This is a genomic window from Clostridium lamae (assembly GCF_033043255.1).
Lineage (GTDB): Bacteria > Bacillota > Clostridia > Clostridiales > Clostridiaceae > Clostridium > Clostridium lamae.
Genome location: NZ_JASCQJ010000007.1, coordinates 1 through 57,671, shown reverse-complemented (window position 1 = coordinate 57,671; position 57,671 = coordinate 1). Strand labels below are relative to the sequence as shown.

The window sequence follows — 57,671 nt, the reverse complement described above, 5'->3', positions numbered from 1 at the left end:
AATAATTATAAATCCATGCTTTAGAAAAATCTATTGCATGGATTTTTAAAATAAGGAGACAAATTATGTTTGAAATAATAATAGGAATACTACCTTTTATAGTACTAACTTCAGTTTTTAAAGAAAACTTAGGCTCTTTAATTTTGTTTTTAATGGGGAGCATTTTCATTATAAAAAATAAAAGTAAAATTAAAGAGAGCAAGTACTTTTTAATTTTAATAATAATGTGGCTTTCAATATTTATATCTCAAATAATTGTTTCACCTTATATTGAAAGTATTTCAGGAAGCTTTTTATATTTAACTATGGCTATATACTACTTAATATATAGCTATGTTTTTATCGAGAAAAATAAAGATGAAATATTAAAGTATATTCTTTTATCAATGTCTGCTATATGTATATTTTATATCTGTTATCATGGTTTATATCAAGGCATTAGAGTTTTTGGAAATATTGGATATGCCAATAGTTATGGAGTATTACTATTAATTGGACTTTACTTGAATAAAGTTAGAAATAATGATAATTTTACAGATACTATAGAAATAATTTTATTTATAGGTTTATTATTTACAGGTTCAAGAACTACAATTATTTTATCTCCACTATATATCGTATATAAAATGTATAGAGATAAAAAATATAATAATATGAAATTAATATTATCCTTAGAGCCAATTGCATTAGGAGTGGTATTATATATAATTTTAGATAAATTGAGATTAACAGCGATATTTATATTACCAATAGTAGTAATTTTCTATATATTAATTAAAAATTACAAGCATAAAGATAAACTATATTATATTTTAGGGATATTAGGCGTAATAATATTATTTGTAACTAACAGCAGTACCTTTAACAGACTAAAAAGTATTTCATTTACTGATGGAACCTTTCAAGAAAGATTTGTTTACTATGGAGATTCAGTAAGTAGTATTATAAAGCATCCTTTTGGAAATGGAATAAATATGTTCCAATATAAATTATTTGATAATGCTACAGCCTTTTATGATGTTAAATATATTCATAATTCATTTTTACAAATAGCATATGATACAGGAATAATTAATTTAATAATTTTTATTACTATAATTTTAATAGGCTTATTTAAGCTAATTAAAAGTAAGAATCAAAGTAAAAATTATTTAATCTTAGCCTACTTAACTATCTTATTACATTCATTACTAGATTTTGATTTAGCTTTTAGTACATTTCCAATAATTCTTGTGATGTTAATAGTTTTGGGGGAGGTAGAGTCATTAGAAAAAAAGAAAATCAATCAAGAAGATAGTAAAGATAAAGCTATTAGTATAAGTAAGTATTTATATATAGGTATATCAGCTGTGGCTATTTATTTTATAGTATTCGAGACAAGCATAGTAATAGGAAATTACTTAATAGATGTCAATACAAATTTAGCTGATAAGATATTTAGTTTTTCAAATAATATATCCTTTAAAAGAGATTATAGAGGCTACTTTAATAGAGCTCAAGCTAAGAAAAATCTATATGACAAAACTAATGATAATAACTATTTAAAAGAAGGAATAGGACTACTTGAAATTAGTAAAAAGATAAATCCTCATGATCCAATGGTGGAATGGAATTTATCATATTTACATGAATCCTTAGGACAATATGCAGCAGCTCTAAAATATGCTGAGAATGTAGTGGAAAGAGAAAGATTTTATCCAGGTGCATATATAAAGCTCTATGATTATTTAATGAAACTTTATGGTGAAACTGGGGATAAAAATACTGAATACAAACTTAAAAATTTAGAAGTTACTTATTATGTTAACTATGAGGAATTAAATAAAAGAGCTCAATATATGAATAATCAGCTTCAAGAAAATATTGATGATATTAGAAGTGAAAATATAGATTATAATTTATTACTCAATGGAAAATATCAAAAAGAAGTTAAATACTTTAATCAAGAGGATGAAAAGTGGACAAACTATCCTTATAAAACAGTAGATAATTCTTTAGGAAAAACAGGTTGTGGAGTTACAGCTATGGCAATGATTCAATCTACAATTAAAGAAGTAGATATAAATCCAATAGAATTAGCTAAATACTCTATTGAAAATGAATATTGCAATAACAATACGGAAATAGAATTTTTTGATGAAGTTGTAAAAGAACCACAATATAAATTAAATGTTCAAAAATTTGAAAGAAATGAATTAACAAAAATAAAAAGGTTAGTAAGTGATGGGCAACATATGGTAGTTGCATTAATGAGAACAGGAAGTTTTACAACGGAAGGTCACTACTTAGTTTTATATGGAATAGAAACAATAAATGGCGTAAATTACTTTAATGTTTTAGATAGCAATAAAGACAATAAAAACTACAAAGACAATGAAAATATAATTCATAATACTCCTAAAGATGGCTTTATAAAAGTCAAATCAAGCCTATTTTTAGAAGAAGCTATTGAATATTGGGTTTATAATTAATTGGAAAAAAAAGGACCCCAGGGGAAAATCCCCTGGGGAATAAATTTTCATTTTAAATTCTTAACATTTAGGGTATAATGAATAACTAGAGAAATGAGATAAACTAAAGTAAATTTAATTTAAATTTCAAGGAGGAAAAGCCATTGGCAGATTATATAAGTGAAATAGAAAAGAGAAGAACCTTTGCTATTATATCCCACCCAGATGCAGGTAAAACTACATTAACAGAAAAATTCTTATTATATGGAGGAGCTATAAGACTTGCAGGTTCAGTAAAGGCTAGAAAGGCTTCAACTCATGCAGTATCTGACTGGATGGAAATAGAAAAGCAAAGAGGTATTTCAGTTACTTCATCAGTAATGCAATTTAATTATAGAGGACACTGTATTAACATATTAGATACACCAGGTCACCAAGACTTCTCAGAAGATACATATAGAACTCTTATGGCTGCAGATAGCGCAGTTATGGTAGTAGATGGAGCAAAGGGTATAGAAGATCAAACAAGAAAGCTATTCCATGTTGCATCTCTTAGAGAAATGCCTATATTTACATTTGTAAATAAGATGGATAGAGAAGCTAAAGACCCATTTGAATTATTAGAAGAAATAGAAAATGAACTTGGAATAAAAACATATCCAATGAACTGGCCAATTGGTTCTGGTAAAGAGTTCAAAGGAGTTTATGAAAGAGAAAATAATAGAATTATTGCCTTTTCAGCAGGTAACCATGGACAAAGTGCAGTAGAGGCTGTTGAAGGTTCAGTAGATGATCCAAGATTTAGAGAAATTTTAGGGGATGCCCTTCATGATAAACTAATGGAAGATATTGAATTATTAGATATAGCTGGAGATGAATTAGACTTAGAAAAAGTTAGAACTGGAGAATTAACACCAGTATTCTTTGGATCAGCTTTAACTAACTTTGGTGTAGAGCCATTCTTAGAGCATTTCTTAGATATGACTACAGCACCACTTCCAAGACATTCAAATGTAGGAGAAATAGACCCATTTGATAAGAACTTCTCTGCATTTGTATTTAAGATTCAAGCAAATATGAATAAGGCTCATAGAGATAGAATTGCCTTTATGAGAATTTGTTCAGGAAAGTTTGAAAAAGGATCAGATGTATACCATATGCAAGGTGGTAAGAAGATTAAACTTTCTCAGCCACAACAATTTATGGCTCAAGATAGAGAAATAGTAGAAGAAGCATATGCAGGAGATATAATTGGGGTATTTGACCCAGGTATATTCTCAATTGGAGATACACTATGTTCAGCATCAAAGAAATTCAAATTCGAAGGTATTCCAACTTTCGCACCAGAACATTTTGCTAGAGTTAGACCAGTAGATACTATGAAGAGAAAGCAATTCGTAAAAGGTGTTACTCAAATAGCACAAGAAGGAGCAATCCAAGTATTTAGAGAATCATTCGTTGGTATGGAAGAAATAATAGTTGGAGTTGTTGGTGTACTTCAATTCGAAGTTTTAGAATACAGATTAAAACATGAATACAATGTTGATATAAAGATGGATAGACTTCCATTTAGATATGTAAGATGGATAGAAAATAAAGATATAGATATGGAAAAACTAAACTTAACTTCAGATGCTAAGAGAGTTAAAGACTTCAAAGATAGAAATATCCTTATATTCCAAAATGACTGGGGTATTAACTGGGCATTAGATCACAATAAGGGTTTAATACTTTCAGGTGTAGGTAAAAGCGAAGAATAATTAAAGAATTAAAAAATTAAAGAATGAAAAAATGAAAGAATAAATGAGAAAACTCCCGAAAGGGAGTTTTTTTAATGCATAATGCACTTTAATTAATGCATAATGCGTAATTGATAATGCATAATTTAGGAAATAACTCAGACAAGCTGAGTTATGAAATTTTATTTAAGCTTTTATTCTTTCATGCTGATTTTGCTTCAGCAAAGAGGCTACCAACTCTTTCATTCTTTCATTTGGATTTTGCGAATGCAAAAGAGAAGCTTCATTCTTTAGTTTGAAAAACTCCGTAAGGAGTTTTATCCCTAATTCTTTCATTTTTTCATTTCTTCATTCTTTCATTAAAAAACTCCGTCAGGAGTTTTCACATCAATTATGCATTACGCATTATGCATTATCCATTGATTCTGTTATGCATTCAACACAAAGTGTTCTATTGCCTTTGCAACTCCAGAATTATTATTAGTATCAGTTACATAATCAGCTTGGTCTTTCACTAACTCAAGTCCATTGCCCATTGCAACGCCAATACCTGCATAGTTTATCATGGATAAATCATTTTCTGAATCGCCAATACACATAACTTCATTAGGTTTAATATCTAAAGTTTTAGCTAAATGTGAAACAGCTATTCCTTTTGAAGTTGTTCCAAGTATAACCTCAAAATTATCACGTCCAGAACTAACAACATGTAAAGTATCACCATATGTTTCTTTAAGTTCATTTTTGGCTGCCCAAAGATTTTCCTTATTAGGCTTTTCATCTATAACTATACTTTTCAATATATTTCCCTTGAAATTTTTAAGGGTATCAGCAAAGTTTTTTGTATCAATTAGGAATTTAACTTTCTTTTCATCAGGCAAATCTTTATTCATAATATTATAAGCATGAGTATCAGGAATTTCATTTTCTCTAATAAGTGTATCCCAGCTATTAAAGTTTGCTGATAGTCCATGCTTTTTAACTATATTATATATATCAAGGACTATATCCCTAGGTAATGGAGTTTCATATACCGTATCATTATTAAAGTTAGTTTTTATGTAAGCTCCATTTGAAGCAATCACAGCAGTATCTATACCGATTAAATCAGAATAGTATTTAGCGGAAGAAAATAATCTTCCAGTAGTTATTGCTATATTAACACCAAGTTCTTTTGCTTTTCTTAAGGCTACTTTATTTCTATCAGTCACTTCATGATCATTTGTCAATAATGTACCATCCATATCGATACATATTAATTTTATATCGTTTTTCAAAAATATCCCTCCTAAGTAAAAAATATCGATATAAATAGTATAATCTAAATGAATAAAAATAGAAACCATATTATCTTTACGCAAATTTAAATGTCAAAAATTGCGATATATTTAAATAGAAATACGAACATATGTTTGCTATAATAAGAATATAAAAAATCGAAGGGAGGAGTGGGCTGTCGCCCAATGTAAAATGAATAATTAAGAATGTAAAATTGAGGTAAAAACTCCTAAAGGAGTTTTTTAAAATTGATATATTATATATTATATATTTTTAATTTATTTTAGACAGCTCCATTATTTATGAAAAACTTAATCATTAGAGCAAAGCAAGGAGATAAAATTGCATTAGAAGAAATAATAATAAAGTTTAAACCTCTTATTAATAATACAGCTATGAGTTTTTATATTTATGGATACGGAGATGAAGATATAAAACAAATAGCTATACTTACAATAATTAAGGCTGTAAATAAATTTGATATAACCTTAAGTGATTCATTTCCAAGTTACGTAAAAGAAGCTGTTAGAAATTCAATTTATAAAGAAATAGATAAAGCTACTAAAATATACTTTAAGAATAAGGAATCAAAAGAAATTGCAAAATTTATAGATATCAAAGAGATAATGGATGAGAATACAAATATACAAGAGGATTATATTAAAAAAGAGGGTAAAAGGGATTTAGAAGCAGCTATAAGTTTATTAAAAGAAGAAGAGAGAGAGTTACTTAAAGCTATTTATATTGAGAGAAAAACTCTAAGGAGATATTCAGAAGAGAAAAATATTGAGTATCATAAATCAAGATATATTAAAGATAAAGCAATAAAAAAATTGCAAGATAATTTACTTAATTTTTAATGTGTAATTTAAATCAAAAAATAATAAAATAGAAAACCGTACCTATAGGCTATATGCTTTTGGGTACGTTTTTTTTATTAAATATCATAACTGTATAGTTAAAATTTCATGGATTAATTAAAATTCTTATACTTAATTTAAAAAAATGGGATTTTATAGAAATAAAAGCAGTGTTATTAGTTTAAAAATTACAAATAAGGAAAGAATATGAAATAGATTATCCTTAATGATTAATAAGGGATATAAAAGAAAATATGAAAGGAGTGTTATAATGATACATTTAGCGAAATACTTGGCTAGTATATATATATTTACAAGTACAGTGTTTCCAGTACAATTAATTAGCAGTACAAAAACGTATGCTATGGACAACATAAAATCAGCGCAAATAGAACTATCATCAGAAAGCCAAACTCCTATAAATAATATGAGCAGATTGGCTGTAGTTGAACGATACTTCATTGAATATAAACAGCAAATACTAGAAGAGGAGCAAAAATTAAAAACTGAGCATCAAAGATACGGACAAGTAATTTATGATGATTCACGTTTGAGAGCCGAACCTAACACTAATTCAGAAATTAAATTTGTATTTAAAAAAGGAATGACATTTGAAATAATTGAAAGACAATGGGATTGGTTAAAGGTTAATTACAATGGAGAAGAAGGCTTTATTTATATGCCATTAGTAGAACAATATGAAGACAAACCACCATATGAAGTTTATAAAGAGCCTACAGGGATTCCTCATTATAATCCAAATAACTTAAGAGAGCTTAGCAATTTAACTGAAGATCAGATTTATAAGATGTTAGAAGGGAGCGCACTACAAACGTTATCTAGTGCATATTATTATTATGAAAAAGAATATAATGTTAACGCTATATTTCTAATGTCTCTTAATTCAGAAGAATCTGGACATGGAAGATCTTCATTAGCCAGAACTCATAATAATCTTGGAGGAGTGAAAGATGGCAACTCATGGAGGTATTTTAATGACTGGGGCGAAAGTCTTGATTATATAACTAGACTTATAGATAAATACTATCTAACTGAAGGTGGAGATTATTATAATGGAGTTAGCGTATGGAATGTAAATGTAAGATACTGTGAAGGTAACACCTGGGCAGGAAACTTGAATACCATAGCAAATGAATTACTAGCAAAATTATAATATAAGGATTTATTGGGTTAGAGTTAGTAGAAAACGTTTTTTATTTAACACTATCTTAGAACTTTGTTTCCAAGAAAAGCATAATAATTTAAGGAGCTGTCGCACAATGTAAAATGAATAATGAAAAATGTAGAATTAAAGAAGAAACTCCGCAAGGAGTTTCTAAAATATATATCTTTTTAGTAATTCGTTTCGAATTACATCAATAATTCTACATTTTTAATTAATGAACTGTCGTGACAGATCCTATTTCTGCATTTGATACTTTATTTATATTCCTTAAGAATATGCTTAAGCTTAGTTAAAGCCCTTTTCTTTAGGCAAGAGCAATAGTAATAATCCTTATTTCTAGACCTTGAATATTTAGAGAGATTAGGAAGCGTGTTAGCGATATATAAAAAGATAATAATATCCTTTTCTTCGTAATCAAGGTTGTTTAATGCAGATAAAACCTTATTATTAATAATAGAGTTAGTAACCTGATTTTCAATATCTACATTTTCATCAATTATACTTTCAACAATTTCGTTATCAGGGGAAGTAGGTATAGGTGAATTAAGACTTATTTCATCACTATATTTAGCTTCACTTCTTATAAGAGTTATAAATCCATTTTTAACACTCCAGAGTGCATAGGAACTAAAGCTTTTACTGCCTCTAGTTAAATCAAATAAATTTATTGCTTTCAAAAGACTTATTATGCCAATTTGTACTAGATCTTCAAAGCTCCTATTCTTTAGAAAAACTCTTTTACTTTCCTTAACTATTAGAGGGTAATACATTTTTATTATTTCTTCTTTAGCATTTTTATCATTGTTTTTTGCTTTTTCTATCAAAATTTCCATAAGTGAACCTCCTAAAAATACATTTCATAAAGTAATTACCTATAAAAAGCAAAAATTGAGAAAATGAAAATGAATATTTATAAGAATTTATTAAGAAAATCGTCTGAAGCTTAAAAAAACAAAATAATACATACAAATAATAAAAATTAACGAATAATAAAAATTAAAAAATAATTACAAAATACTAAGTAAAACTCAAAAAATAAGATGTATTTTTAATGTTTTTGATAAAATACTAATATTTTTATAAAAAAGTATTAATAAAGGGAATTGGAACAGAAGATAATTTGTCGAACTTAAATAAAATGTCAAAAAAATTAGAAATATTTTCCTTTAAAAAATGTGAATTTTAATGTAATATTTTATTAAATTAAACGGCAAATTAAAGTTGTTGTAAATTAAATTATTAACAATATGTGGAAATGATGATAAACTCTTATTTAAATGAATTTTTATACAATATAAATTATTCAATTATGAACAGTGATTTGTTAGGGGGAAAAGAATTGGAAGAGCAAGTGATAAGGATAGATGAGTTGTTCGATGCTTTAAAGAAAAGATGGTTAATGATAGTTTTAATTACATTGATAGCAACTATAGTCTCAGCAACATTAAGTTTTTTTGTTATTAAGCCTCAGTATGAGGCAAGTACTAAAGTGTTTATTGGGAAAGCTGAAGATGAAAATCAAAGTTATAGTCAAAATGATGTGCTTATGTATCAGAAGCTTATGAAGACTTATTCTGAAACAATAAAAACTAAAGATTTAATTTCTAGAGCATTAATAAGTACTGGCTTAGAGCTAGATACTAATGAAGTGTTGAATAATTTAACAGTAGTTACAGTGTCAGATACACAGATACTAGAAATTATGTATAAGAGCAAAATTCCTCAAGAGGCTAAAGAAGTTATTGAAGGAGTTTCTAATGAATTTATAAAAATATCTAAGGAATTAGTTTCTAATGGGAATATTAAAATTATAGAAGCTGTAGAATTACCTGAAGAGCCTGTTAGCCCAAATAAAAAGATGAACATAGCAGTAGCTTTCTTACTAGGTTTAATGGTTGGGGTTGGACTAGCTGTTTTACTAGAATTTTTAGATAATACCTTTAAAAATAAGGAACAATTAGAAAGACAATTTGACATACCTGTAATTGGCTCAATACCAAAGGTTATGGAAGATTAGGAGGAAGTTATGTTTATAGTTGAAAAAGAACCTAAATCGATAGTGTCAGAAAGCTATAGGACTTTAAGAACAAATATACAGTATTCATCTTTTGATAAAGAATACAAAGTAATAGTCGTAACAAGTGCTGAGCCAGGGGAAGGTAAATCTACCACATCCGGAAATTTGGCTTTATGTTTGGCACAGGACAATAAAAAAGTATTATTAATAGATTGTGATTTAAGAAAACCAAGCTTACATAAGAAATTCAAAGTTTCAAATTTAGTTGGGTTATCAGATGTGATTGTAGGAAAGGCTGATTTATATAGTGCTACACATAAATATAATGAGAGATTAGTCATATTAACAGCAGGGAAAATACCTCCAAATCCATCTGAAATGCTTGCATCAAAGGCAATGATTAATTTACTAGAAAAATTAAAGGAGATTTTTGATTACATAATCTTAGATACTCCTCCAGTGCAAGCTGTTACAGACTCTCAAATTTTATCTGCTAGATCAGATGGAACTATAGTAGTCATAAGAGCAGAAAAGACCAAAAAAGATTCAGTTGAAAATGCTATTAGTCTTTTACGAAAGGTTAATGCAAATATAATTGGAACAGTTTTAAATGGACTCGATTTAAAGAGGAACAAGTACTACTACTATTACGGAGAGTAATTGTAATGAATAATGCATAATGCTTAATGCATAATTATGGTGAAAACTCCTACGGGAGTTTTTTAATGAAAGAATGAAGAGCCTCTTTGCTGAAGCAAAGAGGCATGAAAGAATGAAGAAATTAAGGATTAAATTCCTTCGGAATTTATAAATTTCATAACTCAGCTTGTCTGAATTATTTCGATAATTATCCATTATCAATTATGTATTATCAATTAGAAGAAGTGCATAATTATGGTGAAAACTCTTTCAGAGTTTTGGAAAATGAAAGAATGAAGAGCCTCTTTGCTGAAGCAAAATCAGCATGAAAGAATGAAGCTTCTCTTTTGCATTCGCAAAATCAAAATGAAAAAATGAAATAGCTTAGAGCTTCTTTGCTGAAGCAAAATCAGCATGAAAGAATGAAAAAATTAAGGATTAAATTCCTCTGGAATTTATAAAATTTCATAACTCAGCTGTCTGAGTTATTTCATAAATTATGCATTATCAATTATGCATTATGCATTCATTTAGCTTGCTTGAATTATTTCAACAATTATGTATTATCAATTATGCATTATCAATTAGAAGAAGTGCATAATTAAGGTGAAAACTCTTTCTGAGTTTTTAGAATGAAAAAATGAAGAGCCTCTTTGCTGAAGCAAAATCAGCATGAAAGAATGAAAAAATTAAGGATTAAATTCCTCTGGAATTTATTAAAATTAATGAAAGAATGAAGCTTCTCTTTTGTATTCGCAAAATCGAAATGAAAAAATGAAATAGCTTAGAGCCTCTTTACTGAAGTGAAATCAGCATGAAAAAATAAAGGAATAAATTCTAAGGAATTTATAAAATTTCATAACTCAGCTTGTCTGAGTTATTTCAACAATTATGCATTATCAATTATGCATTATGCATTCCTTTAGCTTGCTTGAATTATTTCAACAATTATGCATTATCAATTATGCATTATGCATTACCAATCATGCATTATCAATTATGCATTATGCATTCCTTTAGCTTGCTTGAATTATTTCATAAATTATGCATTATCAATTATGCATTATGCATTCTCAATTATGCTGTGTAGTTGTTGTATAAAATAGCATAAATTTTATAATATGTAATTAATACATAAAATAAAAAGAAAAATGGGGTGATATTATAGTAGATCTACATTCACATTTGATTTGGGACATCGATGATGGAGCTAAGTCAAAAGAAATGACATTGAATATGTTAAGACAGGCTGTTGAAGGTGGTACTAGTAAGTTAGTACTTACACCGCATTATTTACCAGGGTATTATGAGGTACCTATAAAAGAAGTTAAGGAAAAAGCGAAAGAAGTTAGTCTTTTAGCTAAAGAACAAGAATTAGATATTGATATTTATTGTGGGCAAGAAGTTTATTTTAACATTAAATTGTTAGAATATTTTGAAGATAATCTTATTGGAACAATAAATGATTCAAGATATATGCTAATTGAATTTAATATGAGAAGTTTTTCTATAGATGAAGTAAGTGATATTCTATATGAATTGCAGCTCAAAGGAATTGTGCCAGTAATAGCACATCCAGAAAGATATCACATTTTTATAAAGAAACCTTCTTTAATAAACGAGTTTATTGATAAAGGCTTTCAATTTCAATTAAATTTGGGCAGTGTGACTGGAGATTTTGGTAAGGAAGTAAAGAAAACTGCAGAAGTTTTCTATAAAAATAGAATATACAGCTTTTTGGGATCAGACGCACATAGGGATGGAAAGAGAAATCCTAACATGAGTTTAGGAGCAAAAGCTTTAAAGAATATGGATAACAATTATTTTAACTATTTAAACGATTCAGGTGAAAAACTTTTAAATGATGATGAAGTTAAATTTATAGGTAATTTAATAAAAGAAAAAAAAGGGTTATTGAGTATATTTAAAAATAAATAATGTTAAGGCGGGAAAGGAGTATTTATATGGAAAAATTACACTTAGAAAATGAAAGCAATATTGAAGCCTTAACCAAAGATGAGAGGGTTATATATAACTCTGCGAAGAGAATACTAGATTTTATTTTATCTACATTAGGATTAATTATTTTGAGTCCAATACTTGTGATTGTGGCCATATTAATAAAGCTAGAATCTAAAGGGCCAGCTATATTTTCACAGCAAAGAGTGGGGTTAAATGGAAAGGAATTTAAACTCTACAAATTTAGATCTATGGTGACAAATGCTGAGGAGTTAAAAGAAAAATTAGCAAAACAAAATGAAATGTCAGGTCCAATGTTTAAGATGAAAGAGGATCCTAGGATTACTAATATAGGTAAATTCATTAGGAAAACTAGTATTGATGAGCTACCACAATTGATAAATATACTAAAGGGCGATATGAGTTTAGTTGGTCCAAGACCAAGTTTACCAAATGAAGTGGCTGAGTTTGAACGTTGGATGCTAGATAGATTACTAGTAAAGCCAGGTCTTACTTGCTACTGGCAAGTTTCAGGTAGAAATAATATAGATTTTATTGATTGGATGAAGCTTGATTTAAAATATGTAGAAGAAAGAAGTTTTTTATTAGATATAAAGCTTATAATAAAAACATTTTTTGTGTTATTTGGTGATGAGAATGCGTCTTAAATAGGTTAAGGGGGTTAGTTTATGAAAATAGTTGTAGCAGGAACAGGGTATGTAGGATTAGTTACAGGAGCATGTCTTTCGGAAGTAGGACATAATGTAACTTGTGTAGATATAGATGCAAACAAAATTGAAATTATGAAAAATGGGATTTCACCTATATATGAACCAGGATTAGATGAATTATTAAAAAGAAATTTTGACTTAGGAAGATTAGATTTTACTACAGATTATCAAAATGCTTATAAAGATGCAGATGTAGTATTTATAGGAGTAGGAACTCCAGAAAGGGAAGATGGATCTGCTAATTTAGACTATGTTTTTGGGGTATGCAAACAAATTGCTGAAAATGTAGAAAAGGACTGTTTAGTAGTTGTAAAATCAACTGTTCCAATAGGAACTAATGACAGAATTGAAGAATTTTTAAAAGAAAATCTAGCTACTGGAATAAATATGGAGGTTGCTTCTAATCCTGAGTTTTTAGCACAAGGAACAGCGGTAGTAGATACTTTACATGCAAGTAGAATCGTAATAGGTGTTGAATCAGAAAATGCTGAAAGGATACTAAGAGAAATATATAATCCATTTAATCAACCAATAGTATGCACAAATAGAAGAAGTGCAGAAATGATAAAATATGCGTCAAATGACTTCTTAGCATTAAAAATAAGTTTTATGAACGAGATTGCAAATGTATGTGAAATAGTTGGTGCAAATATAGAAGACGTAGCAAAAGGAATGAGCTATGACAAGAGAATAGGAAATAAATTCTTAAATGCTGGAATTGGATATGGGGGATCATGTTTCCCTAAAGATACAAAGGCTCTACATTGGCTAGCAAATGATAATGGTTATGAAATAAAAACTATAAAAGCAGCCATAGAAGTAAATGAAAATCAAAAATATAAGCTGTTTAGAAAGGCAAAAGAGAAGTTTGGTTCTCTAAGAGGAAAGAAGGTTGCAGTGTTAGGATTAACATTTAAACCTGGAACAGATGATTTAAGAGAAGCTCCATCAGTACCAAATGTAAGAAGATTATTAGATGAGGGAGCAGATATAATAGCATATGATCCAGTTGGAATAGAGAACTTTAAAAAGAAATATCCAACTGAAATCGAATATACAGAAAATCCGTTTGAAGCAATAAAAGATGCAGATATGGCATTTATATTTACAGAATGGAAGGAAATAAAAGATATGGGAGTAGAATGCTATAAGCATATGATGAAAACTCCAATTATCTTTGATGGAAGAAATTGCTATGAGATAAGTGAAGCTGAAAGTTTAGAAGTAGAATATTATTCAATTGGTAGAAAAGAAGTATTAAATATTAAAGAAAAAGAAATAGCAGAAGTAGCTATTACTTTCTAAAAGAAGAGGTGATGAGAGGGATGTTATGTGCTTTGATTATGGCAGGAGGCAAAGGAACTAGGTTTTGGCCATTGTCAACTGAAGAAAAACCTAAGCAGTTTTTAAATTTAATAGACAATGAGACTATGATACAAATGACAGTAAATAGAATTAAACCTATTATACCAATGGAGAGAATATTTATATGCACTGGTGAAGTATATGTGAATTTAGTTAAAGAACAACTTCCAGAATTACCTGAGAGAAATATTATTGTGGAGCCAGAAGGAAGAAATACAACTCCATGTATTGCTTTATCTGCTCTTGTAATAAATAGATACTATAAGGATGCAGGAATGGTAGTACTACCTTCAGATCATTTAATTAGTAATGAAGAAGAATTTAGAAAAATAATTTTAGAAGCTAATAATTATATTGAAGAAAATGGTGATGCAATCATTACCTTAGGAATAGAGCCTACAAGGGCAGAAACAGGATATGGATATATAAAATGTAGTGATGATAAAACTAAGATTATAGAAAATGAAGTAATAAAGGTAGATAGATTCGTAGAAAAACCAAATAAAGAATTAGCAGAAGAATACTTAGAAGATAGAAATTATTTATGGAATGGTGGAATGTTCCTTTGGACAGTAAAAAATATCTTAAGTGAAATAAGTAAGTATTCACCAGATACTTTTGAAGCTCTTAATAAAATACAAGAAGTTGAAGAAGAAGAGCTACAAGATTTTATAAACAAGGAATATAAGAACACTGAAGCAATTTCAATTGACTATTCAGTATTAGAAAAATCTAAAGATGTATATGTAATCCCTAGTAATTTTGGATGGGATGATATTGGAAGCTGGGAAGCAATTGAAAGATATAGGGAGAAAGATGACTTTGGTAATGTGATGATAGGACAAGCTAGGTCATTAAAGGGAGGAAATAATTTATTAGTTTCTTCAAATCATGAATTAATAGTTGAAGGACTAAGTGATATATACGTTATCGAAAATGACGGAAAAATAATAGTTGGACAAAGAGCTAATGTTGTTAATGTTAAAGAATTAAAAAATATTGTTTAAGGGAATAAGAAGACGGAGGATTATTTATGAAAAAAGTTGCTCTAATTACAGGAATAACAGGTCAAGATGGTTCATATTTAACTGAATTATTATTGGAGAAGGACTACGAAGTACATGGGATTATAAGAAGACATTCAAGTATTAGTACTTCAAGAATAGATCATTTATTTGAAAATACTGAGATTGGAAATAAAAAGTTATTCTTACATTATGGAGATTTAACAGATTCATCTAATTTAAATAGATTAATAGAAAAGATTAAACCTACAGAAATATATAATTTAGCTGCTCAATCCCATGTAGCTGTATCATTTGAAGTTCCAGAATATACAGCAGAAGCTACAGGAGTTGGAACTTTGAGACTTTTAGATGCTATAAGAGAAAGTGGAGTTAAATGCAAATTCTATCAAGCATCAACATCAGAATTATTTGGAGGGCTTCCAGATACTGCACCACAAAGTGAAAAAACACCATTTTATCCAAAGAGTCCTTATGGAGTTGCAAAGCTTTATTCATATTGGATAACAGTAAATTATAGAGAAAGCTACGATTTATATGCTTGTAATGGAGTTTTATTTAATCATGAATCACCAAGAAGAGGAGAAACCTTCGTTACAAGAAAGATAACAAGAGCAATTGCTTCAATTATGGCTGGAAAGCAAGAAAAGCTATCACTTGGAAATTTAGATGCAAAAAGAGACTGGGGTTTTGCAGGAGATTATGTGTATGGAATGTGGCTAATGCTACAACAAGATAAACCTAAAGACTATGTACTTGCAACAAATGAAACCCATACAGTTAGAGAATTTGTTGAACTTGCATTTAAAGAAGTTGGTATTGAAATTGAATGGGATGGAACTGGAGTAGATGAGAAGGGCTACGATAAAGCTACTGGAGTAGAATTAGTAGATGTAAATCCAAGATACTTTAGACCAGCGGAAGTTGAACTTTTATGGGGAGATTCATCAAAGGCAGAAAAGGAACTAGGCTGGGAAAGAAAAGTTAGCTTTAGAGGGTTAGTTTCAATGATGGTAGATGCTGATATGAGAGAGATAGCAGGAATAGGATCACAAGAATTCATTGCAAAAAACGAAGCAGCAGCGACAAAGTAAGAAGGTGAATTAATATGAATAAGGATAGCAAAATTTATGTTGCAGGACATAGAGGTCTTGTTGGCTCTGCTATTGTTAGAGAATTAAAGAAAGATGGATATACAAATATAATAGGGAAAACTCATAAAGAGTTAGATCTTATGGATTCTTTAGCAGTAGAAACCTTCTTTAAAGAAGAAAGGCCAGAATATGTATTTTTAGCAGCTGCTAAGGTTGGTGGAATCTATGCAAATTCCACTTATCCTGCAGATTTTATGTATGAAAATTTACAAATTCAAAATAATGTTATAGGAAATGCTTATAAGTATGGAGTTAAAAAGCTAATGTTTTTAGGAAGCTCTTGTATTTATCCTAAGATGAGCCCTCAACCTATAAAGGAAGAATACTTACTTTCAGGATATTTAGAAGAGACAAATGAAGCTTATGCCCTTGCTAAGATATCAGGACTAAAGATGTGTCAGTACTTTAATAAGCAATACGGAACAAACTTTATAAGTGTAATGCCAACTAACCTTTATGGACCATATGATAATTTCCATCCAGAAAATTCTCATGTAATGCCTGCCCTTATAAGAAGATTTCATGAAGCAAAAGTAAATAATACAAAAGAAGTAGTAGTATGGGGAAGTGGTATGCCACTAAGAGAATTCTTATATTCAGAAGATATGGCAGATGCGTGTATCTATCTAATGAAGAATTATGAAGGAAATGATTTCTTCAATATAGGAACAGGAAAAGAAATCACTATAAAAGGCTTAGCAGAACTAATAAAAGAAGTTGTAGGTTATGAAGGAGAAATAGTTTTTGATGCATCAAAACCAGATGGAACTCCAAGAAAGCTATTAGATGTAAGTAGATTAGAAAGCCAAGGTTGGAAATATAACATGGAATTAAAAGATGGAATAAAAGAAGCATATAAGTGGTACTTAGAAAATGTAGCAATGTAGAGTTAGGAGGTTATATGGAAGATAAAAAGAGATTATTAGTTTATGCACATTATTATCATCCAGATGTAGCATCTACTGGACAAATTCTAAAAGAATTGTGTGAAGGGATGAAGGATGTTTTTGATATAACAGTAATTTGTGTAGTTCCAAGCTATACAGGTGAAATAGATGATAAGTATAAAGAGAAAAAATACTATTTAGAAAATATTAATGGAATAAAAGTAATAAGAGTAAGAGTTCCAGAGTTCAGTAAAGAAAATAAAAAAAGTAGAATATTAAATTTATTAGCTTACTTCTTTAGAGCTATATGGGCTACCTTTAAAAGTGGCAAACAAGATTATGTATTTTCAATTTCTCAGCCTCCAGTTTTAGGTGGAGTATTAGGAGTATTAGGTAAATATATAAAGAGAGCAAAGTTTATATACAATATACAAGATTTCAATCCAGAGCAAACAATGGCTGTTGGATATAGTAATAATAAACTACTATTAAATTTTGCAATGTGGATAGACAAGTTATCTTGTAAGTTATCTAATAAAGTTATCGTTGTTGGAAGAGATATGCAAATAACTTTGAAGGATAGATTCAAAAATAAAAAGGTTCCAGATAATACATTTATTAATAATTGGATAGATGAAAAAGAAATATATCCATTATCAAGGAATGATGAAAGGGTACTGGAATTTAAGAGAAAGAATGGGCTAGAAGACAAAATTGTAATTATGTATTCAGGAAATTTAGGCCTTTACTATGACCTAGAAAATCTCTTGAAAGTAGTAGGAAGATTTAGAGATAGACGAGATGTGGTATTTGCATTTATTGGAGATGGAAGTATAAAACAAAAACTTATTAATTATGCTGAAAGAAACTATTTAACAAATGTTAAGTTCATTTCATACCAGTTAAAGAAGGATTTAATTTATTCTTTAAATGCAGGTGATATACATTGGGTAGTTAATGCAAAAGGGATAAAGGGTGTATCTGTGCCAAGTAAACTTTATGGGGTTATGGCAGCAGGAAAGACAGTTCTTGGGGTTTTAGAAGAAGGATCAGAAGCTAGATTAATTATTGAAGAGTGTGGGTGCGGTGTTTGTATCGAACCAGGTCAATATAATGCGATATATGAAAAGCTAGTAGATATTTTAGATAATATTGATAGCTATAGAGATATAGGAATTAAGGGAAAATATTACGTTGATAATTATATTAAAAAAGATGTGGCAATCGAAAATTATAAAAATGAAATCAATACAATTTATTCATAAAATATATAAGTTGTATTGATTAAAGGGGGCATTACTTTGAAGACAGCTGTTATATTATTCGCTTATAATAGACCATTACATACTAGAAAAGTTGTAGAAGGACTAAAAAGAAATGATATAAAAGAATTATTTGTATTTTGTGATGGTATAAAAAATGAAAATCACAAAGAAGATGTTTTGAAAACTAGAAAAATAATTGATGATATTAACTGGTGTTCAGTTAAAAAAAATTATTCAGTAGAAAATAAAGGGTTAGCAAAGTCAGTAATATATGGAGTAACTAGTGTCTTCAACTTAGGTTATGAAAGGGTAATTGTTGTAGAAGATGATTGTATTCCAAAAGATGATTTTATTGAATATATGAATGAAGCTTTTGATTTTTATGAAGATGATGAAAAAGTTATGCATATTTCAGGTTTTGGACTTCCTATGAAGCAAAAAATTCAGAGATCAACATATTTAACTCCATATCCATGTTCATGGGGATGGGGAACTTGGAAGAAATATTGGATGAGTTGTAACTTTGAAGATACTGATGAATATGAAAAATTATTGAAGGATGAAAAAGAAATAAAGAAATTTAATTATTCAGGAAGTGCCTTTAGTGATTTCTTAGATAGGCAATTAAATGGAAAAGTAAATTCATGGCTTATAAGATGGTATTTCCATATATACAAAAATGATGGAGTTTGTGTATGGAAAACAAAATCAGATATTACTAACGATGGTTTCGATGGAACTGGAGTTCATAAGGTTAAATTTGATAGATTTAATCAAAAAGAAGATGAATTTGAGCTAGTATATGAATTTGAGGAAAGTATTATCCCTAAAAATAATATCATAAAAGAATTTAAAAGATATTTTATAGATAAAAGTTTTTCTGAAAGGCTAAAAACTGTAATTTATATGTACACAGGGATAATAGTAGGGTAATAATATGAAGAAATTTATTAAAGGTATATTTAAATATAATTTAAAAAGTCTTATGAGAATTAGAAAAAATATATCAATTTTTTCATTAATAGATGTAAGATCAGAAATAAGTAAAAAGGCAGCAGTGGCAAGAGGCTGCAAATTATCTAATGTTACTATGGGTGATTACTCATATATTTCTAAAAAATCAGATATAAGCAATTGTCAAATTGGAAAGTTTTGCTCTATAGCACCAGGCGTGAAAATAGGATTTGGTATGCATCCAACTAATCTTATTTCTACTTCACCTTTATTTTATACTGATAAAAATGTATTTAAATATGCGATAAAAAAGGACAAGTCATTTATAGAACATAAAAAAACTATAATTGGGAATGATGTTTGGATAGGATTAAACTCCATAATACTAGATGGAATAAAAATTGGAGATGGTGCAATAGTTGCAGCAGGTGCTGTAGTAACAAAAGATATCCCCCCTTATGCAGTTGTAGGGGGAGTTCCTGCAAAAATAATTAAATATAGATTTGATGAAGAGAAAAGAAAAGAATTAACTAAATTTAATTGGTGGAATCTAGAAGAAGATAAAATAAGAGAATTCATTAATAAAAACGAGGAGATTTTTGGGGGTTATAACATAAGTGATTAATGTAGATGGAAATAATATACTTAAGATTAATATTAATAAAATATTTGTAGTCTTACTTCCAGTAATAGCTGCATACTCTAGAAATTTTATTGAAATATTATCTATATCAAATGAAAATAAACTAAATATGCAATATGGTAATGGGATATTTATAGATTTAGTTTCAATTTGGGTCTTAGGATTTATTTTTATAATTATATCTAAGGGAATTAAGAAAAGTGAAATTAGTTCTAAATCAGGATTTGGATTACTTTTGATTATTTCGGCAATAACAATGGTTTTTCCAAATAATCAAAATAATCTTTTATCACTTTTTGGATTAGTAAAGATTTTTAAATATTTTCTTATAGCAATATTGCTTACTAGTATAGGTGATTTTAATAAGTTTTATTCTTGGATAAAAAAAGGATTCAAGATAGGTCTTATAATTCAGACAATTGTAGGATTTCTTTTCACATTTGGAGGAATTATTATACCATTTATAACAGGTACAAGCTCTCATAGTATAAGAAATGGATTTTATAGAATGTTTGGAACTATGGAATCACCAGGAGATTTTAGTTTATATATGATTATTATTTTAGCTTTCTTTTTAGTAGATTTTTGGATACTAAAAGAAAGACGTTCACTAGTATATATGGTTTTGTCTTGGATTAATTTATACTTTTCAGGGGCTAGAGCTATGACTATATTAAGTGCAATTATTATAGTAGGGATAATATTTTATAGATACAGAAAAAATTATATTGTAAAAGCCATTACAATAATAGGAGCTATAGCGGGTATTATATTCTTTATAAATTCAGATTATTATTACGAGTATTTTGTAAGAAATAATATATTCGATATGTTAAGTACTAGAATGGTTCATTGGAATTTGGGAATAAGATTATTCTTAAAAAATTTTATTTTTGGAGTGGGATTAAATAATATTACATATTTCATTTTCAATAATTTTGATCAGGTCTTTTCAAATGTAAATTATCAAAATATATTAGTTGACAGTATGTTTTTACAAACAGCTCCAATTCATAATTCATTTTTTATAGTTGCATGCGAAATGGGAGTGTTGGGAATTATAGCTTATTTAAGGATTTATGTTATTGCATTTAAAAAATGTATATCAGTTATTAAGAATGAAAATAAAGAATTTAGTAAATTTGCTGTTTTTCCACTTGTAGCTTTAGGAACTTATATTGTATATGGATTACAAGGATGGGCTATGCTAAAACAGCCTTTTTGGATAATCTTTTGCATTATAATTTGCTATGTACAATTACTTTTTAAAAATAGTAATAATAATGAGATAAACAATAAATTAGAACAGAGGGAATTGATATGGAAAGAATAGTATCTTGCTACAGTGTATTTAATACAGGTAATTTATATTCTGATAATATAAAAAGGTTATTAAAAGAACAAAATATTGAATCAATGCCAATAAAAAAATGTCTTACAGACTTAAAATTATTTAAAGAATGTGCCATATATAATTTAAATTGGTATGAAAATATAAATTCAGATAATGATGTGAAAAATTTTTTTATATATCATTCTAAAGTTTTAATCTTAAAATGGTTAAAATTAAATAAGAAGAAAATTATTTATACAATTCATAATAAGAAGCCACATAACTTAAAAAGTGATAAATATTCTATAAAAATGATGAATAAGCTATGTGAATACTCAGATGTTATAGTTGGATTATGTCCAGATACTAAAGAGGTAATTAAAGGCTTAGGAGAAAAGTATTTAGAAAAATTTCAAGTAGTTTATCATCCAAATTATATTTCTAATTATGAAAATGAAATCAAAGAAAATTATAGAGAAAAACTAGGAATTCAAAATAATGATTTAGTATTTCTTATATTAGGATATATTTCTCCTTATAAAAATATTGAAATATTAATAGATATATTTAGTAAGGTAAAAGAAAATAATATAAAATTATTGATTGCTGGTAAGCCATGTTCAGATGAATACAAAAAAGAATTAGTTAAAAAGATTGATAATAATAAAAATATTATAACTGATTTTAGATATATTCCAGATGAAGAAATGTCTAGCTATTATAACACATCAGATATAGTTATATTGCCATATAATCAAGAAAGCTCTTTAAATTCAGGGGCAGTATATTTAAGCTTTTCATTAAAAAGGACAGTAATATGTCCAGAAATAGGTACAATAACAGCACTTATGGATGATAGTTTTGTTTATTCATATAATTATAAAGATGAAAAAGAACATAAAAATAACTTAGAGCTAATTATAAGCAAAGTACAAAATGATTTTAAAGAAAATCAAAGTATTATAAGAGAAAAAGGAGTACAAGCATATAACTATGTAGATAAATATCATTCAGATAGTGAAATAAGTGAAAAGTATGGAGCTATATATAGCAGTTTAATAAATGATACAAAGGAGATTAAATAGATGAAAATATTAATCACTGGATTTTTTGGTAAAAATAATTTAGGTGATGATTTAATGTTAGAATTTTTCTGCAAGAATATTTCTAAAAGCAATGATGTAACACTATTACTAATTTATGGAGATGAGATAAATTTTGAATTACCTTCATACATAAAGATAAAAAAGTTACCTAAAATCAGTAAGGGAAAATCTTTATGGATAAAATATTTTTATAGTATTAACTACGATAAGATTTACTGGATAGGTGGGACATGCTTTACTGAAAATGCTGGTGATGGATTATATAAATACATGAAGATATTTAAAAAAAGAAAAAAGAGTTACGGATATATTGGAGTTGGAATTGGAGACATTAAATCTGAAAAAAAGATACAAAGAACAAAGGAACTTTTACAAAATGCAGAATTAGTTACTTTTCGTGATAAAACTTCATACGATTATGCTAAGTCAATTTGTACAAACCAAAATTTATTTTTATGTGATGATTTAGTATATTTGTCATTAGCTAATCTAAAAAAAATAAAGTATAAGATGAAATCTCTTGTAATCTCATGGAGAAATCTTGAAAAATATATTGGAAGTGATAAACAAGAGAAAGCCATTGGAATCCTTATAGAATTTATAAAGAAAATCTCAAAGGATTTTGACAATATAATTATAATGCCAGTAGGAGATTCAATAGACATAAATATTAATAAGGAAATCTATAATAAATTACTTGAAGAAAAAGTAGATATAGGGATAGAGTATTTAGAAGATATTAATAATGATATGAGAATAGAAGTAATATTATCTTCAGAATTATATATATGCGGTAGGCTTCACGGAATATTTTTATCTGAATTCAATAATGTTAATACAATTGCTATTGGGTATGATAATAAAATTGAAATATATTTAAAATCCATTAATAAAATGGAAGATTTAATATATCCAGAAGATTTTAGTGTTGATAAATTATTAGAAGTATATAAGGTTTATAATCTAATTGACAATAAACTTATTGAAGAAGGATACAAAAGAGCTATTAATAATATAGAATTATTTAAAAAGTTTAATAAAGAATAAATTCTTTAACTAAACATTATTTTATAGAAAATAGTAAGGAGTAACATGTGAATAATAATAAAAAAATAAAAAATTTAGTTCAATTAGTTTTGATGATTGGTATAACATGCCTAATTCAAGTATTAATGATAATGAAGACATCAGTTGTTGCAGGTAAGTTTGGAGTATCAGAAGAAATGGATGCCTATAATTTAGCTAACAATATTGCAACATTTATTACTGGAATAGTTTCTTCTGGTATGACCACTGTTATTATTCCAGCATATATTAATAAGAAAAAAAAGAAATCACTCAATACATTTATAACTGTAGTATATGGAGTGGTCTTAATAATAATGAGCTTTATTATAATATTCAGAAGACCATTTATTAATATTATTAGTAATCGTTCAGAAATTTTTATTGAAACAGCATCTAATTTGCTGATTATTTTATTTACAACACAATTCTTAACAATTATTACAGGAGTTACTGATGCGTTTTTTCAGTGCCAAGGTTCATATAATAAACCTAAAATTATAAATTTAATTTCTCAATTTCTAGTTGTATTCGTGCTAGTCTTTATTCCTGAAATCAACATATATAGTTATGCAACTATTTTATCTATAGGAATATTACTTAATCTAATATTAAATTTAATATTTGCAGTCTTTAGAGGCTTTAGTTATAAAATAGCATTATATTTTAAAGATAATGATTTTAAATATATGCTTAATATTTTCTTACCAACTATTTTTAGCAGTGGAATATATAGATTATCACTATTAATTGACTCTTTAATTTCATCAAATCTTGATTCTGGTAAATTATCAATATTAAATTATTCAAATCAAATAATAAACATGATTAATACTCTCTTAATAGGAAATTTGCTTATTTATATATATCCGAAAATCATAAAAAAGATAGGAAAAAACGAAGATCAAAAAAGCTTTTGGGACTATACAATTTTCTTTCATATGATTATTTGTCTTGTAATTGTAGTATTCTTCATTGTTGGAAAAGAAGGTATTACGCTTCTATTTGAAAGAGGTGAATTTACATATGACATTACGCAATATGTTTTTATATGCGCTAGTATATATATTGTAGGACAGCAGACTAATGTTATTCGAGATTTAATTTATAGATATTTTTATGCAGTAGGAGATACAAAAACTACTGTAAAGAATAGTGTTATGGTAAGCATAGTTAATATTATTCTAAGTATAATTTTAGTTAATATTTTAGGACTATATGGTGTTATATTGGGATCAGTGATTGCATCATTTATTTCATTAATTTCTATTATGATTAAATTTAATAAGAAATTTATAATAAAAGCAAGCAAAACTATGTTAATTACTGAGTATTCAAAGAATATACTTTCATTATTAATCACATGCGGAATTATGTTATTTATAAAAAATAACATAATAATAAATAATATAATATTGAATATTGCTTTCTATGGAATTTTAACAGCAGCTATATTTGTGTTAATATTGTTTATTTCTAAAAGTCGTATTTTTAAAGTTGATATTTAGATAAAGTTTAAAATTACACCAAAATAGAGGAATTTATACTAAAAAATATTTAGACATGAAAAATAAAAATATTCTGATTTTAATATAAAAGTTTAAGGTCAATATACTTTGAATTAAAGCTCATATATAAAAGGGTAAAAATTAAGATGATATCTTAGTTTTTACCCTTTATATTTTTGTCCAAATTAAAAATGTAAAATTTTAATATTTTTGTGTAAAAAAATGTAGGACAAAAGTAATGGTCAAATTGGGAAAAAAGTCCTATAATTGATTTTGCTTGAAAAAAATTACAAGGTTGGGGGTTGTGGGATATTATGTTTGCCAGTTTAATTTTAAAGGATCTAGTTATAAATAATGATTTTAATGTCTTAAGCCTAATAGATAAAATAGAAAAGATAGCAAGTTTAGGGGTTACCAGATTAGTTATTGCTCCAGTTTACTATGATGAAGGATCGAAAAGTTCTATAGATGAGGTAAAGGTAATAATAGAAGACTTAAATTTATATTTAAAAGAAAAAAATATAGATTTAAAGCTATATCCTGCAAATACAATAAGAGATAATTTTAAGAATGTAAAAGAATTTATTAATGGTGATATAGGTAGTATAGATAATAGCAATTACGTCTTATTAAATGTTGAAGAAAGCAATACCATAAAAGAGTTAAATGAAATTATATATGAATTTAATTTAATTAACTACATACCAATTATATTTGGGCCAGAAAAGATTAAAGAAGTAACAGATAACTATAAAAATATATCGAGATTACTTAAGGAAGAGTGCTTATTACAATTAGATTTAGCAAGTTTAAATGGAGAATATGGAAAGAAAGTTTTAAAAGTAGCTAAGGCTCTAAAGAAAAAAGATGCTTATAGCTTTATTGGCTTTGAAGATAATATAAAGAGAGAATATGTAAATAATGAACTACAGGGAATAAGCAAAAAAGGTTTATTTATATTAATGAAAAATGAGAATGGTTCAAAAAGAGTAAAAAATAAAGTAATCAAATCTATTCATTAATAAAATACCCATAATATATATACAATAAGAAAAATGTTAATTTTAAAGTATATCAGTATAGTGTTAGGAGGAAAGATATTGGAAGAGCAAGTGATAAGGTTAGATGAGTTGTTTGAAGCCTTAAAGAAAAGATGGTTAATGATAGTTTCTATTACACTAATAGCAACCATAGCTTCAGCAGTATTTAGCTTTTTTATAATCAAACCACAATATGAAGCAAGCACTAAGGTTTTTATAGGTAAGGATGAAAGTGATAATCAAAGCTATAGTCAAAACGATGTTCTTATGTATCAAAAGCTTATGAAGACATATTCTGAGGCCATAAAAACAAAGGATTTAATTTCTAGGGGATTGAAAGGGACTAGCCTTGATTTAGAACCAAGTAATGTTCTAAATAATTTAACAGTTGTTACAGTAGCAGATACTCAAATTTTACAAATTAAGTATAAGAGTAAAAATCCAGAGGAAGTTAAGACAGTTATAGATAAAGTTTCAGATGAATTCATAAAGACATCTAAAGAATTAGTTCCAAATGGTAATATAAAAATTATTGAAGCAGTGGAACTACCAGATAAGCCAGTTAGTCCAAATAAGAAGATGAATATAGCAATAGCATTCTTACTAGGTTTAATGGTTGGAGTTGGACTAGCATTTTTATTAGAATTCTTAGATAATACCTTTAAAAATAAGGAGCAATTAGAAAGAGAATTTGAAATACCAGTAATCGGATTAATACCAAAAATAAAGGAGTCTTAGGAGGTAGTTATGTTTATAGTTGAAAAAGAACCAAAGTCTATAGCAGCAGAAAGCTATAGAACATTAAGGACAAATATACAGTACTCATCCTTTGACAAGGACTATAGAGTGATAGTTGTAACTAGCTCTGAGCCTGGGGAAGGTAAATCCACTACAGCAGGGAACTTAGCATTATGCATGGCGCAAGATGAGAAAAAAGTAATATTAATAGATTGTGATTTAAGAAAGCCGAGCCTACATAAGAAATTTAAGGTTTCAAATTTAGTTGGTTTATCAGATGTAATGATAGGAAAAGAAGATTTAGGAACTGTTATACATAGATATAATAAGAACTTAGTAATCTTAACATCTGGCAAAATACCTCCTAATCCATCTGAAATGCTATCATCAAAGTCAATGATGAATTTATTAGAAAAATTAAAAGAAGGCTTTGATTATATAATCTTAGACACACCGCCTGCACAAGCAGTAACAGATTCACAAGTTTTAGCAGCTAAAGCAGATGGGACTATATTAGTGATAAAAGCAGAAAAAACCAAGAAGGATTCAGTAGAAAATACTATCAATCTTTTACAAAAGGTTAAAGCTAATATAATTGGAACAGTCTTAAATGGGATAGATACGAGCAGGAACAAATATTACTACTATTACGGGGAGAAGTAGCTTAGCTACTTCAATGCATAATGCATAATGCGTAATGCATAATTAAGGTTAAAACTCTTACAGAGTTTTTGAAATGAAAAAATGAAGAGCTTCTTTGCTGAAGCAAAATCAGCTAATGCATAATGCCATAGTATCAATGCATAATGCGTAATGCACAATGCATAATTAAGGTTAAAACTCTTACAGAGTTTTTGAAATGAAAGAATGAAGTTTCTCTTTTGCATTCGCAAAATCGAAATGAAAGAATGAAAGAAGCATGAAGGAATGAAGGATTAAATTCCTTCGGAATTTATAAATGTTCATAATTCAGCTCGCTGAATTATATCCACAATTATGCATTATCAATTATGCATTATGCATTAATGAAGCGGAATGCATAATTAAGGAGAAAACTCATTCTGAGTTTTTTTAATGAAAGAATGAAGATTCTCTTTTGCATTCGCAAAATCGAAATGAAAAAATGAAAGAAGGAAAATTATATTTATTTTTTTATATTTAACTGTAAATAAATGGGAAAATTTTAAGGGAAATAATTAAAATTAATTAATTGGGGAGTGGTGTTATGGTAGATCTGCATTCTCATTTGATTTGGGAGGTCGATGATGGCTCTAAATCAAGGGAAATGACGGTAAATATGTTAAGGCAAGCAGCTAGAGGTGGTACTAAAAAGTTAGTTCTTACACCACATTATTTGCCAGGGTATTATGCTATACCTATAAATGAAGTTAGAGAAAAGGCAAAGGAAATAAGCATACTAGCTAAAGAAGAGGGATTAAATATTGAAATTTATTGTGGTCAAGAGGTTTATTTTAATGAAAGAATATTAGAAAGCTATGAAAGTAAACTTATTGGAACAATTAATGAATCTAGATATATGTTAATTGAGTTTAATATGAGGAGTTTTGGTATTAAAGAAGTGATTGATATTTTATATGAGCTACAACTTAAAGGTATTGTGCCTGTAATAGCACATCCGGAAAGATATATTAAGTTTATAAAAAATCCTTCTTTGATAAATGAATTTATAAGAGAAGGATTTCTTTTTCAATTAAATATAGGAAGTATAAGTGGAGATTTTGGAAAAGAAGTTAAAAAAACAGCAGAAATATTTATAAGAAATAGAATATATAGCTTTTTGGGATCTGATGCTCATAGGGATGAAAAAAGAACTCCTGATATGAGTAATGGAATTAAAGAGTTAAAGACTATTAGTAATAACTACTTAAATTATTTAATAAGTTCAGGGGAAGAGCTTTTAAATAATGAAGAAATTATGTTTATAGGGAATTTAATTAAAGAAAAAAAGGGACTATTAGGTATGTTGATTGGGTAAAAGATAATGCTAAATGTAAAGGGTGAATGGTTATGGAAAGACTACAAGTGAATGACGAAAGCAATATTGAGGACTTAAGAGAAGATGAAAGAGTTACATATGACATATTAAAGAGGATACTAGATTTTAGTTTATCCTTAATAGGATTATTAATTTTAAGTCCTATATTACTAATTGTGGCTATTTTAATAAAGTTAGAATCTAAGGGACCAATTATTTTTTCTCAGCTAAGAGTAGGACTTTATGGAAAAGAATTTAAAATGTATAAATTTAGATCTATGGTTGTAAATGCTGAAGAATTAAAGGAAAAGCTAGCCAAGCAAAATGAAATGTCTGGTCCTATGTTTAAAATAAAGGATGATCCTAGGGTTACTAAAGTAGGAAAGTTTATTAGGAAAACTAGTATTGATGAATTACCACAATTAATAAATGTGTTAAAAGGGGATATGAGCTTAGTTGGTCCAAGGCCAAGCCTTCTAAAGGAAGTAGCTGATTTCGAGCTTTGGATGTTAGATAGGTTAAATGTAAAACCAGGACTTACATGTTACTGGCAGGTTTCAGGAAGAAATAATATCGATTTTATTGAATGGATGAAGCTTGACTTAAAATATGTAGAAGAAAGAAGCTTTTTATTGGATTTAAAGCTTATATTTAAAACATTCTTTGTTTTATTTGGGGATAAAAATGCTTGTTAGAGAAAGAAATATAGCATGTGAAATGTATGTTTATTACAGGACGTAAATTGATACAAACTTAATATGATGGATTTAAGATTATATTAGTAAATTATTTAGAAAAAGAAAATCTTGGTTTATATAAATTTGAAATTATATTAATTTAATATAATTTTGATTTTGAGTATTGGAGAAGAAAAAGTTGGGATAGTTTAGTATAAGTTTTTTTATTACCTAAAATTATCAGAATAATACGAAATAAGTTATTAAATAAAGAAAGGAATTAATTATATGATGGATACAAATCATATTAAAATATTACACATAGTACAAGCAGCCGGTGGCGTTGAACGATATTTGCAAATGTTATTTAATGTGATAGATACAGCTAAATATCAGAACATTGTGATTTGTTCATCTGATTATGATAGAGATTATTTTGAAAATAACAAAATTGAATATTATGTAATGAAACTAAAACGTTCAATAGATATATCTGATTTTGTAGCGGCCATAGAAGTAAGAAAATTAATAAAAAAAATTTCTCCAGATATTATCTATTGTCATTCTAGCAAAGGTGGGGCAATTGGTAGATTAGCTAATATAGGTCTTAATTATAAATGTATATATAATCCACACGGATGGGCTTTTAATATGAATTGTAATAAAATGAAAAGAAGTCTGTATATGAGTATAGAAAAACTATTAACCAATTTTTGCGATTCTATAGTTTGTATTTCGGATGCGGAAAAAAAGTCTGCTTTGGATAATAAAATTAGTCCTGAAGAAAAACTAATTGTCATAAAGAATGGGATTGATATAGAAAAATATAAACATAAGAATACGATGCTTCGCACAGCGCTTAATATACCTGAAGATGCATATGTGGTTGGTACAGTAGCTAGATTATCAAAGCAAAAAGCTCCTGATATTTTTATTAGAATGGCTGAAAAAGTTAAGGATAAAATTCCAAATGCCTTCTTTGTTATGGTAGGTGATGGAGAGGAACGAGAGGAAGTAGAATCTTTTATTAAAAATAGCAATTTGAAAAATTCTGTTATTATTACGGGGTGGATAGATGATGCATTTTCATATATGAAAAATTTTGATGTTGGCTTGCTATTATCAAGATGGGAAGGATTTGGCCTCGTATTATCTGAATATATGTTGGCACAGACGCCCATTATAGCAACCTCAGTAGACGCAATACCATACATTATAGAGAATGAAAAAAATGGCTTATTAGTAAAAGTTGATGATATTACTGAAACTACTAAAGCAGTAATTCGACTTCATAATGATATTGATTTATCTAATAAGATGATAACAAATGCTTTCAAGGAAGTAAATGAAAAATATGATATAAAACGTGTTTCTATAGAACATCAAGAATTAATAGAAAGAATACTTTTATAATGAGGAATAGTATTATGAAAAAAATGGATAATAAAATTACAATTATAACTAGTGGGTATTTTCCAGTTCCAGCCACAATGGGTGGAGCGGTAGAAGCATTAGATGAAAATATTATTAAACAAAATGAATTAAGCAAGAAAATAGATTTAACAATTTTTAGTTGCTTTAACGAACAAGCAAAAATACAAGCAAAACAATATAGAAACACAAAAATTGAGTTTATAAAAATACCATTTATTATTCAACAGCTAGATAAGTTATTATATGTAGTTGTAAAAAATATTTTGAAAAAAGAAAAAAGCATGTCATATAGATATATCTTACAGAGATTATATTATATAAGAAAAGTTGCAAAAAAAATAAAGAAGCAGGATTATGGGAAGTTAGTAATTGAAAATCATTCTACATTATTTATGATATTAAAAAAGTACGATAATTATAAAAAATATAAAGGAAGATATTATTATCATTTGCACAATTTAGTAACAAATGATTATGGTTGTAAAAGTATAATAGCAAATTGTAAATCTGTATTAGGCGTAAGTAATTATATCAATGGAACATTGTCAGAGTTTTTAGGAAAAGAGGACAATAATAATTATTATGTTTTAAGAAATAAAATTGATCAGAAAAAATTCAGAGTTAATGTAAAACAAGATAAAAAAGACGAATTAAGAAAAAGATTTAATCTAAATACATCAGACAAAATTGTATTGTTTACAGGAAGATTTACTCAAGAAAAGGGAATTAAGGAACTGTTAATGGCTTTTAAAAATGTTAACTATGAAAATGTCAAATTGTTAATAGTTGGAGGATATTACTTTGGAAGTGGAATGGTTAGTCCATTTGAAGAAGAAATGAAAGAATTAGCACTAGGTATGAAAGATAAAATTATTTTTACTGGCTTTATAGACTATTATATGATTCCAGAGTTATATGCATTGGCTGATATAGTCGTTATACCATCTATATGGGACGATCCTGCCCCACTTACGGTAGTAGAATCATTAACTGCTGGTAAGGCATTAATTACGACATATTCCGGAGGGATTCCAGAATATACAAATAAAAATATCAGTATACTTTTAAAAAGAGATGAGAATTTAATTCGCTTATTATCTGAAAATATAGAATATTTACTAAACAATCCAGATACGATTGATAACATGGAGAAAGCTGTGTTGGAAATGACAGAGGATTGGAATCTGGAGAAATTTTATAATGATTTTTGTGATTTGATAGAAGCTGGACAGTAAAGACAAGTTAAGTCAATATAATTTATAGAGATATCAGGAAAGGATAAAATTATGGATTTAATATCTATTATAATACCAATGTACAATGCTTCAAAGTATGTAGAACGTTGTCTTAAAAGTATAATTGAACAGACATATAAAACAATAGAAATTATTGTGGTTGATGATGGGTCCACAGATAACTCACTAGATATTATCAATAAATTTTTGAAGTTTGACGAGAGAATTAAAATTATACAAAAGAAAAACTCAGGTGTTTCTGATAGCCGAAATTTAGGTATAAACAATGCACAGGGAGAATGGATATGTTTTGTGGATAGTGATGATTATATAGAAAAGGATTATGTTAAAACTTTATATAATTATGCAATTAATAATGAAGCTGATATTGTTTATTCAGGTATAAGGCAGCTAAATGGAACTGAGGTGACATTAAAAACTAATAACTGTGGAACAAAAATATTAGAAAATGATAATATAAAAGATGTAATGCGGTCATTAATAGATAATTGTACTTTAGAGGGGAATAACATAGATTTACAAGTTTTGGGATATCCAGTCACTAAATTATTAAGAAAATCAATAGTAAAAGATATACGGTTTGAAAGGGAAATTTCTATACGTGAAGATGCATTATTTAATATAGATGCCTTAAATAATGCATATAGAATATTATTGGTAGAATATGTGGGATATAATTATATTATTCATCCAAATTCAGCAATGGAAAAGTTCCATAGTAATTATAATAGGGAAGTATTCATTTACTTAGAAAAATGCAAGAAACGATGTGAAAGATATCATTTAGGGGATGAATCTTATAATATTGCTGTTTTATATGCATATATGATGTGGATTAAATTGTTCTTAATGCATAAAAAGTCACACATAGATAAAATCACAAGAACTAAATTAATAATTAGTTCTTTTAATAATGAAGTCTGGTATGATGCATTTTGTAATGTTAATGAAAATAAATTGAAGTTTCAATATAAGTTGTTGCGAAAACTATACATAAATAAATCTTACCGAGGAATTCAATTCCTGTACATTCTATCGAGATTAAGAAAATGAGGTAGTAACTATGAGAATTACAAGTAATTTCAAGATATGTAGAGATTCTATTTTTATCTTTTTGTGTATATTGGCATTTATAGTACCGGAGTACTTATTAATGCTACCGTATATTAGTCGTTTTTATGATATTTATAGGGTTTTGATATCTTTGATATTAGTTGTTAAACTAATATTTAGAATGCGCTATAATAAGTTTACTTTGTTATGGATTATCTTTGAGGCTTGGATTGTATTGGTAACAATTATTAGAGGGGGAAGTATCACTTATTCGATAAAAATGGCAGTTATTATAATTTCGCTTGCTGTTTTATTTGAAATTTATTCTGATAAACCAGTAACATTATATAAAAATATATATTATATTTTTGAACTGTTTATTTACATTAATTTTATTACTTTATTATTATTTCCTAATGGTATGTATAGCACTGGGGTTGTCGGTGAAACAACAGAAAATTGGTTTTTAGGATTTAAAAATAAACATTTAACATATTTTCTTCCAGCCACAGGAATTACATTAATTTTGTGTAAACTTGAAAAATTTAATTTTCGAAGAATATTATTATTAATTGTTACTTTCATTAGTGCTCTATACGTAAAATCTGGAACAGGGCTTTTGTGCTTGAGCGTGTTATATATAATAGTTTTGGCACCATTTATTAAAAAAAAATATAAGATATTTAATATGCGTACTTACTTGTGTGCAATAATTATAATGTTATTTGCGATACCTATATTAAGACTACAATATCTGTTTTCATATATAATTGTTGTCATATTAAAAAAAGATATAAATCTAACATATCGAACAGAAATATGGGATACAGCATTAAATGCAATATCACAGCACCCTATAATTGGGTGGGGAGAACAGGGGTATGATGTAAGGCAACAACTATATTCTTCTAATTCAATCATATCAGCCCATAACCAAATTCTAGAGTATTTATATATTGGTGGTATAATATCCATGATTTTGTATTTTATAATTAATATTATGATGGTAAAAAAAACGAGTAAATATGCTAAGTTTGAAGCTACACAAATTGTTTCTGCATTATATCTGGCATTACATATTGCATTGATTGCAGAAGTATATGTCGATGCTTCTATGTATATGATATATTTTATGGTTTGGTATATTGATTCTGTTTGTAGAGAATATCCCCAGGGTAAATATAAACAAATTGTCTAAAGTGGAGGAAAAAATGAATAATGTAATTTTATCAGTAATAGTTCCAATTTACAATGCAGAAAAATTTTTAACAACAGTATTTAAGTGTATTGAGAAAAAAAATGAAGATATAGAAGTTATCCTTGTTGATGATGGTTCTACTGATTCAAGTGGAAAATTATGTAATGAATTTATAAAGCAATCTAGTAATGTAAAGTATATATATCAAGAGAATAAAGGTGTAAGTGCTGCTAGAAATAAAGGAATTAAAAATGCAAAAGGTGATTGGATTATTTTTCTGGACTCAGATGATTTCATGAGTGAAGATTGGAACGATATATTAGTAGAATCAATTCAAAAAAATAATTTGGCAGATGTAATTCTTTTAAGCAATGAAATTTCAGGACAGGATTATGGCAATTTTGAATGTGCAAAAGCTGCAATTGGTGCTAATACTTTAAATGAAGTAGGTAGCTCATTATGCTGGGTTTTTTCAAAAATATATTCAAGAAAATTTTTGGTTAGCAATAATATATTTTTTTATACTGGAATGATTAATGGAGAGGATATGTTATTTAATTTTGAGGCTTTTATAAAAGCACACAAAATAGTAGGTGTAAATAAATCATATTACTGTTTTTTTAAGAACATGCAGTCATCAACAAATAAATTTAATTTGAAAATAGTTGATACAGAAGAATATTTTCATAGAATGTTTTGGAAATTATTGTGTGATAATCATCTAAGTGAAAAAAAAGAATGGCTATATATTTATAAAAAATCTTTATTAACTGGATTATATACAATCATATATAGAGTTGCATTATCAAAATGGAAAATAATTGAAAGGCCCATATTACATTTTACAGAGCAAGATGAGTATAATCTGGTATTAAAAGAATTAAAAATTTATAAAGCAGATTTATCAAGAATACAAAGAATAGTATTAGGATGCTTAAAAAATAGAATGGTAGTTTTATCGATATTTATAATGAAGATGTATTGTAGATTAAAGTCCATCTACTATATAAAAAATAAAAATGGAATAATAGTAAAGATTTAGGTAAGGGAGATTTAAAATGAAGATTGGAATAATAACTTTTCACAATTCATATAATTGTGGTTCTATGTTAGAATCTTATGCAATGCAAACAGTAGTACAGAAATTAGGGTATGAAGCAGAAATAGTTAATTTTTCTTCAGAAGGACAAAGAAAAATTTATGCTACTAGATTTAAGAATAATTCAATAAAAAATATTATAAAAAATATATTCACTATTCCTGCAATAAGTAAAATTGAACGTAATAATCAAAAATATGAAGAGTTTAAGAGAAAAAAGTTTATTTTAAGTAAAGAATATAGAAATGGATGTGAAATATCTGAAGAGGGATACGATACAGTGATTGCAGGTAGCGATCAAATTTGGAATATTACAATAGAAGATCATGATGATGCATACTTTCTCTCATGGGTTAAAGAAGCAAAGAAAATAGCATATGCACCAAGTTTTGGAGCAAAAAAAATATCTGAGTGGATAGATGATGAGGAAAAGTATTGTAATTATTTAAGGAGATTTGATTGTTTATCTATTAGAGAAAATAATGGACAAAAATGGATTAAAGAAATGATTGGAATTGATGTTCCGGTACTTTTAGACCCAACATTATTATTAGACGAAAAAGATTATGATAAAATTGAAGACAATTCCCTACAAGAGAAAGATAAATACATATTTTTCTATTCGCCATCATTTGATAGGGAAATGTGTAAATTTGTAAAGAAAATATCTGATAAATACAATTTAAAGGTGCTTACTTGGAGTACAAAATCATATTATTTTAAACTTATCAAAAGTTTTGGATTTGTTTTACCCGAATATGAGAGTCCTGCCGTGTATTTAAACTTAATAAAAAATGCAGAGCTTGTATTAACGACATCTTATCATGGTACTATTTTTTCAACATTATATAGAAAAAAATTTATTACAATCAAGAATGGTGAAATGTATGGAAATGATGATAGAGTAATAACATTATTAAAACAGCTAAATATGGAGAATAGACTTATTCCGTACGATTTTGATCATAATTTCAACTATTTAGGTGAAATTGATTATGCTGATTATGAAAAAAATATTGATATTTTAAAAAGGAAATCTATAGACTATCTTCGAGAAAGCTTGAGGAACGTATAATAAAATGAAAAAAACAAATAAAAACTTTATATATAATGTAGTTTATCAGGTATTTATTTTTATAATTCCATTAGTATCAACTCCTTATATTTCTAGAATATTGGGTGTTAACAATATAGGAATATATTCATATACCTATTCTTTAGTATACTATTTTATGCTTGCATCAATGCTGGGCATAAATAATTATGGTGCTAGAGAGATAGCAAAATGTAGTTTAAATAGAAGCAAATTATCTCAAAAATTTTATTCTATCTACTTTTTACAGTTAATTTGTAATATTTTAATGATTATATTTTTTGCTATTTTCATAGTAATTATAGATTATAATCATAAGGATATTTTGATGATTCAATTTATATTTTTAATATCTTGTGCATTTGATATTAATTGGTTCTTTTTTGGTATGGAAGAATTTAAGATCACAATAACAAGGAATGTTATTATAAAAATATTATCGCTGGTGTTAATTTTTGCATTAGTTAAGAATAACAATGACCTGTGGTTATACACTTTAATTATGAGTATTAGCACATTTATTAGTCAGGTATATTTATGGATATTTATTAGGAAAAGAGTTTCTTTTGGTAAAATATCGTTCAAAGAAGTATTTTCCCATTTACCTCAATGCTTAATACTTTTTATACCAGTAATTGCATATAGCATATATAGGGTCATGGACAAGACAATGATAGGTTTTCTTGCGAATACAACAGAGCTTGGATATTATGAAAGTGCAGAAAAAATTATTAATATACCTATTAGTTTTGTTACTGCATTAGGAACTGTTATGATGCCTCATATAGCAAAATCTAGTGATGAAGAATTAGCAAATAAATTTTCATCAACATTTTATTTATGTTATTTCTTTATAATACCAATGGTATTAGGATTACTCGTAATTTCCAAGGATTTCACAAGGTTTTTTTTTGGAGAAGAATTTTCAAAAACAGCAAACATTATAATCCTCCTATTACCAACAATATTATTTGCAGCAATGACTAATATTATAAGAAGTAATTATTTGATACCTAAATCTAAAGATAAAATATATATTATGTCAACTGCACTTGGTGCAATAATTAATTTAATATTTAATATTATTTTTATAAAAAAATATGGAGCATATGGTGCTTGTATTGGAACTGTTGCTGCAGAATTTTCAGTTTTAGTATATCAAATTGTATATACTAAAACTAAAATCAACTATTTAAATAATTTTAAAAAATTACTTCCAATAGTAGTAAAATCTTTTATTATGCTTATTTACTTGATTATAATAGGAAGTTTGATAGAAAATATTTATACAAAAATAATAGTACAAGTGTTTGGTGCAATAGTAATCTATTTTACTTGCAATTACAGATATATTTTGAATGACTTTTTGGGGATAGGTGGACATATAAGTAAATAAATAAATAAATAAATAAATAAAAATGTGCTAATTTAAATTGTAAGAAAGTTTTTAAATGTTTTCTGATATTAGAAGGAGGAGAGTTATATTTAAGTAAGACTCAACTTTTAATGAAGATTAAATGCTATATAGAAAAAGAAATTAGTAATTCGGAAACAAAGGATAATAAGACTTCTAAAATAGAATACTAAGTTTATTAGAGATTAATCCAAAGACTTTAGATAATTTAATTAATGTAATAAATTTAAATATAGTAGAAAAATAATAACTCAAAATGTATGTATAATTAATACAAAATTAATATCATCATTAACTAAAGATAAATTTACTATAACTCATATTGGTTCTTATGAAAATGCAAGATTTCTAGAGGGGAAAGTTGGTATTTTAACAACGTAGAGGAATAATTCTGATGATACATATAGTTATCAGACATTTAATTTAGTAGCTAGTTGTTGTACATAAAGAGAGTATGGGAAACATATGCATGTATATAGTTTGGATTAATAATAACCAAAGTTAGTAGAACATGTTTCAATATAGATATGTTGTTAGGGTTTCAAAAAACTTACACATAAATAAATATGTGTATTTTGATTAATTCATCTCAAGTAGTGGGGTTCAACTAGTTTTAATAAAAGATTTGTGAATAGAAACGGAAATATCAAAAGATAGTTCTTCTCATACAATAATAGGAATGTATAGCACTGGTAGAACTATTTTAGTTTATATTTTAGATAAAGTGATATATATTAAATATTCTATTACAGTCAATAACTATAACGCCTTATTTGAAAGGTCATTCTGTTAATTAAATTATAAAATCTACAATAAAAAACATATATAGGAATATTATACAAAATATGATAGCGTTATATAGTAATAGAAGAAAAGGAGATAGATTTCATGAATAAAGATAGGCTTCTTTGGATTGATGTAATGAAAGGCTTAGGAATAACGCTTGTACTTATGGGGCATGTATCTCAAAATGAATTGCTTACAAATTGGATATTCTCATTTCACATGCCTATGTTTTTCTTTATATCTGGAATAACTTTCTATATTAGTAGTAAAAAGAGTTTTATAAAGAAAAAAGCAAAAACATTATTAACTCCTTATTTTATTTTTTCTATTTTAACATTAATTTATTGGATAATAATAGAACGGAATCTTAGAGGAGATAATACTACAATCATAAGTCAAATAACAGGTTTGTTTCTTGCAAATGGTGGTTTAAGTAATTATGTTTATAATAATGTTATGTGGTTTTTACCATGTTTATTAATAACAGAGATTATTTTTTATTACTTTAATAAATTTGACAATAAAAAGTTACTAAGAATATTGTGTACTTCATCTTTAGTTGGATATGTATTACCTAAATTATTAGATTTTAGGTTACCTTTTACATTAGATACAATGTTTATGGCAATATTATTTTATGGAATTGGATATTTATTTATTTGTAATGAGAAACAACTAAGAATAAAGAAATCGTTAGTTATACTAATTTGTTTACTAATCAATATTGTATCAATATATTTTAATGGTAGAGTAGATATGAATAATAATGTTTATGGAAATTATATATTATTTATAATTGGGTCACTTTCTGGCATTGCTATTATTTATATAATATCGAAAATCTATAAATTTAAATTCTTTAGTGTAATAGGAAAGTATTCATTAATAATAATGTGCATACATGAACCTATTAAAAGAGTATTAATAAAAGTAATATCAATTATATTAAAAGTAGATATTGATTTAGCAAGACAAAATGTATTTATAATATTTATATGCACAATATTATTACTTTTTATAACAATACCTATAGCATATATAATAGATAAGTACTTTGGTATTCTGATAGGTAAAAAAAGAAAGAGCAACTTACAAGTTTTAGTTCATAATTGAGAGCAAGTAGCGCAAAGCGCCACACAAGCATCCCCGTAGCAAGTGGGATGCAAAGCACACCACAAACACCACTGGGGATGATAATAGAGTTAAAAGTTAATAGTCACCTATTCTTTTATACAAAAAAGAGGGATAGAGATAAAACGAGTAGAGTAAGTTTAAGGATTTGATTAAGTGTAATTTTAAGCTCAGCTACAGTATAATATTTTGCTTAAAGAAATTTATACTAAGTTAGATAATTTTAAATTTATTATGAGGGGATAATGAGAATGAATAGAAATTTTAGTTTAGGAGATAAAATTAAGAAAGCAGTAATTCCAGCAGCAGGACTAGGAACAAGATTTTTGCCTGCAACTAAGGCACAGCCAAAAGAAATGTTACCAATAGTTGATAAACCAACTATTCAATATATAATTGAGGAATGTGTTCAATCTGGCATAGAAGAAATTTTAATTATAACTGGAAGAAATAAAAAATGTATAGAAGATCATTTTGATAAATCTATAGAGTTAGAGTTAGAACTTGAAAATAACGGAAAAGAAGAAATGTTAGAAATGGTTAGAGAAATTTCTGATATGGTAAACATACATTTTATAAGACAAAAGGAGCCAAAAGGATTGGGACATGCTATTCAATGTGCTAAGACCTTTATTGGAAATGAGCCTTTTGCTGTCTTATTAGGTGATGATATAGTTTATAATGATGATAAGCCTTGCTTAGGTCAACTTATTAATTGTTATAACGAGTATAAAACATCTGTATTAGGGGTTCAAGAAGTTAGTAAAGAAAATGTATCGAAGTATGGAATAGTTGGTGGAATTAATATAGAAGATAGAATTTATAAAGTTAAGGAATTAGTAGAAAAGCCTAGTATAGATAAAGCACCATCCAATATTGCAATATTAGGTAGATATATTATAACTCCTAGAATATTTGAAATATTAGAAGAAACAGAACCAGGTAAAGGTGGAGAAATTCAATTAACTGATGCATTATTAAAACTTTTAGAAGAGGAAGCTATATATGCTTATAATTTTGAAGGAAGAAGATATGATGTTGGAGATAAGCAAGGATTTTTAGAAGCCAATATTGAATATGCTTTAAGAAATGATGATTTAAGAGAAGATTTTACAGAATACTTAAGATCATTAACTTTATAGAAAATATTTATTAAAAATAGAAAATTATATATTTAATGATAAATAAAAATGTTTATAATAAATATATTAAAAAACTTCAAAGGTATATTACTTTTGAAGTTTTTTTGTGGGAGGTATAATATGGCTTTATTTAATAAGTTAGACAAGCCTATATTTTTTAAAGAAGAAAGTGAACTAAAATATTATATTTTAAAACTTAATGAACTTTATAATAAGGCAGATGGGGATTTAAAAAGTAAAATTGAAAAAGAACTAAAGATAGCTAATTTAGGAGAGATTGGGGAAAGCAATATAGCCTTTGAACTTAAAAATAGTAATACTCCTATGTATGTTCTACATGATATTAATCTAGAAATAGATGGTTTAACTGCTCAAATTGATTATATAGTAATAACAAGAAAAGCTACTTTTATAATTGAGTGCAAGAATTTAATTGGTAATATAGAAATAGATTCTCAAGGTAATTTTATTAGAATATATAAAATAAATGGGAAGTATATAAAAGAAGGAATTTATTCTCCTATAACACAAAATCAAAGGCATTTAGAAGTTTTAAAGAGACTAGTAAAAGAAAGTAAGAGCAATATAATTATGAAGAGGTTATTTGAAAAAGTCTTTGATGAAAATTATAAGTCAATAGTTGTATTAGCAAATCCTAAAACTGTATTAAATTATAAGTTCGCTAAAAAGGAAGTTAAAGATAAGGTTATTAGAGCTGACCAGTTAATTGATTTTATTAAGCAGACTAATGTAAAAATTAGTTCATTATCATTAAGTGATGAGGAGTTAAAGAGTAAGGCAGAGAAAATATTAAGCTGGCATAAGAATGATAAAATGAGTTATATTAACAAATATAAAAGCTTATTAGAGGAAGTCAATGCTTATAATAGTAGTATAAAAAGCGATTCTGAGATAAAGGTGGAATCGAATAATATAAATGAAGAAATAATTCAAAAACTAAAAGCATTTAGACTTAAAAAGAGCAGAGAAGAGGGGAATAAACCATATTTTATCTTTAGTGATAAGCAGATGATGGATATAATAGATAAGATGCCTAAAAACAAGACTGAACTAAAACAAGTTTCAGGTTTTGGTGATATTAAAGTTGGAAAGTATGGAGAAGATATAATAAAAATAATCTCAAAATATAATTAGGCTAAGATATATTACTAATTTGCATAGCAAAAGTATATATCTTTTTCATTTTTCGGGTATTCAGCTAAAAAAATATGGGGTTAGATTTAGATGTAGTTATGGATGCTATAAATTTTATTAGAAAAGAAATATGTATTTAGTTAGTAAATCAGGACCACCCGTTAAACTGATGGTCCTGATTTAAGAACCTAAATTTTATAACTTGATATCATGTATCTACAAATTATTTTCGCAAGAACAGAACGAGTATTATCATATATTAGTGCATAAACTCACCTATCTTTATGCCTCTGCTTCCCTTACAAGCTGATCAATATCCTTCTTAATTTCAGAAAGAAATTCTTCAAGTCTCTTTAAGTTATTTTTACACTTATCAACTTCTTTACTTGCAGTTTCTCGCTTAGGATTCACGCATATAATTTGTTCATTGATAACTGATATTTCATATTCCAGTACAGATATCTGTTCCTCAGCCTTCTTTTTACCGAAAATCTTTTTGCTCAATCTATTGATTTCAGTATTCTTTGTATTTATCATATTACGCATATCTTGTAATTCCTTCTGAAATGGTTGATATTCCTTTTCAGCTTTAGAAAGTTCTTTTTTAGCAATTTCTATATTAGAACATAGTGATTTCATTTCATTACATTTATTTTGATAAAGATCGTACCTTGATGGATTGTTTTCCCAAAAAATCTTCCTTCTCGCATCTAAAGCTTTTGCTTTCTCTGTTGCTATTTTTTCAGTATAGTTACGTTTCCAAACCTCAAAATTGGCTTCTAAGGTTTGTACCGCAGAATTCAATTCATTACGAGCTGATACTGTATTGAAATCTGGATAAACATCTTGAAAAACATCTTCGTATATTCCCCAGAAGGAATTCCATTTTCGTCCGGTCTTAATTCTAAATCTAGCATTCATATTTTGTATAGTGCTTCTAGAAAAGGAAGCAATAGAACGAATAATTCTTTCAAAACCATCTTTATCTTCGTAGTTATTATATACGAATTCGGTTAGTAAATTCATGTTTATCTTAAGCATTTGACTAACAATACATTCTTCTTGATAGAATTGTTGTGCTACACTTACAATTTGGCTTCCGTATTGATTACAATGGTTTACTGCCAAGTTTGAAATGGCTTGTATCCAATTATATAGCTCTGTAGCCATTATTAAACTACCATTTGCTTTTAACAAATCAGTTTGAGTATCATCAGCATACAATAATTTTGTAGCATCCACAATTCCACCCAAAACTTCGTTTGTATGCATATTTTTCAAGTTTCCTTGCCAGCCCAAAGACAAACCTTTTCGATATGTTGCAAACCAATAGTCAACGCGTTTTTCTAGTATCTTACAATAGTATGTATATGCTTCCACGTAATTTGAATTATTAAATGCATCACTAGCTATTTTCTCCCAATTAGAGACTTGTTCGTTTATTTCGTCTTTATTGTCAACTTTAATAGTGCTACCAGATACATCTACTGTACCTTCAATCATCATCTTCTTAGCTTCTTCAACAGAGTATTTGCAGCCACAAGACTGACAAACAAACAAGCCATCCTGCTTTATTAAATTTGTGCTTCCGCACATCTCACACGTTAATTGTTTCATTGATAGTCGCCCCCAATTATAATTTCACATGATAATCTTTCTGTCTTTTGTTAACCCTTTGAATATGATCATTTCCGGATATGCTTCCTAGTACAAGAAGCCACGCAACTATTAGCAAGATTGCATTAATGAGTATCGCGGCTTTATAAGGAATAATACTTGAAGCCAAAGCAAAAATAATACAAATTGGTATTTGTATGACCATATATCCCAGCAATACAACCATTGACGGAATGTTTAGGAATTGCTCATCAATATTCTTGTTTCTACGCCATATAAGCAACTGGAACACTAGGGAAGAAACAAATGCTATCTCAACGAATATTGCAGTTGCAATGACTGTTCCATTGACTTCCTTTGTTAAGCAGAAGAGAAGGACATTTGCCAATACCAATATAAGAAACCATGCCGAAATTCCTATAAATCTATTCTTTTTCATTATTTACACCTCCCGCTTAGTACCACACTTTGGACAGAATTTGCCAGGACGTTCATAGACATATCCACATTTCGTACAGCTTGGCTTCGTCATAACAGGTGTTCCGCATTCTTCGCAAAATGCAATACCGGGAACAAGCACAGCTCCACAATTATCGCAGAAAGTTTGATTGGAATTTCTCAGTGGTGCAGTTTGTTCATATGGGGTTTGATTAATTCCAGAGAACGCACCGTTGATTGCCCCTCCAACAACACCTCCTACAGCACCACCAACACCAACCATAGTTCCAAGACCAATACCCATATTGGTGAACTGGCCCACAGCTTCGTTCTTAGCAACATCCTGAGCAACATCAAATCCACGTTCTTGCTGGTAAGTATATCCTTCCTGTATTCTCTTAGTGGCCATAGCTTTTGATGCAATAACAGTTTTTTGAGATTCTGTTTCGGCATGAATAACAGCTGTACGTTGCTGAAGTTTAGCCTCTGTAATATCTGCATATTGACGGAAGTGAAGTTCTTTGAATTTCTCATACTGCTGATTACCATCCGGCTTTGCGATGGAAGCTACAAAGAAACGTTCAAGTGAAATGCCGTAATCTGAAAAGTCCACCTCTAGTCGTTTTTTTAGTTCATCTGAGAACTCAATTAAATGTTCATCCATTTCAAAGATACTGATTGCACTATTCTTCATGACTTGAGCAATATATGTCTTTATCTTTGTCATAAGGAAAGCACGAAAGTAATTGACAAGTTTACTCTGGGATAGATATCTTTCAGTCCCTACAATGTTTATAAGAAGTTTTTTTGAATCTTGTACACGCAGGCTCATCTCTCCATTTGCTCCGATGTCTAATGGAAATCCATAGGTTGGCTCCATATATTGAATCTTACTGTCAGTTCCCCATTGGATAGACATCTGCTCAACTTTATTGATAAAATAGACCTCACAATGGAATGGAGAAATACCATCAGTAGGTATATTCTTGATTTTTTGTAAAATAGGTATATTGCCTGTTTCTAAGGTGTAACATCCGGAACCAAACAAATCCAACGGCTGACCGTTAAGAAAAAATACTGCTTCCTGCGATTCGTGAACAATCAGTTGAGAGGAAGTATTAAAGTCCTCTTTTGGGTGCTTCCACACAAAAGTGCTATTATCACCCTCATATTTGATAATACTTGTTATTTCCAATGAAATCTCACTCCTCTTTTCATTTATAGTATTTTATTGTAATGGTACACACTATTTATGAACTATTTTTATACAATTATACACCTTTATTATATCGAAAAACTGTATATATTTCTACATATTGTAATAAATGGGTTGTATTATTCATTTTTAGAGTATTCAGTTAAAAAAAAAGGAAGAAAGTGAACTAAAATATTATATTTTAAAACGTAGGGAACTTTATGATAAGGCAGATGGGGATTTAAAAAGCAAAATTGAAAAAGAACTAAAGATAGCTAATTTAGGAGAGATTGGGGAAAGCAATATAGCTTTTGAATTAAAGAATAGTAATATTCCAATGTATGTTCTACATGATATTAATCTAGAAATAGATGGTTTAGCTGCTCAAATTGATTATATAGTAATAACAAGAAAAACTACTTTTATAATTGAGTGCAAGAATTTAATTGGAAATATAGAAATAGATTCTCAAGGTAATTTTATTAGAACATATAAATTTAATGGTAAATATATAAAGGAAGGAATTTATTCTCCTATAACTCAAAATGAAAGACATTTAGAAGTTTTAACTAGATTAGCTAAAGAAAGTAAAAATAACATAGTTATGAAAATGTTATTTGAAAAAACTTTTGATGATAATTATAAATAAATAATTGTTTTAGCAAATCCTAAAACTTTATTAAATTATAAGTTTGCTAAAAAGGAGGATAAGCATAAAGTTATTAGAGCAGATCAATTAATTAACTTTATTAAGCAAACTAATGAGAAGAATAATTCATCATCTTTAAGTGATGATAAATTAAAGAAAAAAGCTGAAAAAATATTAAGCTGGCATAAAAGTGATAAAATGAGTTATGTTAATAAATATAAAAGCTTACTAGATGAACTTAATACTTATACTAGTACTAAGAAAACTGAAGAAATAAGTCGAGATGTTAGCATTATAAGTTCTTCAAATAAAGCTAATATAAATGAAGAGATAATTAATAGTTTAAAGGATTTTAGGCTTAAAAAGAGCAAGGAAGAGGGAAATAAGCCATACTTTATTTTTAATGATAAGCAGATGATGGATTTAATAGATAAGATGCCTAAAAATAATAGTGAGCTAAAAGAAGTTTCAGGCTTTGGTGGTATTAAAGTTGAAAAGTATGGAGAAGATTTAATAAAAATAATTTCAAAATATAAATAGTTTAAGATGAAAGGTATATTACTAATTTTGCATAGCAAATAGTTTATATCTTTTTTTATTTTTTTATAAAAATTTTTCTCAATTTTATCCTAAAGAGGGTACTTATTTAATGACAGGTTATTCAAGATTAAGAATTATGGAGGTTATTAAATATGCAATTTTCATTTTTAGGGTATTCAGTTAATAAAATTATGGAGTTAGATCTAGATGTTAAGGATGTTACTATACTTAGGTTCTTTGATGATTTTAGACAAAGTGGAAGGATGAACTATGAAGTAATAGATGGAGTTAAGTATTACTGGGTAAGTTATCAAAATATAGAAAATGAACTACCTTTCCTAGGTTTAGGAAAAAGAACTATTATGATGAGAATGTTAAAGCTAAGGGATTTAGGTATTTTATCTCATTATACTAAAAAGGAAGGTGGAACTTTTTCTTATTATGCAATAGGGGATAGATATAAGGAATTATTATATATTAAGGATAATGATAATAATAACTCTAATAGTAAATATAAAAAGATAGGTGGACAAGCCAATAAATCAGATAGAGATAATATTATAAATGAAGTTTTAGAAGCTTCTTATAATGAAGATATAAATAATGGGTATGAGGAAGTTATTAATAATGAAGAGAGTGTTTTTAATAATGTAGAAGGTAACAGTAATTTTTATGATTTTGAAGAGGGTGATGATAAAAATGAAGAAAGGGTATCCCAAAATAATCACAGAGGCTATGCAGAGAAATGTTCAACAAAGACTAATCTATTAAATAATTCATCTACTAAAGTAACTAATATATATAATAATATAAAAGAACATGTAAATAGTATAATTAAATATTTAAATTCTAAGGTTGGTGTTATGTATAAGGTAAGTAGCACTAAGACTATAAATTTAGTTAAGGCTAGACTAACCGAAGGCTTTACTATTGAGAATTTTATAACTGTTATTGATAAAAAGGTGAAGGAGTGGAAGAATACTATCTTTGAGCAATACTTAACACCCTTTACTTTGTTTGGAGATAAGTTTGAAGTATATTTAAATCAAAGGATTATTCCAAGGGAAAATTCTAATAGCAAGTATTCACCTAGTAATACTTATGGAAATTATAAAAAGCTAAGATTCGATAACTTTAAGGGACGAGATTATGATTATGCTGACTTAGAAATAAAATTATTAGGATGGGATAAGTAATATTGAACTATCTCAATAACTATAAGGAGTAAATAATAGGAGGCTGTAGCTATTAAATATAGCCTCCTATTATTTAAATAAATCTTTTGTATAAATAATATTTTTAAACTTATTTGGGAGAATTCTTATATAATAAGTTTATACTATGAGCGGAAAAACTTACTATTTATTAATGTCCTATTGATTAACTTTATATTACCAATTTATGTGTTTAACGTAAAATGGTTACTAATTAATAATCATTAAATATTAGAAATATAATTTTGTAGTTATTTATGGAAATGATAAATATTATTTGGTTACTTCTCACTTATAGGCACTATGGAGCGTAGAATAGATATATTTCTTTATAAGCGGTATAGTAAATGGTATAATTTTACTAATATAAGGAGGCGTCAAAATGTCTGAAATTATGAATACTATAGATTCTTTAAAGGGGAAATGCTCTTGCGGACTTCACCACGAAACTACAATTAAGGATATCCGCATAGGCTCTGGTCTTGTACAGGAAGTAGGAAACATTTTAAAAGAAAATTCTTTCCCGAAAAATATCTTGTTGGTTGCAGACAAGAACACTATTGAGGCAGCGGATGGTATACTTGAAAGCCTCAATGATTTTAATGTTTTCTTTAAAATTTATGATTTTATCCGCGTTGCTACCATGGAGCACGTTAAAGAGCTTGAAAAGCTTGTTAAGGATAGGGATATAGGTATTTTGTCGGTGGGTACGGGTTCTATCAACGATCCTTGCAGACTTGCTGCTGCTAATCAGAATAAAAAACTATGCATTTTTGCAACAGGTCCCTCAATGGATGGGTTTGCCTCTTATAGCTCCCCAATACTTGAAAATGGATTTAAGAACAGCTTCCCTGCAAAAAGTCCGGAAGTCATAATCGGTGATACAAAGATATTGGCAAACGCACCATCTGAACTGAAATCTGCGGGATTTGGAGATATGATAGCAAAAAACATAGCTCTTGTTGACTGGAAAATATCAAATCTTTTAACTGGAGAGATATACTGTGAAAAGGTGGCAACTCTCACCCGGCGTGCAGTTGATGAACTTGTTGAAATGGCTGATAGAGTAACGGTAAATGATGAACACACTGCGGGGAAAATTTTTGAAGCTCTTTTAAAGACAGGTATAGGAATGAGCTTCATGCAGAATTCCAGGCCGGCAAGTGGTTCGGAGCATATTATATCACACCTTATTGAATGTATTGAATTGCAGGATGGAATAATTCCTAATTTACACGGTGATGATGTTGGAGTATGCACACTTGAAATGTTAAAATACTATAACGAGCTGGCAAGGCACACCAATATTACGGCACAAAAAGAAAAGGTAAAATGGGAAGAAGTTTACGAATTTTACGGGCCTCTTGCTGATGATGTAAAAAAATTAAATCACCCGGACAATATAATTGATTGCGTAACTCCGAAAAGACTGGAAGAACTCTGGCCTAAGATAATAGAGATAATTAAAAGTATTCCATCCTATGAAGTATGCAAGTCAGCAATGGAGCGTGCTGGCTGTAAAATAACCGTTGCCGATATAGGAAAAAGTCAAAATTTGTTTGATGACTGTGTGCTCTATTCTCCATACATGCGTAAAAGGCTAACTCTTTTGAGGCTTAATGGAATGATATCTTAAATAATAAAAAGTTTATTATTATGAGAAGGTAATAATGATATTTCTTAATGCGTAGACTAAAAAGGGGATTAATAAACAATTGATAAAACTTCAAAAGTATATTGCTTTTGAAGTTTTTTTATGGGGGAATAATATGAGAAAAAAGTTAGATGTTAAATTATCTGTAATTGGGTTAGGATATGTGGGGTTACAATTAGCTATAGCTTTTGCTAAAAAAGTAAATGTTATTGGATTTGATATTAATAAAGAGAAAATTAAAACTTATAATTTAGGAATAGATCCTACAAGTGAAGTTGGAAATGATGAGGTTAGAAACTCAAATGTAATATTTACTAGTGATTCAAGTAGGCTTAAAGAATGTAATTTTCATATTGTAGCAGTTCCGACTCCTACAAATGATGATAAAACTCCAGATTTAAGTCCAATAATATGTGCAAGTAAAATAATAGGAAGAAATTTATCTAAGGGATCAATAGTTGTTTATGAATCAACTGTTTATCCAGGTGTTACTGAAGATATATGTGTACCTATATTAGAAAAGGAATCAAGGTTAAAATGTGGAGTTGATTTTAAGGTTGGTTATTCTCCAGAGAGAATAAATCCAGGGGATAAAGTTCATAGATTAGAGAATATAGTAAAAATAGTTTCTGGTATGGATGATGAAACATTAGAGATTGTAGCAAAGGTTTATGAATTAGTTATAGAAGCAGGTATATATAAAGCAGAAAGTATAAAAGTTGCTGAAGCAGCCAAGCTAATTGAAAATTGTCAAAGAGATGTTATGATTTCTCTTGTAAATGAGCTAGCAATTATTTTGGATAAAATGGGATTAGATACTAAAGTAGTAATAGAAGCAGCAGAAAGTAAGTGGAATTTTATAAAAATGAATCCAGGGTTAGTTGGAGGTCATTGCATTGGAGTTGATCCATATTATTTAATTCATATGGCTAAAGAGATTGGCCTAGAATCTAAAGTAATAGCAGCTGCAAGAGAAATAAATGATAGAATGGCTAAATATATTGTTGAAAAAACTGTTAAATGCCTAATTAAGGCTAATAAAAGAGTAAAAGGAGCAAAAGTAGCTATACTTGGAGTTACTTATAAGGAAGATTGTCCAGATACGAGAAATACTAAGGTAATAGATATAATAAATGAGTTAAAAGATTATGATATAGATGTAATTATTACAGATCCTGTTGCAGATAAAAATGAGTTTAAAATTGCATATAAGTTAGATTTAGAAGAGATAGACAATATTAATGGTGTTGATGCAGTTATTTTAACAGTAGCTCATAGTGAATATAGAAATATGGATTTTGAAGATTTTATTAGTATATTTAGTAAGTATAAGGAATTGGATGAAAGAGATATTACTGAAGATAAAGAAGAAAAAAAAGTATTAATAGATGTTAAAGGAATACTTAATAAAAGTAGATTTAATAAAGAAGAATTTATTTATTGGAGATTATAACAGAGTATAAAGTGGGCTAACTTCGTATCCCACGAGCACTCAGTGAATGATATAAGGCAGGTGAAAGCAAAAATCACCTGCTTTTTATTTTAGCTGCATTGGCTCTGATAGTAGCTAAAACAAAGCAAATAAGCGAAAATTTAAAGAAATTTTAATTAAACTTTTTATATACACATTTAAATCTAAAAATGTACAAATAAAATACAAATTATAATACTGTTTTAAATATGTTATAATATTTATCGTTTGAATAATGATGAAAATTATCATTTATTATCATGTAAAAAATTAAAATTTATCAAAAATGCTTATTATAAATTATTAAATAAGCAAAACACTAGTAGTGTAAATATATTTAGGAGAAAAATTTACATAATGGATAAAACTAAAAAGAGAATTTTAATAGTATCTGAGGGCTTCTATCCAGAAATAGGTAGTGGAGCTAATAGAGTTACTAATTTAGTTATTCAACTAAAGAAAGAAGGATATGCTATTGATGTGATAACATCAGAGCCATCTTACCCTAATAAAGAAATTTATAAAGAAGATGGTTATAGAGATTTGGATAAAGAAAAGGATATATATGAAGGTTCCAAGATTCATAGAATTAGGACAAGCGATGCTAAAAGAAATACTAATTTTTTTACTAGACTTTATATATATATCTATTTCTTTTTTTCAAGTATGCTTCCTATTATTTCAAATAAAACCAAATATGACGTTGTCATTGCAACTATTCCATCTCCTTTTTGTGGACTTTTAGGAGTAATAGCTAAAGTTAGATTTAGATGTAAGTACATATTGGACATAAGGGATTTATGGCCAGAATGTATTAAAAATGTAGGGTTATTTAGAACAAATAAGTTTATGCTAAAAATCGCTTACCTTTTGGAAAAAGCTATATTTAGATTTACTGATGCTATTGTAATTAATAGCGATGGTTTTAGAGATTATTTACTTAAAAATAATTATAAAAATAGCATAGAATTTATTCCAAATGGACTTCAGAAAAGTGAAATTGAAGGTTACAGAGAAATATGTAGGAAGACAAATAAACATAAGAAATTTACTGCCATATATACAGGTATGATTGGATTACCTCAAAATATTACATCACTTGTAAGAGTGGCTAGAAATTTAAGGCATATTGAAGACATAGAATTTAAAATTATAGGAACAGGGATACAAAGACAGAAGGTTCTAGAATTAATAGAACATTATAATTTAACAAATATAAAAGTATATGATCCAATGCCTAAGAAAAAAGTTGTTGAGGAAGTGGCTAAGTGCCATATAGCCCTAGCACATCTAAGAAAAGATAGTGCTTTTGATATTGTTATACCAGGTAAGGTAATTGATTATATGGGAATAGGAATACCTATAGTAGCAGGGGTTGAAGGCTATGCAGCTAAGATAATAAGAGATAGTAATTCTGGAATAGTAGTTGAACCAGATGATTATGTTGGAATATCTAATGCAATATTGAAAATATACAAAGATAGTAAATTGCAAGAGAATTATTCATTAAATGGTAATAATTATTGCCTAAATAATTTTTGTTTTGAAGATAACTTAATTAAATATATAGACTTAATTGAAAAAATTACAAGGAGAAATGATTATGTCAAAAAGGGTAGGAATGTTCGTGTGGAATCACTTCACCAATGATGCAAGAGTGTTAAGGGAGTGTTCAGCATTAGCAGAAAAAGGATATGATGTTAAGCTTATAGCTATTCATGATCCAAAACAAGAAGGTTTAAAGAAAAGAGAGACTAGAGATGGGTTTAATATAGTTAGGGTAAGTAGGTATCCTAAATATATATTACTTGTTAATAAAATTATAAATATTATTAAGAAGAGAAAAATTTTAGCTTTACCTCTATTTATTATTTTAAGTATAATTTTTTATTTTAATCCAGTAATTGCAACAGTTTTAGTAGCACTTTTAGCAATTATGTCTCTAAAAAAAGTAAGAGGTTTCTTAATAAAAGCACATATATTTTTAAATATGGTAATTGAAGGAGTTAAATTTAATGCTGATATATATCATAGCAATGATTTAAATACACTTCCTCAGGGTATTTTGTGCAGTAAAATTTTAAAAAGAAGATATTTAGTATATGATTCTCATGAAGTTCAAAGTTCTAGAACTGGTTATGGTAAGGCAGCTTATTATATAGAGAAGTTCTTAATTAAATTCATTGACAAGATGATTATGACAAATAGAACTAGGGCTGAATATGTTAAAGATTTATATAACATAGAATTGCCTTATATTGTACATAATTATCCTTTCTACACTAAGGATGATTCTATAGAAAACAAATATGATATACATTCTATGCTAGATATTCCAAGAGATAAACCAATACTACTTTATCAAGGTGGAATACAAGAAGGTAGAGGGCTTGAAAAGATAGTAGAAGCTATAGATAAGTTTAAGGATGGAATTACTGTTTTTATAGGTGATGGGAAGTTAAAGCCTGAAATAATAAAAATGGTTAATGACAGAAAGCTTCAAGAAAAGGTAAGGTTTTTAAATAAGGTTCCAGTGGATGAGCTTAAATATTATACTGCTAATGCTTATTTAGGATTTCAAGTTTTAAATAATGTTTGCTTTAACCATTATTCAGCATCCTCAAATAAACTTTTTGAATATATGATGAGTCAAGTGCCTGTAGTTGCTTGTAATTTTCCTGAAATTAAGAGAGTTGTTCAAGAAGAGCAGGTAGGATTAGTGGTAGATTCTCATAATTCAAAGGAAATAGCAGATGCTGTAAATACATTATTGGAAAATAAAGAATTACATGCAATGTTTAAGAAAAATTGTATTAAGGCAAGAGAAAAGTATAATTGGAATAATGAAAAAGAAAAGTTTGTAAGAATATATGATGAATTCTTATATAAGGAAAATGTAAATTTAGAGAATGATATAAATGTAGGGGTATAGGATGAAAGATTTACTTTTTATTTTAAAGGAGAATAAGAAAAATTGGTATAAAATTTATAAATTATCTTTATATGATTTTATAACACCATTAAGAGACACATACTTTGGTCTTCTATGGATAATACTTAACCCATTATCTCAAATAGGAGTTTATTGGTTTGTGTTTGGGCTTGGAATAAGAAATGGTAAACCAATAGATGGACATCCTTTTTTACTATGGATGTTAGCTGGACTTATTCCATGGTTTTACATAAGTTCTTCAATAAGTAGTGGTGCTTTATCAATATACTCAAAAGCATCAATATTAACAAAGATGAAGTTTCCAACTAGTATAATACCAACTTATACTGTATTAACTCAGTTATTAAATAATATACCAGTAATATTTATAATGATAATAATATACGTATTTAACGGATATAAAGCAACTATATATTATATTCAAATACCATATTATTTACTAGCAGCAACATTATTAGTAGTTGGAATATCACTTATAACATCAGCTTTAGTTATGGCGGTAAGGGATATAAATAGAATAGTTGGAACTGTACTAAGATTTATGTTTTATTTAACTCCAATTTTATGGAATACTGTAAATTTACCTCCAATAGCATTAAAAGTTATAAAAATGAATCCTTTTATATATATAATAGAAGGTTTTAGAAATACATTTTTATACAATAAATGGTTCTTTGAAGATGTTAGATTTACAATATACTATTGGCTAGTGACTATAGCAATGATTTTAATAGGCGCTGCAATTCATATGAAATTTAGAAATAGATTTTCGGATTTACTTTAAAATGCAAGGGGATAAGAGATGGAGGAAAAGAAATATTCAATAATAGCTAAAAATATTAGCAAAGGCTATAAAATGTATTCTAGCTCTAAACAAAAGTTATTAGATTTGCTTCTACCAAAGGGAGCTGGTAAAACTTTTTATGCTTTAAAAGATATATCCTTCAAGGTTAAAAAAGGAGAAGTGGTAGGATTATTAGGACTTAATGGTTCTGGGAAATCAACACTTTCAAATATCTTAGGCGGAGTATCAATGCCTACAAGTGGAGAAATTGAAATAAATGGTGAAGCTTCTCTTATAGCAATTGGTATTGGAATGAATAATTTCCTTACAGGAATTGAAAATATAGAGTTAAAGGCTCTAATGATGGGATATAAAAAAGCTGAAATAGAAGAAATAAAACAAGAAATTATAGATTTTGCTGATATAGGTGAATTTATAAATCAACCACTTAGAACATATTCAAGTGGTATGAGATCTAGACTTGGCTTTGCTATATCTATATATACTAATCCAGATATATTAGTAATAGATGAAGCATTATCCGTTGGTGATCCTACATTTACTCAAAAGTGTTTAGATAAAATGAATGAGTTTAAGGAAAGTGGAAAGACTATATTTTTTGTTAGTCACGCTTTACCTCAAATAAAGCAATTTTGTAATAAGGCAATGTGGCTTGAATATGGGACACTTAAGGAATATGGAGATGTAGATGAAGTTTTACCTAAGTATCAGGAATATATCAATAAAATAAATAAAATGACTGATAAAGAAAGATTAGAACATAAGAAAAGTGTACTAAAGAATCAAGATCACTCATTGCTAAAAGAGTTCAAGCTTGTAGATAAGAATTTTAAGAAGTTTGTACCGACTGGTAAATTTATAAAAAAAGTATCGTTAGTAAATGATAAAAATATGGTTAAAAATGCATTTTACAATATAGATATAAGTACTTTTGCATTTGGATTCATACCATCCTTATTAAGGAAAAGGTATGAGACAGCTATATTTGTATTAATAGCTCAAATATTAAACTTTTTTATAATAAGTTTTCCTTTTTCAGTACTTACAAATTTCATAGTTACTGGTATAGCTTCTATCTTCACTGCTAAGGGATATTTAAATTACTTAGTTGAAGAAAAAAGATTTATACCATATACAATATGGAAAAAGATTAATGATGAAGATAAAAATATAAGAAAACAAATAGCTATAAATAATAGAAAAAGTCAAAGATTAATTATATTTTCAATATTATTTGCATTAGTTACATCATTAGCTTCAGCGGGATATATATATATGGACACTACAGGAAATATGATAGCTGCTAGTGATATACAAATGAAAATTAATAATTATGCTATTGTAACATATAAAAATGAAAAGGTTCAGAGCATATTAATATTAAACTCTAAAGAAAAAAATGAGTTAAATGGAATAATATATCCAGGTAATTTACAAGTTCAAGCATACGATAAGGTTGATGAATTAACTAATTTAATTGATATAAATAGTATAGGGGATATCAAGAACATAATTAAAACAAACTTTAATATTCAAATATCAAATTATGTGCTAGTTAATAAGGATGATATTAAAGATAGTGATAGTTTAGATGATATAAATGTATACGAGAATATTCTCTTAAATTTATTGAAGTTAGATAAAGATCAATTAGACGATAGAGTTAAAGAAATAGAGAATAAATATCAGAATCAGAATATAGATCAAGCATCAATAAAAGATTTTTATGATGACTTTAAGAATAAAAATATAAATATATCAAATGTAAAATATGATGTTGTTTTATTAGGAGATCTAGTAGAGGATGGAGTATTAAAAGCTCTTAATTTAACAGATAAGGAAAATTATAAGTTTATAACGACAAATAAAAGAATTCTAAAGAATAATGTATTAGTTAAGAATATAAATGAACAATATAGTGAATACCTAGAAAATCAAAAAGAAGAAGAGATTGAAGAACCAATTTGGATTGATGAATCGAATTCAGAAGATTTAAATAGTGGAGAATCAGGGGGAGCAGGTGACACTACAACTACAGTACCTCCTAGCAACAGTGGAAGTACAGGAGATAGTACTACGACACCACCAAGTAATAGTGGAGGAAGCACAGAACCGCCAAGCAACAGCGGAGGAACAGGAGGAAATACAGAACCGCCGACCAATAGTGGAGGGACTGGAGGAAATACAGAACCACCTACAGATAGTGGAGGAACCGGTGACAGCACAGAACCGCCAAGCAATAATGAAGGAACTGGTGACAGTACAGAACCACCTACAGATAGTGAAGGAACTGGTGATAGCACAGAACCACCAAGCAATGGCGAAGGAACCGGTGACAGTACAAAACCTCCAACAGATAGCGGAGAAACAGGAGGAAGTACAGAACCACCTGTGAATAATGGAGAATCTGAAGTAGAGATACCATTATCTGATAATGGAGGGACCGAAGACAGTACATCATCACCAACAGATAAGGATAGTATAAGATATGAAGATAATTAGCCTTGGATCTAGAATATTAGATTATGAGTTGAATAAAAATGAATTATTTTCTATTGATGAATCATTACTTAGCATAATTAGTGATACTAAGATTATAAATGATATATTTGATAATAATAATGAACTTTTGACATTAAGTGGTATTAGAAATGTAAAAGGAAAATTAGTTATTAATCTTTTAAATGAGATAAAGTGGTTTTTCAATTATAAAGAGATATTTATATTAGAAGATAAATATGAAAGATTAATAAAAAAGA

49 protein-coding genes are annotated in these 57,671 nt (G+C 27.8%); 44 read left to right on the top strand and 5 right to left on the bottom strand.

Annotated elements, in window-relative coordinates; all coding sequences use genetic code 11:
- The first annotated feature begins 65 nt into the window (after nt 1–65).
- Nucleotides 66–2,471: an O-antigen ligase family protein gene (locus QK892_RS05700; protein WP_317272566.1), complete on the top strand. Its 2,406-nt coding sequence runs from the start codon at nt 66–68 to the stop codon at nt 2,469–2,471.
- Nucleotides 2,472–2,614: 143 nt separating this feature from the next.
- Nucleotides 2,615–4,210 carry a peptide chain release factor 3 gene (locus QK892_RS05695; protein WP_317272565.1) on the top strand — a complete coding sequence of 532 codons (1,596 nt, stop codon included), beginning with the start codon at nt 2,615–2,617 and terminating at the stop codon, nt 4,208–4,210.
- Nucleotides 4,211–4,617: 407 nt separating this feature from the next.
- Here QK892_RS05695 and QK892_RS05690 read toward each other — a convergent pair whose 3' ends face one another.
- On the bottom strand, nt 4,618–5,466 hold the full coding sequence (locus tag QK892_RS05690; protein WP_317272564.1) for a Cof-type HAD-IIB family hydrolase: 849 nt from the start codon (nt 5,464–5,466) through the stop codon (nt 4,618–4,620).
- A 303-nt stretch (nt 5,467–5,769) separates the two neighbouring features.
- Here QK892_RS05690 and QK892_RS05685 point away from each other — a divergent pair, with 303 nt between their 5' ends.
- Both QK892_RS05685 and QK892_RS05680 read left to right on the top strand, forming a co-directional pair.
- Nucleotides 5,770–6,327, top strand: a complete 558-nt coding sequence (locus QK892_RS05685) for a sigma-70 family RNA polymerase sigma factor (RefSeq protein WP_317272563.1) — start codon at nt 5,770–5,772, stop codon at nt 6,325–6,327.
- Nucleotides 6,328–6,598: 271 nt separating this feature from the next.
- The gene (locus tag QK892_RS05680) at nt 6,599–7,501 is read left to right on the top strand and encodes an SH3 domain-containing protein (protein ID WP_317272562.1); all 903 of its coding nucleotides are present in this window, start codon (nt 6,599–6,601) and stop codon (nt 7,499–7,501) included.
- Between the two features lie 266 nt (nt 7,502–7,767).
- Here the strand turns inward: QK892_RS05680 and QK892_RS05675 are convergent, their stop codons facing one another.
- Nucleotides 7,768–8,346, bottom strand: coding sequence for a sigma-70 family RNA polymerase sigma factor (locus QK892_RS05675; protein ID WP_317272561.1), 579 nt, complete (start codon nt 8,344–8,346; stop codon nt 7,768–7,770).
- A 506-nt stretch (nt 8,347–8,852) separates the two neighbouring features.
- Here QK892_RS05675 and QK892_RS05670 point away from each other — a divergent pair.
- From QK892_RS05670 to QK892_RS05525, 30 genes are all read left to right on the top strand, one after another.
- A complete protein-coding gene (locus tag QK892_RS05670; RefSeq protein ID WP_317272560.1) occupies nt 8,853–9,530 on the top strand; it encodes a YveK family protein in 678 nt (225 codons plus the stop codon).
- Nucleotides 9,531–9,539: 9 nt separating this feature from the next.
- Entirely contained in the window at nt 9,540–10,190 is a 651-nt protein-coding gene (locus tag QK892_RS05665; protein ID WP_317272559.1) for a CpsD/CapB family tyrosine-protein kinase, read from the top strand.
- Nucleotides 10,191–11,330: 1,140 nt separating this feature from the next.
- Entirely contained in the window at nt 11,331–12,107 is a 777-nt protein-coding gene (locus QK892_RS05660; RefSeq protein WP_317272614.1) for a tyrosine-protein phosphatase, read from the top strand.
- Nucleotides 12,108–12,133: 26 nt separating this feature from the next.
- Nucleotides 12,134–12,796, top strand: a complete 663-nt coding sequence (locus QK892_RS05655) for a sugar transferase (protein ID WP_317272558.1) — start codon at nt 12,134–12,136, stop codon at nt 12,794–12,796.
- 21 nt (nt 12,797–12,817) lie between these two features.
- Nucleotides 12,818–14,164, top strand: a complete 1,347-nt coding sequence (locus tag QK892_RS05650; protein WP_317272557.1) for a UDP-glucose dehydrogenase family protein — start codon at nt 12,818–12,820, stop codon at nt 14,162–14,164.
- A 20-nt stretch (nt 14,165–14,184) separates the two neighbouring features.
- A complete protein-coding gene (locus tag QK892_RS05645; protein ID WP_317272556.1) occupies nt 14,185–15,231 on the top strand; it encodes a mannose-1-phosphate guanylyltransferase in 1,047 nt (348 codons plus the stop codon).
- Between the two features lie 26 nt (nt 15,232–15,257).
- The gene (gene gmd / locus QK892_RS05640) at nt 15,258–16,343 is read left to right on the top strand and encodes a GDP-mannose 4,6-dehydratase (protein WP_317272555.1); all 1,086 of its coding nucleotides are present in this window, start codon (nt 15,258–15,260) and stop codon (nt 16,341–16,343) included.
- A gap of 14 nt (nt 16,344–16,357) precedes the next feature.
- Nucleotides 16,358–17,290, top strand: a complete 933-nt coding sequence (locus QK892_RS05635; RefSeq protein WP_317272554.1) for a GDP-L-fucose synthase family protein — start codon at nt 16,358–16,360, stop codon at nt 17,288–17,290.
- Between the two features lie 14 nt (nt 17,291–17,304).
- Nucleotides 17,305–18,555, top strand: coding sequence for a glycosyltransferase family 4 protein (locus tag QK892_RS05630; protein WP_317272553.1), 1,251 nt, complete (start codon nt 17,305–17,307; stop codon nt 18,553–18,555).
- Between the two features lie 36 nt (nt 18,556–18,591).
- Complete coding sequence (locus tag QK892_RS05625; protein ID WP_317272552.1) at nt 18,592–19,488, top strand: hypothetical protein; 897 nt, start codon at nt 18,592–18,594, stop codon at nt 19,486–19,488.
- A gap of 4 nt (nt 19,489–19,492) precedes the next feature.
- The gene (locus tag QK892_RS05620; protein WP_317272551.1) at nt 19,493–20,134 is read left to right on the top strand and encodes a CatB-related O-acetyltransferase; all 642 of its coding nucleotides are present in this window, start codon (nt 19,493–19,495) and stop codon (nt 20,132–20,134) included.
- Nucleotides 20,127–21,485: an O-antigen ligase family protein gene (locus QK892_RS05615; protein ID WP_317272550.1), complete on the top strand. Its 1,359-nt coding sequence runs from the start codon at nt 20,127–20,129 to the stop codon at nt 21,483–21,485. Before QK892_RS05620 ends, QK892_RS05615 begins: the two co-directional genes overlap by 8 nt.
- Nucleotides 21,473–22,570 (top strand): glycosyltransferase family 4 protein, encoded by a 1,098-nt coding sequence (locus tag QK892_RS05610; RefSeq protein ID WP_317272549.1) that lies wholly within the window; start codon nt 21,473–21,475, stop codon nt 22,568–22,570. The genes QK892_RS05615 and QK892_RS05610 overlap by 13 nt, the downstream gene beginning before the upstream one ends.
- Nucleotides 22,571–23,638, top strand: coding sequence for a polysaccharide pyruvyl transferase family protein (locus QK892_RS05605; protein WP_317272548.1), 1,068 nt, complete (start codon nt 22,571–22,573; stop codon nt 23,636–23,638).
- A gap of 47 nt (nt 23,639–23,685) precedes the next feature.
- The gene (locus QK892_RS05600; RefSeq protein WP_317272547.1) at nt 23,686–25,164 is read left to right on the top strand and encodes a lipid II flippase MurJ; all 1,479 of its coding nucleotides are present in this window, start codon (nt 23,686–23,688) and stop codon (nt 25,162–25,164) included.
- Nucleotides 25,165–25,478: 314 nt separating this feature from the next.
- Entirely contained in the window at nt 25,479–26,186 is a 708-nt protein-coding gene (locus tag QK892_RS05595; RefSeq protein ID WP_317272546.1) for a CpsB/CapC family capsule biosynthesis tyrosine phosphatase, read from the top strand.
- 78 nt (nt 26,187–26,264) lie between these two features.
- Nucleotides 26,265–26,942: a YveK family protein gene (locus QK892_RS05590; RefSeq protein WP_317272545.1), complete on the top strand. Its 678-nt coding sequence runs from the start codon at nt 26,265–26,267 to the stop codon at nt 26,940–26,942.
- A gap of 9 nt (nt 26,943–26,951) precedes the next feature.
- On the top strand, nt 26,952–27,605 hold the full coding sequence (locus tag QK892_RS05585) for a CpsD/CapB family tyrosine-protein kinase (RefSeq protein ID WP_317272544.1): 654 nt from the start codon (nt 26,952–26,954) through the stop codon (nt 27,603–27,605).
- Between the two features lie 562 nt (nt 27,606–28,167).
- Nucleotides 28,168–28,938, top strand: coding sequence for a tyrosine-protein phosphatase (locus QK892_RS05580; RefSeq protein ID WP_317272543.1), 771 nt, complete (start codon nt 28,168–28,170; stop codon nt 28,936–28,938).
- Nucleotides 28,939–28,970: 32 nt separating this feature from the next.
- Nucleotides 28,971–29,633, top strand: coding sequence for a sugar transferase (locus QK892_RS05575; RefSeq protein WP_317272542.1), 663 nt, complete (start codon nt 28,971–28,973; stop codon nt 29,631–29,633).
- A gap of 270 nt (nt 29,634–29,903) precedes the next feature.
- Nucleotides 29,904–31,028: a glycosyltransferase family 4 protein gene (locus QK892_RS05570; RefSeq protein WP_317272541.1), complete on the top strand. Its 1,125-nt coding sequence runs from the start codon at nt 29,904–29,906 to the stop codon at nt 31,026–31,028.
- A gap of 14 nt (nt 31,029–31,042) precedes the next feature.
- Nucleotides 31,043–32,284, top strand: a complete 1,242-nt coding sequence (locus QK892_RS05565; RefSeq protein WP_317272540.1) for a glycosyltransferase family 4 protein — start codon at nt 31,043–31,045, stop codon at nt 32,282–32,284.
- Nucleotides 32,285–32,335: 51 nt separating this feature from the next.
- Nucleotides 32,336–33,358, top strand: a complete 1,023-nt coding sequence (locus QK892_RS05560; protein ID WP_317272539.1) for a glycosyltransferase family 2 protein — start codon at nt 32,336–32,338, stop codon at nt 33,356–33,358.
- A gap of 10 nt (nt 33,359–33,368) precedes the next feature.
- Nucleotides 33,369–34,556, top strand: coding sequence for an O-antigen ligase family protein (locus tag QK892_RS05555; RefSeq protein WP_317272538.1), 1,188 nt, complete (start codon nt 33,369–33,371; stop codon nt 34,554–34,556).
- 13 nt (nt 34,557–34,569) lie between these two features.
- Complete coding sequence (locus QK892_RS05550) at nt 34,570–35,598, top strand: glycosyltransferase family 2 protein (RefSeq protein WP_317272537.1); 1,029 nt, start codon at nt 34,570–34,572, stop codon at nt 35,596–35,598.
- A 16-nt stretch (nt 35,599–35,614) separates the two neighbouring features.
- Nucleotides 35,615–36,730: a polysaccharide pyruvyl transferase family protein gene (locus QK892_RS05545; RefSeq protein ID WP_317272536.1), complete on the top strand. Its 1,116-nt coding sequence runs from the start codon at nt 35,615–35,617 to the stop codon at nt 36,728–36,730.
- A 4-nt stretch (nt 36,731–36,734) separates the two neighbouring features.
- On the top strand, nt 36,735–38,144 hold the full coding sequence (locus tag QK892_RS05540) for an oligosaccharide flippase family protein (RefSeq protein ID WP_317272535.1): 1,410 nt from the start codon (nt 36,735–36,737) through the stop codon (nt 38,142–38,144).
- A 906-nt stretch (nt 38,145–39,050) separates the two neighbouring features.
- Nucleotides 39,051–40,061 (top strand): acyltransferase family protein, encoded by a 1,011-nt coding sequence (locus tag QK892_RS05535; RefSeq protein ID WP_317272534.1) that lies wholly within the window; start codon nt 39,051–39,053, stop codon nt 40,059–40,061.
- A 269-nt stretch (nt 40,062–40,330) separates the two neighbouring features.
- Nucleotides 40,331–41,221 (top strand): UTP--glucose-1-phosphate uridylyltransferase GalU, encoded by an 891-nt coding sequence (gene galU, locus QK892_RS05530; RefSeq protein WP_317272533.1) that lies wholly within the window; start codon nt 40,331–40,333, stop codon nt 41,219–41,221.
- 120 nt (nt 41,222–41,341) lie between these two features.
- Nucleotides 41,342–42,376: an NERD domain-containing protein gene (locus QK892_RS05525; protein ID WP_317272532.1), complete on the top strand. Its 1,035-nt coding sequence runs from the start codon at nt 41,342–41,344 to the stop codon at nt 42,374–42,376.
- A 282-nt stretch (nt 42,377–42,658) separates the two neighbouring features.
- Here the strand turns inward: QK892_RS05525 and QK892_RS05520 are convergent, their stop codons facing one another.
- The 3 genes from QK892_RS05520 to QK892_RS05510 all read right to left on the bottom strand — a co-directional run bounded on the left by QK892_RS05520 (nt 42,659) and on the right by QK892_RS05510 (nt 45,626).
- Nucleotides 42,659–43,675 carry a hypothetical protein gene (locus QK892_RS05520; protein WP_317272531.1) on the bottom strand — a complete coding sequence of 339 codons (1,017 nt, stop codon included), beginning with the start codon at nt 43,673–43,675 and terminating at the stop codon, nt 42,659–42,661.
- Nucleotides 43,676–44,009: 334 nt separating this feature from the next.
- Nucleotides 44,010–44,432, bottom strand: a complete 423-nt coding sequence (locus tag QK892_RS05515; protein WP_317272530.1) for a hypothetical protein — start codon at nt 44,430–44,432, stop codon at nt 44,010–44,012.
- A 3-nt stretch (nt 44,433–44,435) separates the two neighbouring features.
- The gene (locus QK892_RS05510; RefSeq protein WP_317272529.1) at nt 44,436–45,626 is read right to left on the bottom strand and encodes an SPFH domain-containing protein; all 1,191 of its coding nucleotides are present in this window, start codon (nt 45,624–45,626) and stop codon (nt 44,436–44,438) included.
- Nucleotides 45,627–45,783: 157 nt separating this feature from the next.
- Between QK892_RS05510 and QK892_RS05505 the strand changes: the two genes are divergently transcribed.
- The 10 genes from QK892_RS05505 to QK892_RS05460 form a co-directional block, all read left to right on the top strand.
- Nucleotides 45,784–46,275: a nuclease-related domain-containing protein gene (locus tag QK892_RS05505; protein ID WP_317272613.1), complete on the top strand. Its 492-nt coding sequence runs from the start codon at nt 45,784–45,786 to the stop codon at nt 46,273–46,275.
- A gap of 198 nt (nt 46,276–46,473) precedes the next feature.
- A complete protein-coding gene (locus QK892_RS05500; protein WP_317272528.1) occupies nt 46,474–46,815 on the top strand; it encodes an HRDC domain-containing protein in 342 nt (113 codons plus the stop codon).
- A 152-nt stretch (nt 46,816–46,967) separates the two neighbouring features.
- The gene (locus QK892_RS05495) at nt 46,968–48,011 is read left to right on the top strand and encodes a conserved phage C-terminal domain-containing protein (RefSeq protein WP_317272527.1); all 1,044 of its coding nucleotides are present in this window, start codon (nt 46,968–46,970) and stop codon (nt 48,009–48,011) included.
- A gap of 400 nt (nt 48,012–48,411) precedes the next feature.
- Entirely contained in the window at nt 48,412–49,665 is a 1,254-nt protein-coding gene (locus QK892_RS05490) for an iron-containing alcohol dehydrogenase (protein ID WP_317272526.1), read from the top strand.
- A 133-nt stretch (nt 49,666–49,798) separates the two neighbouring features.
- Complete coding sequence (locus tag QK892_RS05485; RefSeq protein ID WP_317272525.1) at nt 49,799–51,136, top strand: nucleotide sugar dehydrogenase; 1,338 nt, start codon at nt 49,799–49,801, stop codon at nt 51,134–51,136.
- A 375-nt stretch (nt 51,137–51,511) separates the two neighbouring features.
- A complete protein-coding gene (locus tag QK892_RS05480) occupies nt 51,512–52,804 on the top strand; it encodes a glycosyltransferase family 4 protein (protein WP_317272524.1) in 1,293 nt (430 codons plus the stop codon).
- Entirely contained in the window at nt 52,758–54,086 is a 1,329-nt protein-coding gene (locus QK892_RS05475) for a glycosyltransferase (protein WP_317272523.1), read from the top strand. Before QK892_RS05480 ends, QK892_RS05475 begins: the two co-directional genes overlap by 47 nt.
- Nucleotide 54,087: 1 nt before the next feature.
- On the top strand, nt 54,088–54,891 hold the full coding sequence (locus QK892_RS05470) for an ABC transporter permease (RefSeq protein WP_317272522.1): 804 nt from the start codon (nt 54,088–54,090) through the stop codon (nt 54,889–54,891).
- Nucleotides 54,892–54,909: 18 nt separating this feature from the next.
- Nucleotides 54,910–57,414, top strand: coding sequence for a teichoic acids export ABC transporter ATP-binding subunit TagH (gene tagH, locus QK892_RS05465; protein ID WP_317272521.1), 2,505 nt, complete (start codon nt 54,910–54,912; stop codon nt 57,412–57,414).
- Nucleotides 57,401–57,671 (top strand): hypothetical protein (locus tag QK892_RS05460; protein ID WP_317272520.1); only part of this gene is annotated, 271 nt, incomplete at its 3' end. The genes tagH and QK892_RS05460, both read left to right, overlap by 14 nt.

What these genes read in the sequence shown, in the direction of transcription:
- QK892_RS05700 (WP_317272566.1), top strand. Translation starts at nt 66, where the DNA reads ATGTTTGAAATAATAATAGGAATACTACCTTTTATAGTACTAACTTCA.
- QK892_RS05685 (WP_317272563.1), top strand. Translation starts at nt 5,770, where the DNA reads ATGAAAAACTTAATCATTAGAGCAAAGCAAGGAGATAAAATTGCATTA.
- QK892_RS05680 (WP_317272562.1), top strand. Translation starts at nt 6,599, where the DNA reads ATGATACATTTAGCGAAATACTTGGCTAGTATATATATATTTACAAGT.
- QK892_RS05675 (WP_317272561.1), bottom strand. Translation starts at nt 8,346, where the DNA reads ATGGAAATTTTGATAGAAAAAGCAAAAAACAATGATAAAAATGCTAAA.
- QK892_RS05665 (WP_317272559.1), top strand. Translation starts at nt 9,540, where the DNA reads ATGTTTATAGTTGAAAAAGAACCTAAATCGATAGTGTCAGAAAGCTAT.
- QK892_RS05655 (WP_317272558.1), top strand. Translation starts at nt 12,134, where the DNA reads ATGGAAAAATTACACTTAGAAAATGAAAGCAATATTGAAGCCTTAACC.
- QK892_RS05650 (WP_317272557.1), top strand. Translation starts at nt 12,818, where the DNA reads ATGAAAATAGTTGTAGCAGGAACAGGGTATGTAGGATTAGTTACAGGA.
- QK892_RS05645 (WP_317272556.1), top strand. Translation starts at nt 14,185, where the DNA reads ATGTTATGTGCTTTGATTATGGCAGGAGGCAAAGGAACTAGGTTTTGG.
- gmd (WP_317272555.1), top strand. Translation starts at nt 15,258, where the DNA reads ATGAAAAAAGTTGCTCTAATTACAGGAATAACAGGTCAAGATGGTTCA.
- QK892_RS05635 (WP_317272554.1), top strand. Translation starts at nt 16,358, where the DNA reads ATGAATAAGGATAGCAAAATTTATGTTGCAGGACATAGAGGTCTTGTT.
- QK892_RS05630 (WP_317272553.1), top strand. Translation starts at nt 17,305, where the DNA reads ATGGAAGATAAAAAGAGATTATTAGTTTATGCACATTATTATCATCCA.
- QK892_RS05620 (WP_317272551.1), top strand. Translation starts at nt 19,493, where the DNA reads ATGAAGAAATTTATTAAAGGTATATTTAAATATAATTTAAAAAGTCTT.
- QK892_RS05610 (WP_317272549.1), top strand. Translation starts at nt 21,473, where the DNA reads ATGGAAAGAATAGTATCTTGCTACAGTGTATTTAATACAGGTAATTTA.
- QK892_RS05605 (WP_317272548.1), top strand. Translation starts at nt 22,571, where the DNA reads ATGAAAATATTAATCACTGGATTTTTTGGTAAAAATAATTTAGGTGAT.
- QK892_RS05595 (WP_317272546.1), top strand. Translation starts at nt 25,479, where the DNA reads ATGTTTGCCAGTTTAATTTTAAAGGATCTAGTTATAAATAATGATTTT.
- QK892_RS05585 (WP_317272544.1), top strand. Translation starts at nt 26,952, where the DNA reads ATGTTTATAGTTGAAAAAGAACCAAAGTCTATAGCAGCAGAAAGCTAT.
- QK892_RS05580 (WP_317272543.1), top strand. Translation starts at nt 28,168, where the DNA reads ATGGTAGATCTGCATTCTCATTTGATTTGGGAGGTCGATGATGGCTCT.
- QK892_RS05575 (WP_317272542.1), top strand. Translation starts at nt 28,971, where the DNA reads ATGGAAAGACTACAAGTGAATGACGAAAGCAATATTGAGGACTTAAGA.
- QK892_RS05570 (WP_317272541.1), top strand. Translation starts at nt 29,904, where the DNA reads ATGATGGATACAAATCATATTAAAATATTACACATAGTACAAGCAGCC.
- QK892_RS05565 (WP_317272540.1), top strand. Translation starts at nt 31,043, where the DNA reads ATGAAAAAAATGGATAATAAAATTACAATTATAACTAGTGGGTATTTT.
- QK892_RS05560 (WP_317272539.1), top strand. Translation starts at nt 32,336, where the DNA reads ATGGATTTAATATCTATTATAATACCAATGTACAATGCTTCAAAGTAT.
- QK892_RS05555 (WP_317272538.1), top strand. Translation starts at nt 33,369, where the DNA reads ATGAGAATTACAAGTAATTTCAAGATATGTAGAGATTCTATTTTTATC.
- QK892_RS05550 (WP_317272537.1), top strand. Translation starts at nt 34,570, where the DNA reads ATGAATAATGTAATTTTATCAGTAATAGTTCCAATTTACAATGCAGAA.
- QK892_RS05545 (WP_317272536.1), top strand. Translation starts at nt 35,615, where the DNA reads ATGAAGATTGGAATAATAACTTTTCACAATTCATATAATTGTGGTTCT.
- QK892_RS05540 (WP_317272535.1), top strand. Translation starts at nt 36,735, where the DNA reads ATGAAAAAAACAAATAAAAACTTTATATATAATGTAGTTTATCAGGTA.
- QK892_RS05535 (WP_317272534.1), top strand. Translation starts at nt 39,051, where the DNA reads ATGAATAAAGATAGGCTTCTTTGGATTGATGTAATGAAAGGCTTAGGA.
- galU (WP_317272533.1), top strand. Translation starts at nt 40,331, where the DNA reads ATGAATAGAAATTTTAGTTTAGGAGATAAAATTAAGAAAGCAGTAATT.
- QK892_RS05525 (WP_317272532.1), top strand. Translation starts at nt 41,342, where the DNA reads ATGGCTTTATTTAATAAGTTAGACAAGCCTATATTTTTTAAAGAAGAA.
- QK892_RS05515 (WP_317272530.1), bottom strand. Translation starts at nt 44,432, where the DNA reads ATGAAAAAGAATAGATTTATAGGAATTTCGGCATGGTTTCTTATATTG.
- QK892_RS05500 (WP_317272528.1), top strand. Translation starts at nt 46,474, where the DNA reads ATGAGTTATGTTAATAAATATAAAAGCTTACTAGATGAACTTAATACT.
- QK892_RS05495 (WP_317272527.1), top strand. Translation starts at nt 46,968, where the DNA reads ATGCAATTTTCATTTTTAGGGTATTCAGTTAATAAAATTATGGAGTTA.
- QK892_RS05490 (WP_317272526.1), top strand. Translation starts at nt 48,412, where the DNA reads ATGTCTGAAATTATGAATACTATAGATTCTTTAAAGGGGAAATGCTCT.
- QK892_RS05485 (WP_317272525.1), top strand. Translation starts at nt 49,799, where the DNA reads ATGAGAAAAAAGTTAGATGTTAAATTATCTGTAATTGGGTTAGGATAT.
- QK892_RS05480 (WP_317272524.1), top strand. Translation starts at nt 51,512, where the DNA reads ATGGATAAAACTAAAAAGAGAATTTTAATAGTATCTGAGGGCTTCTAT.
- QK892_RS05475 (WP_317272523.1), top strand. Translation starts at nt 52,758, where the DNA reads ATGTCAAAAAGGGTAGGAATGTTCGTGTGGAATCACTTCACCAATGAT.
- QK892_RS05470 (WP_317272522.1), top strand. Translation starts at nt 54,088, where the DNA reads ATGAAAGATTTACTTTTTATTTTAAAGGAGAATAAGAAAAATTGGTAT.
- tagH (WP_317272521.1), top strand. Translation starts at nt 54,910, where the DNA reads ATGGAGGAAAAGAAATATTCAATAATAGCTAAAAATATTAGCAAAGGC.